Source organism: Bacteroides celer (assembly GCF_002632415.2).
In the GTDB taxonomy this organism is placed as follows: Bacteria; Bacteroidota; Bacteroidia; order Bacteroidales; family Bacteroidaceae; genus Bacteroides.
This window is the reverse complement of the sequence record NZ_CP178209.1, coordinates 173,015-230,685: the sequence shown is the minus strand read 5'-3', so window position 1 is coordinate 230,685 and position 57,671 is coordinate 173,015. Positions and strand designations below refer to the sequence as shown.

Annotated in this window: 34 protein-coding genes (2 of these 34 running past the window's edge); 19 read left to right on the top strand and 15 right to left on the bottom strand. The window is 42.3% G+C overall.

The genetic code is table 11. The features are described 5' to 3' along the window. Together CJF29_RS00700 and CJF29_RS00695 are read left to right on the top strand one after the other, a co-directional pair. A protein-coding gene (locus tag CJF29_RS00700; RefSeq protein WP_099147573.1) for a glycoside hydrolase family 2 protein crosses the window boundary here: on the top strand, positions 1 to 1,636 show its 3' portion. It extends 419 nt beyond the left edge of the window; the window shows 1,636 of its 2,055 coding nt (coding positions 420–2,055); its start codon lies beyond the left edge, outside the window; the stop codon is at positions 1,634 to 1,636. A gap of 41 nt (positions 1,637 to 1,677) precedes the next feature. Further along, the gene (locus tag CJF29_RS00695) at positions 1,678 to 3,228 is read left to right on the top strand and encodes a glycoside hydrolase family 28 protein (RefSeq protein ID WP_099147572.1); all 1,551 of its coding nucleotides are present in this window, start codon (positions 1,678 to 1,680) and stop codon (positions 3,226 to 3,228) included. On the opposite strand, the gene CJF29_RS00690 is transcribed toward CJF29_RS00695, so the two are convergent. From CJF29_RS00690 to CJF29_RS00675, 4 genes are all read right to left on the bottom strand, one after another. Continuing rightward, the gene (locus CJF29_RS00690) at positions 3,211 to 4,287 is read right to left on the bottom strand and encodes a transposase (protein ID WP_002558306.1); all 1,077 of its coding nucleotides are present in this window, start codon (positions 4,285 to 4,287) and stop codon (positions 3,211 to 3,213) included. The two genes, CJF29_RS00695 and CJF29_RS00690, sit on opposite strands and share 18 nt — an antisense overlap. Beyond that, entirely contained in the window at positions 4,229 to 4,639 is a 411-nt protein-coding gene (locus CJF29_RS00685; protein ID WP_002558307.1) for a hypothetical protein, read from the bottom strand. The genes CJF29_RS00690 and CJF29_RS00685 overlap by 59 nt, the downstream gene beginning before the upstream one ends. Positions 4,640 to 4,958: 319 nt before the next feature. Next, positions 4,959 to 7,934 carry a glycoside hydrolase family 2 protein gene (locus CJF29_RS00680; RefSeq protein WP_004302680.1) on the bottom strand — a complete coding sequence of 992 codons (2,976 nt, stop codon included), beginning with the start codon at positions 7,932 to 7,934 and terminating at the stop codon, positions 4,959 to 4,961. 35 nt (positions 7,935 to 7,969) lie between these two features. Continuing rightward, on the bottom strand, positions 7,970 to 9,091 hold the full coding sequence (locus tag CJF29_RS00675) for a glycoside hydrolase family 88 protein (protein WP_099146348.1): 1,122 nt from the start codon (positions 9,089 to 9,091) through the stop codon (positions 7,970 to 7,972). A 230-nt stretch (positions 9,092 to 9,321) separates the two neighbouring features. On the opposite strand from CJF29_RS00675, the gene CJF29_RS00670 reads away from it, so the two are divergent. After that, on the top strand, positions 9,322 to 11,238 hold the full coding sequence (locus tag CJF29_RS00670; RefSeq protein ID WP_099146349.1) for a rhamnogalacturonan lyase: 1,917 nt from the start codon (positions 9,322 to 9,324) through the stop codon (positions 11,236 to 11,238). Between the two features lie 501 nt (positions 11,239 to 11,739). Here CJF29_RS00670 and dprA read toward each other — a convergent pair. From dprA to CJF29_RS00655, 3 genes are read right to left on the bottom strand one after another with little or no spacing between them, the layout of a single operon-like run. Further along, positions 11,740 to 12,864, bottom strand: coding sequence for a DNA-processing protein DprA (dprA, locus tag CJF29_RS00665; protein WP_176553118.1), 1,125 nt, complete (start codon positions 12,862 to 12,864; stop codon positions 11,740 to 11,742). Then, complete coding sequence (locus tag CJF29_RS00660) at positions 12,861 to 13,262, bottom strand: acyl-CoA thioesterase (protein WP_007757582.1); 402 nt, start codon at positions 13,260 to 13,262, stop codon at positions 12,861 to 12,863. The genes dprA and CJF29_RS00660 overlap by 4 nt, the downstream gene beginning before the upstream one ends. A 33-nt stretch (positions 13,263 to 13,295) precedes the next feature. Then, on the bottom strand, positions 13,296 to 14,585 hold the full coding sequence (locus CJF29_RS00655) for a peptidase U32 family protein (RefSeq protein WP_074556574.1): 1,290 nt from the start codon (positions 14,583 to 14,585) through the stop codon (positions 13,296 to 13,298). 124 nt (positions 14,586 to 14,709) lie between these two features. Between CJF29_RS00655 and dusB the strand changes: the two genes are divergently transcribed. Next, entirely contained in the window at positions 14,710 to 15,705 is a 996-nt protein-coding gene (gene dusB, locus CJF29_RS00650; protein ID WP_074635761.1) for a tRNA dihydrouridine synthase DusB, read from the top strand. A gap of 88 nt (positions 15,706 to 15,793) precedes the next feature. Here the strand turns inward: dusB and CJF29_RS00645 are convergent, their stop codons facing one another. Together CJF29_RS00645 and CJF29_RS00640 are read right to left on the bottom strand one after the other, a co-directional pair. Beyond that, a complete protein-coding gene (locus CJF29_RS00645; RefSeq protein WP_004298541.1) occupies positions 15,794 to 16,759 on the bottom strand; it encodes a phosphatase PAP2 family protein in 966 nt (321 codons plus the stop codon). Continuing rightward, on the bottom strand, positions 16,750 to 17,757 hold the full coding sequence (locus CJF29_RS00640; RefSeq protein ID WP_074556576.1) for an NAD-dependent epimerase/dehydratase family protein: 1,008 nt from the start codon (positions 17,755 to 17,757) through the stop codon (positions 16,750 to 16,752). The genes CJF29_RS00645 and CJF29_RS00640 overlap by 10 nt, the downstream gene beginning before the upstream one ends. 44 nt (positions 17,758 to 17,801) lie before the next feature. On the opposite strand from CJF29_RS00640, the gene CJF29_RS00635 reads away from it, so the two are divergent. The 10 genes from CJF29_RS00635 to CJF29_RS00590 all read left to right on the top strand — a co-directional run bounded on the left by CJF29_RS00635 (position 17,802) and on the right by CJF29_RS00590 (position 33,024). Then, positions 17,802 to 18,404 carry a sigma-70 family RNA polymerase sigma factor gene (locus CJF29_RS00635; protein ID WP_081352643.1) on the top strand — a complete coding sequence of 201 codons (603 nt, stop codon included), beginning with the start codon at positions 17,802 to 17,804 and terminating at the stop codon, positions 18,402 to 18,404. Positions 18,405 to 18,468: 64 nt separating this feature from the next. Beyond that, a complete protein-coding gene (locus tag CJF29_RS00630) occupies positions 18,469 to 19,632 on the top strand; it encodes a FecR family protein (protein WP_074556577.1) in 1,164 nt (387 codons plus the stop codon). A gap of 152 nt (positions 19,633 to 19,784) precedes the next feature. After that, positions 19,785 to 23,375: a SusC/RagA family TonB-linked outer membrane protein gene (locus CJF29_RS00625; RefSeq protein WP_099146350.1), complete on the top strand. Its 3,591-nt coding sequence runs from the start codon at positions 19,785 to 19,787 to the stop codon at positions 23,373 to 23,375. Between the two features lie 28 nt (positions 23,376 to 23,403). Further along, positions 23,404 to 24,957: a RagB/SusD family nutrient uptake outer membrane protein gene (locus tag CJF29_RS00620; protein WP_074556579.1), complete on the top strand. Its 1,554-nt coding sequence runs from the start codon at positions 23,404 to 23,406 to the stop codon at positions 24,955 to 24,957. A gap of 16 nt (positions 24,958 to 24,973) precedes the next feature. Continuing rightward, the gene (locus tag CJF29_RS00615; protein WP_074556647.1) at positions 24,974 to 25,873 is read left to right on the top strand and encodes a putative zinc-binding metallopeptidase; all 900 of its coding nucleotides are present in this window, start codon (positions 24,974 to 24,976) and stop codon (positions 25,871 to 25,873) included. A 12-nt stretch (positions 25,874 to 25,885) separates the two neighbouring features. Further along, positions 25,886 to 27,247 carry a DUF4302 domain-containing protein gene (locus CJF29_RS00610; RefSeq protein WP_074556648.1) on the top strand — a complete coding sequence of 454 codons (1,362 nt, stop codon included), beginning with the start codon at positions 25,886 to 25,888 and terminating at the stop codon, positions 27,245 to 27,247. A gap of 32 nt (positions 27,248 to 27,279) precedes the next feature. Further along, positions 27,280 to 28,329: a BACON domain-containing protein gene (locus CJF29_RS00605; protein WP_074556580.1), complete on the top strand. Its 1,050-nt coding sequence runs from the start codon at positions 27,280 to 27,282 to the stop codon at positions 28,327 to 28,329. 59 nt (positions 28,330 to 28,388) lie between these two features. Then, positions 28,389 to 29,984, top strand: a complete 1,596-nt coding sequence (locus CJF29_RS00600) for an FISUMP domain-containing protein (protein WP_074556581.1) — start codon at positions 28,389 to 28,391, stop codon at positions 29,982 to 29,984. 213 nt (positions 29,985 to 30,197) lie between these two features. Then, positions 30,198 to 32,354: a ribonuclease R gene (gene rnr, locus CJF29_RS00595; protein WP_074635764.1), complete on the top strand. Its 2,157-nt coding sequence runs from the start codon at positions 30,198 to 30,200 to the stop codon at positions 32,352 to 32,354. 190 nt (positions 32,355 to 32,544) lie between these two features. After that, entirely contained in the window at positions 32,545 to 33,024 is a 480-nt protein-coding gene (locus CJF29_RS00590; protein WP_004317010.1) for a pyridoxamine 5'-phosphate oxidase family protein, read from the top strand. A gap of 120 nt (positions 33,025 to 33,144) precedes the next feature. Here CJF29_RS00590 and CJF29_RS00585 read toward each other — a convergent pair whose 3' ends face one another. Further along, positions 33,145 to 33,267, bottom strand: coding sequence for a hypothetical protein (locus CJF29_RS00585; protein ID WP_255299338.1), 123 nt, complete (start codon positions 33,265 to 33,267; stop codon positions 33,145 to 33,147). Between the two features lie 416 nt (positions 33,268 to 33,683). Here CJF29_RS00585 and CJF29_RS00580 point away from each other — a divergent pair, with 416 nt between their 5' ends. Continuing rightward, complete coding sequence (locus CJF29_RS00580) at positions 33,684 to 36,086, top strand: glycoside hydrolase family 3 N-terminal domain-containing protein (RefSeq protein WP_074635766.1); 2,403 nt, start codon at positions 33,684 to 33,686, stop codon at positions 36,084 to 36,086. 227 nt (positions 36,087 to 36,313) lie between these two features. On the opposite strand, the gene bglX is transcribed toward CJF29_RS00580, so the two are convergent. The 5 genes from bglX to CJF29_RS00555 form a co-directional block, all read right to left on the bottom strand. Continuing rightward, positions 36,314 to 38,542, bottom strand: a complete 2,229-nt coding sequence (gene bglX, locus CJF29_RS00575) for a beta-glucosidase BglX (protein ID WP_413544549.1) — start codon at positions 38,540 to 38,542, stop codon at positions 36,314 to 36,316. A gap of 95 nt (positions 38,543 to 38,637) precedes the next feature. Next, positions 38,638 to 40,002: a glucoamylase family protein gene (locus tag CJF29_RS00570; protein ID WP_099146351.1), complete on the bottom strand. Its 1,365-nt coding sequence runs from the start codon at positions 40,000 to 40,002 to the stop codon at positions 38,638 to 38,640. Positions 40,003 to 40,030: 28 nt separating this feature from the next. Continuing rightward, entirely contained in the window at positions 40,031 to 42,139 is a 2,109-nt protein-coding gene (locus CJF29_RS00565) for a family 43 glycosylhydrolase (RefSeq protein ID WP_099146352.1), read from the bottom strand. A 23-nt stretch (positions 42,140 to 42,162) separates the two neighbouring features. Beyond that, positions 42,163 to 43,629 carry a RagB/SusD family nutrient uptake outer membrane protein gene (locus CJF29_RS00560; RefSeq protein WP_074635774.1) on the bottom strand — a complete coding sequence of 489 codons (1,467 nt, stop codon included), beginning with the start codon at positions 43,627 to 43,629 and terminating at the stop codon, positions 42,163 to 42,165. Between the two features lie 45 nt (positions 43,630 to 43,674). Then, positions 43,675 to 46,704: a SusC/RagA family TonB-linked outer membrane protein gene (locus CJF29_RS00555; protein WP_032845579.1), complete on the bottom strand. Its 3,030-nt coding sequence runs from the start codon at positions 46,702 to 46,704 to the stop codon at positions 43,675 to 43,677. 248 nt (positions 46,705 to 46,952) lie between these two features. Between CJF29_RS00555 and CJF29_RS00550 the strand changes: the two genes are divergently transcribed. The 4 genes from CJF29_RS00550 to CJF29_RS00535 all read left to right on the top strand — a co-directional run. After that, positions 46,953 to 49,808 (top strand): hypothetical protein, encoded by a 2,856-nt coding sequence (locus CJF29_RS00550; protein WP_074635775.1) that lies wholly within the window; start codon positions 46,953 to 46,955, stop codon positions 49,806 to 49,808. A gap of 96 nt (positions 49,809 to 49,904) precedes the next feature. Beyond that, positions 49,905 to 53,876, top strand: coding sequence for a hybrid sensor histidine kinase/response regulator transcription factor (locus CJF29_RS00545; protein ID WP_099146353.1), 3,972 nt, complete (start codon positions 49,905 to 49,907; stop codon positions 53,874 to 53,876). Positions 53,877 to 54,297: 421 nt separating this feature from the next. After that, entirely contained in the window at positions 54,298 to 55,113 is an 816-nt protein-coding gene (locus tag CJF29_RS00540; RefSeq protein ID WP_099146354.1) for a family 16 glycosylhydrolase, read from the top strand. 20 nt (positions 55,114 to 55,133) lie between these two features. Then, positions 55,134 to 57,671, top strand: partial view of a SusC/RagA family TonB-linked outer membrane protein gene (locus tag CJF29_RS00535; protein WP_099146355.1) — the 5' portion only. 651 nt of this gene lie beyond the right edge of the window; 2,538 of the gene's 3,189 nt are visible here — the first part of the coding sequence; the start codon lies at positions 55,134 to 55,136; its stop codon lies beyond the right edge, outside the window.

The following is a 57,671-nucleotide window of genomic DNA, read 5'->3' as shown; positions in this document are numbered from 1 at the left end:
GTGGGTAAGCAATGCATATCGTACAGACATCCTGCCAATTAGCGGAGACTTTAATATCTACGGTGGAATCCACCGTCCTTGTCATCTGATTATAACAGAAAAGAATTGCATCTCTCCTGTATTCTATGCCTCGCCAGGAGTGTTTATCCATCAGAATAGAATTACCAAGCAACAAGCCGAAATCTGTGTAGAGAGTATTCTTTCTTTAAAAGAAGTAAAATCCGGTCTGAAACTGAAAACAACCATCACAGATACTAATGGAAAAGAAGTGACCAGCAATATAACAGCAGTCAGTGAGGAGACCGTTAAACAGCCACTTACAATCACTAATCCTATTCTTTGGAATGGAAAAGAGAATCCTTATTTATACAACGTATCAGTAGAACTATATGATGGCGACAAAGTAATTGATAAAGTAACTCAAAAAACGGGATTCCGCTACTTTCATGCTGACCCGGAAAAAGGTTTCTTCCTAAACGGAAAATACCTGAACCTCTATGGTTTCTGCCGTCATGAGGATGTAAAAGGTAAAGGAAGTGCTTTACAGCAAGAAGATTATGATAAAGACATAAGCCTGATAAAAGAAGTAGGTGCGACCGCTATGCGTTTGGCACATTATCCACACGCAGAACCCATGTACGACTTATGCGATCAAAACGGAATTATATTATGGACAGAAATCCCGATGTGCGGTCCCGGCGGATATGCATATACCGGCTATTTACACAATAAAGGATTCGAGGATAACGCCAGGCAATCCCTGAAAGAACTGGTATATCAAAAATTCAATCACCCTTCTATTTGTTTTTGGGGAATATTCAATGAGCTATTGATTACCGACAATAAGAAATTTCAAGAATATGATAATCCGGTTCCTTTTGTTAGAGAAATTAATGAATTGTATAAAAAACTGGATCCGTCCCGTCTGACTGCTTTTGCAACTTGTGTAGACCAAACTAATTATCTGGGTTGTTCCGATCTTATTGCTTGGAATAAATATTTCGGTTGGAAAACCTCTCAACAATCTGCCGAAAAGTTTTTTGATGATGTAAAAAAGAACTCTAATAACCAGCCAGTGGGAGTATCGGAATATGGAGCCGGCGCCAGTATCCATCAACACGCATGTCCCCTCGACCATAATACCCAACGTCCTAAAAGAGAACATCCTGAAGAATATCAGGCAATCTGTCACGAAGGTTATTGGACAGCATTTACCGAACGCCCCTATTTATGGGCTAAGTTTATCTGGCAATTCGCAGATGCACAATCCTCTATCCGACAGGAAGGAGATACAGATGGTATTAACGACAAAGGTACTATTACCTATGATCGCAAAGTAAAAAAAGATGTCTTCTACTTTTATAAAGCGAACTGGAATTCGAAACCGATGCTCTACATTTGTAGCCGTAGATTCACCGAACGTACTAATCCAAACACGTTAGTCAAAGTATATAGCAACCTAAATGAGGCAACTCTGTATCTTAATGACAAAAAAATCGGTAAACAGAAAAAAGATAAGGTTAACCGGATCATATGGGATAATATAACCCTTTCTCCCGGAGAAAATGTCATTCGTGTAGAAGGGAAGTCCGGAAAAGAAATATTGAATGATACTTGTATATGGACACTTAAATAAACTTCTTGATAGTTATGAGAATTTATAAACCGTATTTATTAATGGCTTTGACACTTCCCTTTTTGTCAGTCTCTTGTCAGCCTCAAGTCGAATCTGCAAAGATTGTAACTATAGATAAGGTAGGCGCCATTGCCATGCCGGAAGAAATTGCCCCTATTGGCAAAATACCGTTTCAGATGCCTGATCTTAAAAGGCCTGTCTTTCCTGAATTGACAGTCAACATATCAGATAAGGGAGCCAAAGCAGATGAACCTATCACTCTTATTGTCAATCAAACGATCATGGACGTTCACAATCGAGGGGGGGGGACTGTCGTCATCCCCAAAGGGAAATGGAAATCAGGGCGTATTGTGCTAAAAAGCAATGTGAACCTCCACTTAGAAGACGAAGCCGAAATAGAATTTCCCGGAACCGTAGAAAGTTATTTACCTGCAGTGTTCACTCGCCACGAAGGAATTGAAATTATGGGAGCCGGGGCATTCATCTATGCAAATGGAGAAAATAATATAGCTGTGACCGGCAAGGGCATTATTTATGGTCCAGCTATGAATGCGGAGATCAGACAACTACCTAATGGAAATACTGTAGTTGAAAATGACATATCGTCAACCACTCCGGTAGCGCAACGAATATTTGACGGTATGAACGGAAGGGGATTCTATCGCCCAAAAACAATCTCGCCCATTAACTGTACTAATGTATTGGTTGAAGGTATTACTATGGAACGCAGCGCATTCTGGAACATCTGTCCGATTTACTGTGAAAATGTAATAATCCGTGGTATTACTGTAAATTCGATTGGAGTTCCCAGTGGCGATGGTATCGACATTGAATCCTGTAAGAATGTACTGATAGAATACTCCACACTCAATTGTGGAGATGATTGCTTCACTTTAAAAGCCGGACGCGCTGAGGATGGACTACGTGTAGGTAAGGCTACCGAGAATGTCGTAATCCGCTATTCATTGGCCAAAGACGGACATGGTGGCATTACTTGTGGAAGTGAAACTGCAGGTGGAATAGAGAATATTTACCTACATGACTGTGTGTTCGATGGAACACAAGTAGGAATACGGTTTAAAACCCGCCGCAATCGAGCCGGAGGAGTATCTGATATTCTATATGAAAATATACGCATGACGAATGTAGGAGAAGCTTTTAAGTGGGATTTGCTTGGCAGCAAACGATATATGGGAGAATTGGCCAGTCGCATTCCACCAAGAGCTGTGAACAGACTGACTCCTGTCATAAAAGATATAAAGATAAGGAACTTTATTGTAGAATCAGCCCATAAAGTATTAAGCATCAATGGCATTCCGGAAGTACCCTGTAGCAATATTCTTATTGAGAACGGCAAAATCAACAGTCAAGAACTCATTACTGCAATGAATGATGTTAACGGATTTATCTTACGTAATCTGGAAATCAACTCACAAGATAATAAAATTAGTATTTTGGACGGACAAAATATCCTATTCGACAATGTACTTTTTACAGTTCCAGCGGGAGAATTATATACCAACATTAGAGGTGAAAAATCTAGAAATATTGGGGGCACTTGCAAAAACCTGTGTTTAGCCAAATATCTTTGAGAGTCTGAATAAGAAGAACTTTACATCTATAACCCCATGTAGTTGTGCTCGAAACTGCTTGATCTTTGAATTAAGAGATTCAGCAGACGCATTGGTAGACCGATTGATGAAGTAGTTGAGAATCTCTCCCTGCCGTTCATAGATGGTTGCTGCAACAGTGTTGAAGTTTTCGTCTCCGAACTCTCCGACTTTTGCATACCATTGGGCGAGGCTTTTCTTCCCGCTTTCCCTTGTGGCGTTTTTGTTATTGAAAATCATGCGCAAAGAGTGCGAGATTGAATATGCGGTCTTCATATCAGGATAGAGTTCAAACAGCAGTCTTGCACGGATTTTCTGAGTCGCTGTCCATTTATCTGCCGATGTCATCAGCAAATAGCGTGAGCGCGTCAGGAGTTCACAGACGGTATCTCCGTTTGACAGCCTCACAGGCTCGTACTTCTCATTCTTGCGGTTAGGCTTCCGTCCTTGTTTTCCTTTCCGTTTGCCTCCATTCTTCTCAAGACGTCTCTTTCGTGCCTCGGCATTCTTCTTGTTACGGAGCTTGTGCTGCTCGCGCGCTTCCACTTCGGTACGTTGGGCCTCGCGCCTGTGCCTGATACGCACTTGCTGCATGGCATCGTAGCAGTCCTTCTGGACATGGAAGCGGTCGATGGTTATCGTGGCATACGGGAAGCACTGCTTTACTATGGAATGCATGCTCTCGGAGAAGTCCATCGTTACCTCCAGCACCTTAGCCCTCTCGTACCAAAGGATGCGCATCAACGCCTTTACGACATCCTCGACCTTTGTCCCCTTGATAATGGCCACGATAGCTCCCTTGCCGCCATGGGCAGCCTTGTTGGAGATTATTGTATAAAGTTCACCGTCAGAGAGCGCTGTCTCGTCAATGCTCAGTTGTGGCCCTATGTTCTTATAGAAGACAAGCCAGTCCTCCGCATGTGACAATTCTTTCCAGGTGCGGTAACCGCTGAGGAAATCCTTGTAGGCACGTTCGAACTCGTCAGCCTTGATGTGATACGGTTTCTGGAGTGATCTGGCTGTAATCGGGGATGTATCCAAGGAATTCTTTTAAAAAAGCGGCAAACTCCTTAGTGTGCCGTGTTCCTTTTGCTGTCAACTCCCAATCTCTGCTATACGTCCTGCCCAAACCGTCCTTCCAACGGCGACGGCATACGTGCAGAACGGTACGGTGCTCGTTGAGAGGAAAGTGGTTGATGCATGATTCCGGGTAGAAACCGTTGGGAGACAGCTCTGTGTGACCATCCGGCTGAAGGTTCTTCTCGTGAAGATACAGATGGAGAATCTTCTCCACGCCACGTTCTTCTTCCTTAACATCGGTAAGGTCAAAATATTCGTTGAACTCCGAAGGGAGTATGTAGCTTAATAGCTTTACTAATGGATTCTCTGACATTGCTATATGATTGCAAAACAAAGGTACTACAAAGATTTTTTATAGCAAAAAATAACAAACGAAAACACAGGTTTTTACACGTGCCCCAAATATTGTTTATCAAGACGAGAAATCAAAAATAATATGTACACATGAAAAAACAATAAAGGTAAAACAACTTACTCATTAATTAAGATATTCCCCTCTCTTATCAGTTTTCAATAGGTAAGGGCTTCTCAAACAAAATGAGGAGCCCTTTTTATTAGTCTTCAAAGAATAAACCCCAACCAATTCAAATTAAAGAACTAGCCGGGGCAACCTTAAACAAACACAATCCTATTTATTTCTTTAGTGTTTCCAAAAATTCAACTTCCACTATTCTCAATTCATTATTTGTTTTTTCACCGCCTTTTACCCTAAGAAGGTCAAGATCACCAGCATTAGGCTCAACAACTTCCACTATTTGTCCGAAAGCATCCGATTCTTTTGCCTCTCCCTTCAACTTGATAGTTATTTTATCCGTTCGTACAGGCTTGACAGATAGATGAATATACCCCAAACTCTTTTCCGTATTTCCACTCCAAACAAGTTTATCATCTGCAAAAATCTCCAAAGGATAAGAACGTTTCCGCCAACCAGTCAATTTAATGCAAATATCATCTATTTCTGCTTTTCTCTCCAAATGATAAGTAATCCATGCCGTACTCAATTTTCCATCATTTTTCCATTCACTTAATTCGTTACTATCATAACTATAAATAGCCTGTTCACTATTTATTCCGGCAATAGCGGATTTTATTCCTACGTCTACTTTTGAGTCCTGATAAGAAGGAGTCAACGGGGTTTCACCACGGTCAAACCGACTAATCAACTTTTCACTTGGAAAAAACGTGCTAAGTCCGTCCTTTACTTCAACAGGATTAGAGGTTAATGATAGCTCTGCTGAAGGTAAACCAGCTGTCGTAGCCCTTACCATGATATTACCCGCCTGTTCAGTCGAACGAATCAAAGTTCTTGTTATACCACACTCGACAGGAAGCTCTTTAGCCAATACATAATTGTCTGTAGCTTGCGCAATGCCTCCACGCCATTCGGCAGGTCCTTGCAAATCAAATTTAATCATATTATCAGCAAGCGGACATCTATCACCATTCGCATCTACAACCTCAACCTGCAGTATAGCCAAGTCAGCCCCATCTGCAAAAAGTCCCTTTGGTCCATGCATAAATGTGAGTTTCAGATGATGAGGTTCTCCTATCGTTTTTATAGAATAACGGCTCAATTCTTTGTTATTCTCGCCATAGCTCACTGCTTCAATTATTCCTTTCTCCCACTGGACAGAATCAAACGTAAATAAAAAACGATAATCCTGTTTGCCGAAGCCCTTTGATTTACCATTTACAAATAATTCTACTTTATCACCTGAAGAAACCACATACACAGGTTTAATCACTTTAGATGTATAATTCCAGTGACCAATGATATATGTATGTTCCTTTTCCGTATCAACCCAACCGTCCCACATGGCTTTATGAGCAAAAAATCCATCTTTAGGTATTCTCAACGGATCCACGACTCCACTCCGGCGATAATTTTCTTCACCACGACTATGCGTCTGTGTGTCCGAGAAAATAATTTTAGCACCACCGGAGCTAACTCTCCTTCCGGTACCCGGCCGTTCACGCCAATAATCATACCAACGCCGAATCAATTCTACAGCAAACATATCTTGATTATGATTATAGGCACTTGCATCCTGCCCTCTATACAAAGGTCCTGCTCCTTCCTTATGAAAAGGATAGCTATATTCATCCCAATACTTACGCAGACCTTCATCACGACAATATTCGGTGGCAAACATCGGATGATGCTCACTCTTATTTATATAAAGCATTTCACCGCCCCATTCAGCTTCACGGATATCCAGCATCTCACGAGAACCTATTGCTCTTCCCCCATAAGGATCGTACATATCACGAATAGCTATCATTTCAAGCATATGTTCACGACTTATAGACTCATTACCTGATTCGTAAAACAATATACTCGGATTATTCTTAAAGTAGATGATAGCATCACGCATTAGCTCCAAACGCTGTCCCCACCAACGGCCAACGGCATCTTTTTCTGCATCTCCGGCAGGCATTACCTGTATCACTCCTACTCTGTCACATGATTCAACATCTTGCTTCCAAGGTGTAACATGCATCCATCTAAAGAAATTCGCATTATGCTCAATCAACAAGCCATTAGAATAGTCACTCATCCAAGGTGGTACCGATATGCCTACTCCCGGCCATTCATTACTTGTACGCTGGGCGTATCCTTTCATTTGCAAAACCCGGTCATTCAGCCATATCTTTCCGCCACTAAAACGAGTCTTTCTGAAACCTGTTTTAGTTACTACTTCGTCAACAATCCTGTTATCCACTATCAACCTTGTCTTTACATCATAAAGATAACCATATCCCCAACTCCAGAAATGCAGATTTTCCAATTCTTTGGCAGCTTTTAGCTTTACTGTCTCTTTAGATTTTACTATCACCGGAGCACTTTTAAAAGTACTTACCCAATTGCCGTCGTAATCATATACACATACTTCATAGCTTACATTGCACGATTTATCATATTCGTTACGTACTTCAGATTCTGCATTAACAAATGCTTTACGGCTCTTAGTACATATATCTGTCGCATAGATATACACTCCTGTCGTTCGTAAGTTACTATACAAAGGTAATGTTTGGTATAACTTATCCGTGATATGCAGCCATACGTTTTTAGGAATACCTCCGTAATTAACATTAAAGTTATTGTCGTTCCATTGATATCGACTGCCGGTAGCCCGCTCCTTATACTTCCAATCATTATCAGTACGTACAGCTATTACATTCTCCCCAGTAAAATTTAAATACGGTGTCAGATCAAAGCCTACAGCCATTACTCCATTTTCATGTAGCCCAATATGTTTACCATTCAAATAAAAATCGGCTCCCTGACGTACTCCTTCAAACTCTATAAATACTTTTTTCCCCTTGGCTGTTTTCGGTAGCTTAAAATGTTTACGATACCAGGAAACGGTATCTGTCATTTCTTTAATAGCAACTTTAAAAGCCTCATCTTCATTAAAAGCGCGAGGCAGAGTTATTTTCTTCCAATCCTTATCAGTAAAAAATAACTTTTCTCCTCCCTGAACATCACCAATATGCAATAACCATTGAGAATTAAAATTGTATTTCTCTCTATTATTAGCCCCCAGTAGCATAGGTATCAGCAGTAAGAGAAATAATAACTTCAAAACTTTAAATCTTCCCATACTTCAAAATATCAATGTTTTATCAAGTTTTATCATCAATCTATTTTATACACCTCCGTACCAGCCAGCAGGAAGCATCCTACTCCGTAATCTTCAAAATCAGGAACGCTCTTGTAAGTTACCGGCTGGCTGTCTTTAGGCTCTTTGCCACTACCCTGCACGAATCCCAAGAAACCATTCGGATGTACAGCCTCTTTCACAATAGCATTCCATGCTTTTACAATGACAGGCATATATTCTTTTTTATCCAATAATCCATTGCGCACTCCCCATGCCATGCCATAAACAAATAAGGAGGTTCCTGATGTCTCCTTCCCCCCATAATTGGATTCATCATGCAAACTTACATTCCAGAAGCCGTCTGCGCGCTGACAAGCCTTCAACACTTTACTCATTGACAGGAAATCTTTTATATAATCCATACGATGTGTATCATTCTCCGGAACCTCATTCAGGACTCTCACCAATGCGGCATATACCCATCCGTTTCCCCGGCTCCAAAAGCAATTCTTTCCGTTAGGTTCTTTATAAGGAGGAACGAAATTAGCGTCTCTCCACCACAGTCCCTCTTTTTGATTAAACAGTCCATTGCCTATCTCATTACGGGAGCAAGAATACATCTGCCACATTTTATCATAGTATTTCTGTTCGCCTGTCAGCCTGCCTAACTGGGCAAGAACAGGCATCCCCATCTGTATCGCGTCAATCCAAGTCCAGTCGTCCACTTGAGGAGTATTTACCAGCATATCTATTGAAACTTTGATATTTTTTATTTTCGCCGGATCAGGGGAAATCTTATAAAGTTCAATATATGCCTGTCCGCAACAGTGGTCATCTGCATTACGTGTGATATTGCCACCACGCAATCCCCACTTATGAAAATCCGCCCAGTCATATGCATAATCATAATAATCCGAACGGGGATAGACAGTATGCAAAGCCATCAACCCTTCATAATATACCCCGCGAGTCCAGATATTACTGGGTCTGAATTTCCCCACATAACTTGGTCGGGTAAAATCAGCGTACTTTTTCATAAAATAATCGTTGACTTTCACCAATGTTTTTAATGTCTCTTTCCGGTCGGGAAGAGACTGCGCCGACAGGAGATTCCATCCGGCAAGCAATGTCACAACGAGAAGTAGTCGTCTTTTCATGATATAATTTTAATAATACATTAATTAGTTTTCAGCAAATGTAAGGCGAAAACTTCTATACCGGATGTATCATAATACTATTCCATTAACTACAATTCAAACCTGCAAAATGTGAAGAAACATAAGAAGCTTACTTCCATTTTTCCATGTTTTTGTATCTTTGTACATCAATTACAGGTAGAATATGCCTTCCTTTGCCTATCAATTACAAATAATTAATTAACTGCAAAATGAAAAACATAGTACTTTTTTCAGTTTTGATTTTCTGCCTTCTCATAGAAGGAGCAACAACTCCGACCTATGGAATGAAAAGACAAATGGAAGCTTTAGATAGAGGATTAGTAGCCGTGAAAACAGAGAATGGGGTTTTCATCAGTTGGCGCGTATTGGGTAACGAAAAAGAGACAGCCTTTAATGTGTATAAAAATGGCAAATTATTTAAATCAGTTTCTTCAAAACAAGCTACCAACCTGACCGACAAATCCGGTAATCTAGAAGATAAATATGTAGTGAAAGCTGTTGTAAAAGGGAAAGAAACAGACAGTTCCAAAGAAGTGAAAGCCTGGGAACAAGACTTTCTGACTATACAACTAAACCGTCCAGAAAAAGGAATTACTCCACCGTGCATCGCCTTGAATCGTTCGAACGGAATTGCCGAAGAGTATCCGGAGGGACAGGAATATACCTACGTTCCAGGAGATTGCAGCGTAGGAGACTTGGACGGAGACGGCGAATATGAGATTATAGTTAAATGGAATCCTTCTAATCAGACTGATAATTCTTATTCCGGAATCACAGGTCCCGTCTATCTGGATGCCTATAAATTAAGCGGTAAACATTTGTGGAGAATTAATTTGGGAAAAAACATCCGTGCGGGCTCACACTACACACAATTTATGGTATATGACTTCAATGGCGATGGCAAAGCCGAACTAGTCTGCAAGACAGCACCCGGAACGGTAGACGGAAAGGGGAAAAAGATATTCCTTGGTACAGATGACCCGGACAAAGACTGGAGAAACCTGGAAATGAATAAAAAAACGTGTGGCTATGTATTACAGGGTCCGGAGTATCTCACCATTTTCAGTGGGAAAACCGGAGAGGAACTACATACCGTTCCTTATGAAGCAGAACGTGGAGAAGTCAGTTCTTGGGGAGATAGCTATGGCAATCGCGTAGACCGCTTCTTGGCTTGTGTCGCTTATTTGGACGGAATACGTCCAAGCGTCGTCATGTGTCGTGGTTATTACGCCAAAACAACTTTAACAGCTTATGACTTTATCAAAGGGAAGCTGGTAAAACGGTGGGAACATATTTCTGATATAAAAGGGGAAGGAGCTTATGGACAAGGTAATCATAATCTGTCAGTGGCCGACGTTGACGGAGACGGTTGTGATGAAATTGTCTACGGCTCTTGCGTGATTAATAATGACGGAACTGTACTTTACAGTACGGGACTGGGACATGGAGACGCCATGCATATAGCTAATCTGGATCCTGACCGTCCGGGATATCAGGTATGGGAAGTACACGAAGAAAAAGAGGCTTGGCAAACATACGGTTATGAAATGCATGACGCACGAACCGGAGAGATTCTTTGGGGAGGTCCTACAAAAGGAGACAACGGACGTGGACTAGCAGCAGATATCGACCCTAATCACCGCGGATTCGAAATGTGGAGCTCAGGAGCACCGGGAGTTTATAACTGCAAAGGGGAAAAAATTGCAGACAGAAAACCATCTATCAGCTTCCGCATCTATTGGGATGGTGACTTGCAAGACGAAATTCTGAATAAAAATGTCATAACTAAATGGAATGGTTGGAAACCCGTAACACTACGCACTTTTTCCGAAGCCCGACATACCAGTGGAAGTAAGGCGGTTCCTAACCTAAGCGCGGATATTCTGGGTGACTGGAGAGAAGAGATCGTTCTCTGTGATGCTGAAGACCCAAGTAAGCTACATATCTATACTACTACTATCCCTACCGAACATCGTTTATATACATTAATGCACGACCCTATGTATCGTTTGGGAATTGCTTGGCAAAATGTAGGTTATAATCAGCCACCGCATTTGGGCTTCTATATCGGAGACGGCTTAAAGAATATTCCTTGGCCGGAGATGTACACACCGAAGTCCGACTAGTTTGGCAGATAAACTGCATTAGCAAAATAAAGATATAAACCACAAATATTCAGCATAATACAGTAACCTGTTTTTCCTTTTAAAGGAACACCTCATTGGTTTTAAAGGAAGGCTTCCTTGGTTTTAAACCAACAGGGTATTCCTTTAAAACCAACGAGATGATGATTTCCAGTCTGTTTTCAGGCATATTTTCTATGTTTTATTAATTCATAATAAAGTGTTATCCGAAGCCGACTATAAGATATATGCCTATTTCCCCTTAATCTATGTAAATAGGAACAATCATAAGTGCCACAGAAGTACGTCGTGTCCGATAACAGTGAAAATCAGTGAAAGAATTTAAAAGAGAAACAAATACAACAGAATTATTTGGAAAGAATCAGTTGAACGCTTACATTTGTCATGTGATTTTTTTCATAGTATTAGATTTAAGGTTAACAAAGGTTGGAGCAAGGCGTTGCTCCTTTTTTTATGTCTATATGTGAGATTAGTTCATGTGAGTTAATTCAATAACTGATACATTCCTCCTGCCAATACACGAATCACCCCTTTCATTTCCAGTTCGAACAGTAAAGCAGTCATCTTATTTACGGGAATATCTGCTTCTACCACAAGAGAATTGATTTGCAGATTTCCCAGTTTCTCCAAAATAGCAACTATCTTCTGCTCTTCTTCAGACAATTCGATAAAAAGACTACGTTGCACACTTACCTTTTCCGAAAGAGTCATCGGTATATTCCAGCCCATAGCCTGCACAAAATCTTCGGCAGATAATAGCAGGGATGCTTTATTATCCCTAATCAACCGATTGCATCCTTTTGAATATTCATCACTCATGCGACCGGGGAAAGCGAAACAATCGCGATGATAACCTTCAGCAAGTTCGGCCGTAATCAATGAACCTCCCTTTTCTGCGGACTCAATGACGATGGTAGCATCACACATACCGGCAACAATACGGTTTCGACTGATAAAATTATGGCGATCGGGATTCGTTCCGGACAGAAATTCGGTCAGCAATCCTCCTTTTTCAAGCATGTCAACAGCTGTTTTCCGATGGACATGAGGATAAATACGATCCAGCCCATGAGCTAAAACACCTACTGTAGGTAATTCATTGGCCAAAGCTTCACGATGCGCATGAATATCGATTCCATAAGCAAGGCCGCTAACTACAAGCACATCAGGACAAAGTGCCTTCAGATCCCGCAGAAAAGAGGCGCAGATTTGTGTCCCATAATCAGTAGCATTACGGGTTCCTACCATATTCAGGATATGAAGAGAATTTAGATCGGCATTTCCTTTAAAGAAAAGAACGACAGGAGCATCTTCACATTCCCGCAAACGGGAAGGATAAGCCTCATCATGAAAGGACAGACAAGAGATCCGGTTCTTCCGGATAAATTCATATTCTTGTTCGGCGCGGAGCACAGCTTGCGGACAGTCCAATGCCTCTACCACCCGTTGACTTACTTCAGGAATACGTTCCGGTATTTCTTTGCGCAGACGGAAGACATCAACGGCATTGCCCATTCCATCTATCAAATGTTTTGCTCCTATGTGCCCGATACCGGGCACCATTGTCAGAGCAATACTATAAATTTGTTCTTCTTCGGAGCTGTTCATTTCAGGTAGGGCGCAAAGACATTATCGAACAATTCGCTGTCACTTAAACGTCCGTTTACCACACATACCGTCTCAACAGTGGATTTCACTACTACTTTATTATCATTCTTACGGAAGATATCCTGATAAAACACATATTTGATACCTTCCTTTTTCATATATAGTTTCGAGACAAACTCATCTCCGCTTTTCAATGGAGTCTTGAATGCCATACTAATGCGTGCCACTACCGGATCGACTCCCTGCTCATGAAGTGCAGCAAAACTGACACCCACCGAAGTCAGAAACTCGTGACGGGTATGTTCCAGATAGTGCTGATAATTGGCATTATTGACAATACCTTGAAGGTCACATTCGTAATCACGCACCTTCATTTCCAATTCATAGATATAGTTCATTTAAATTGAGAATTAAAAGTTGAGAAATAACAGTTAGCCTCTTTTTTGCTCAATATCGAGTCCTTTGAACTTCTTCAATTCTTCGGTCGATACCAGTTTATACAGCTTGTCACTGGGACGTATCTTATCCGATTTCATGGAGAAATGCTGTCCTTTCTTCACTGTTTGCACAGATTCCAAGTCAACACGGGCTTCTTCCAAAGTCATAAATAGGGCACCGGTAGTCGGCCCTGTAATGAGAAGCTTATCGCCTACACTTACTTCAGCTGCTTCTACCAGGAATTCGGAAACTCCGATATTAGAGAAGTATTTGATACCTTTACCTACATAAATCTTACGTTCCGTAGCTGCCGAACCATAATTCCTGGTCCATTCGCCCAAACGCTGTCCCAAGTAATATCCATCCCAGAAGCCACGGTTGAATACGGTTTTCAGGCGTTCATCCCAAGCCGCAATCTTTTCATCGGTGAATGTTCCATCCAAATAAGCCTTGATAGCTTCTTTGTAACATTCAACCACCGTACGTACATATTCAGGTCCACGGGCACGGCCTTCAATCTTGAATACACGTACACCGGCATCCAACATTTTATTCATAAAATGGATGGTCTTCAAGTCTTTGGGAGACATGATATATTCGTTATCAATATCCAGTTCCACATCCGTTTCCTTATCACGAACCGTATAAGAACGACGACATACCTGCATACAAGCACCGCGATTGGCTGAATGATTCATTTCATGTAAAGAGAGATAACATTTGCCCGATACAGCCATACAAAGCGCGCCGTGGCAGAACATTTCGATACGAAGTTGTTCGCCGCTCGGACCACAGATATGTTCTTCCTGTATCTGACGATAAATCTCGGCCACCTGTTCCAGATTCAACTCACGGGCCAATACTACCACATCTGCAAATTGTGCATAGAATTTCAATGCCTCTACATTGGAGATATTCAACTGAGTGGAAAGATGCACCTCCTGCCCTATCTGACGGGCATAATTCATCACTGCCACATCAGCTGCAATCACCGCAGAAATTCCCGCTTCCTTGGCTGCGTCGACAATGGTATGCATCAAAGGAATATCTTTATCATAGATAATCGTGTTGACCGTCAGGTAACTCTTCATCCCGTGTTCATCACACGTACGGGCTATTTCCCGCAAATCATCAATCGTGAATGTATTAGCCGAACGGGCACGCATATTTAGGTTTTCTATACCGAAATAGATAGAATCGGCACCTGCCTGGATGGCCGCAGCAAGAGATTCGCGCGAACCCACAGGAGCCATTATTTCAAAATCTTTCAAACTAAGACTCATAGAATATATACTTATTTGTATCAGTTAAGCAAATGAATGCGTACAAAGGTAGGCTTTTTTCCGTATTTTTGCAGCGAAAACAAGAAGTTACTTCAATCATAAACAGTAAATAGCAGATTCATATATGAAGATAGGCCAAATAGATCTGGGTAAATATCCCATCTTACTTGCTCCGATGGAAGACGTAACCGATCCGGCTTTCCGCCTGATGTGCAAGAAGTTCGGAGCAGATATGGTATACACCGAGTTTGTGTCGAGTGACGCACTGATACGTGCTGTCAGCAAGACTTCACAGAAACTAAGTATCAGTGACGCCGAACGTCCTGTCGCCATCCAGATATACGGAAAAGATACGGAAACAATGGTGGAAGCTGCCAAGATTGTAGAGCAGGCACAACCTGATATTCTGGATATTAACTTCGGATGTCCGGTGAAAAGAGTAGCCGGAAAAGGTGCAGGAGCAGGGATGCTACAAAATATCCCCAAGATGCTGGAGATTACCCGTGCCGTAGTAGATGCAGTGAAAATACCTGTAACAGTGAAGACTCGTTTGGGATGGGATGCAAACAATAAAGTGATTGTAGAATTAGCGGAACAGTTGCAAGATTGCGGCATCGCCGCATTGACTATACATGGCCGTACCCGCGCACAAATGTATACCGGAGAGGCGGATTGGACACTGATAGGCGAAGTGAAGAATAATCCAAGAATGCATATTCCCATTATCGGCAATGGAGACGTGACCAGCCCTCAACGCTGTAAGGAGTGTTTTGACCGTTATGGAGTGGATGCTGTAATGATCGGTCGTGCCAGCTTCGGTCGTCCATGGATATTCAAGGAAGTAAAACACTATTTAGAGACAGGTGAAGAATTACCTCCACTTAGTTTTGAATGGTGTATGGAAGTACTTCGCCAGGAAGTGGTAGATAGCGTTAGCCTGCTCGATGAACGTAGAGGAATTTTGCACGTGCGCCGTCATCTGGCCGCAAGCCCTCTATTCAAGGGAATCCCTAACTTCCGCAACACACGTATTGCGATGTTACGGGCAGAAACAAAAGAAGAGCTTTTCCGGATATTTGATGAAATCACTTCCCAACGCAAAGAAAATCCGGAAATTTAAATCAACACCTATTATATCTATTCTTCAGGAGCTTGTACTTGTTCCTGAAGAATAACATGATCTAATTAAACGTCAAGGTCTTTGGTTTCTATTTAAACATCGGCTGCGCAAACCACTTTTTGAACATCCAAGTTACGACTACATACAATAGGAATGCAGAGAAGAAACCAACAATGGCATCAATCACATAATGCGCCTGAATATATACGGTAGCCCCACAGAGCAACATATAGAAAGGTATAAGACAGGCAAACAACTTCTTGCTGCCACGCCAAGCCATAATCATCAGAATAGTAGAAATGCCTACATGCGAACTGGGGAATGCCGCCGTAGGACGTTCACCCACTTGCTGCGAGCCTTCCACCAAACTATAAAAAAATCCGTGCTGATAGCCCGGTCCGGGAAGTAACTCCTGATTATGATTGAAATAATCGCCGATAGCAGGAAAAATACCTTTAGATACATTATCAATACCAATGGCAGGAAAATAGAATTGAGGGCCTGCAACAGGAACGAATATATAAATCAGATAGTAAATAAAGAAAGAAGTGACAAGCACAAAAGACATCTTTTCGAACCACTCAAATTTATAAATGAAATAGAATAGAGCCACAATCAGCATCATCGGATAATAAAAGAAATATCCCATATTGAATGCCTCGCTGACTATAAGATGCGGAAACGTATGACAGAACCAAATAGCAGGCTGACCATTGAAAATAAACTGTTCGGCAGTTGCAAATACATGATCTAAATTCGGAAAGAAACGATTGAACTCGAAAGTATCCGGATACCAGTAAGACAGCAGACTCATCTGAATAACAATACGCACAAACGCCGAAAATTTACAGGGAGCAAGACGATAAAGATACATCAATAAAAAAGTCATAGCCGCGATCATCGCCCTATCCAGCAACATGTGCCATGGATGATCCATCCGCTGAAACAGGAACAGAATCAATATGGAAGTCAACAGATTATAAATCAATGTAATCTTTTCCACAGCAAACAACCCTTTCCGGGTTTCTATGCGCTTAAATAAGTCTAAAGCCATCCTTCATTTTTATACCAGGCAATGGTTTCCCGAACTCCCTTTTCCAAATCATATTCGGGCACATACCCCAGTTCATCCATTACCGGGGTTATATCGCATTGCCAGTTGCGTTGTTTCATTATCTTATATTTATCCGAATTCAGGGTACTGCTCCTCCCGGAACGTGTAGCAACGAATTCAGCGAACAAAGATATAACTTTTAGCACAATTAATGGACATTTCAAGTGAAGAACAAACGGATTACCCAATTCTTTTTGTATCAAATCCGAAAAGGCACGGCTTTTATAAACTTTCCCGTCTGTCAAGAAATACGCCTTACGAACTACTTTTTTCTCTATTCCCAGGAAAATAGCCTGCACAATGTCTTTCACATACACAAAAGTCAAATCCTGACGACGGAAACCAACCGAGAAATCAACGTGTTTCCGGATAGACTTTGCCATCAGATAATAATCAGCTTCACGAGGTCCATAGACTCCTGTAGGACGATAAATGACATAAGGGAAACCAGGCATACTCTGAATATACAACTCCGCTTTCAGTTTGCTCAATCCATAAGCAGTATTGGGTACCGCAGGGTCGTCCGCTTTTATCGGAGTATAGTCCTTCTCACGTACAGGTCCGAACACACTCAATGTACTGATATAGATAAACTGTTTCGGAACCATATTCAGCTCCTTCAACGTATCGATAAAATATTTGGTCTGAAGATAATTCACATAGTCAAAAGAGTGCTTGTCGGGGCACTTTGTAACACCGGCGCAATGAATGATATAATCAAATTTGTTATAAGTGCCTTTATGCCCGGAGAGTTGGGCACGAAGTTCATTAGGGTGCGCAAAATCCAGTTCCAGAAAGTGGATTTTCCGGTTTTTCAAATACCGCTTGCTACTCGTAGAACGAATCCCGGCCCACACACCAAACTTTCGTTTCAACGCTTCCTCCACGATGAAACTGCCGATAAAACCACTCGCGCCTGTAATTAAAATACTCTCCATTATTACTTTTCAGGTCCTACATGAATATTAATTGAAAAAATATGATGCCACAAAGATACGATAAATATAAAATAAAAGCCATTTTGCTTTTCTCAATTATTATTTGTTTATTTGCAACGCGATTTATTTACTATTCAACACTTTTAAAGCACGTGGAAGATAAGGCCGATTTTGATTTTCTTTTTAAAGAGTACTATCCTCAACTTTATTATTATGCATTTCACCTGATTAATAATATGGAGGCTAGCAAGGATATCGTAAGCGATGCCTTCGAATTTATCTGGACCAATTACGCAAAAATTGATAAAGCTACAGCAAGATCTTATTTGTATATATATGTCCGTAATAAAAGCATTGATTTCCTACGCCATCAAAATACACACGAACAGTATGTACAAATCTACTCCGAACTGACTAAAAGTTATGTGGAAACGGAATATCAGGAACAGGATGAAAGAATGATACACATCAGTAAAGCTATGGAGAAACTTACTCCGCACACGAGACACATTTTAGAAGAATGTTATATCCAGCGTAAAAAGTATCAGGAAGTAGCAGACGAGTTGAACATCAGTGTCAGTGCGGTAAGAAAACACATTGTGAAAGCTCTGCAAGTAATACGTGAGGAATGTGCAAAAAAATCATAAAGCAGGTGTCTTTATTCAGGTGATTAAACGTAATATAATAAGATTGATATAGTATCCGAAAGTGATGAATGAACATACTGACAATATAAATAATACAGAAGAATCTGTAAAGAAGGCACTCGACATCATGGAGAGTCCGGCGGAAATAAGTGACAAGCAATTACAAGAATTGCTTGAAGATGAAGAATGTCTGCAAGCTTGCCGTGATATAATGGACAGTAGCCTTTTCTTGCAACAAAAAGGCGGAGCGGAACTGCCGGACATAGAAGCGGAATTAGAACGGTTCAAAAAGAGGAAAGCCGCGTCGCGCATGCGTTCTATCCTGTGGAAGACCGGAATCAGCATTGCCGCCATGGTTGCCATTCTCTTCGGAAGCTATTATTTCATAAACATCCTGACAACGCCTTCCGTCGAACCTATAACAGTATTCACCGCCGATACGGCTCCCCAGCACATCATTCTTCAAAAAGATAATGGAGAAAAAATCATGTTGGACGAACCGATAGCAAACAATCAGATTCCACATAGAGCGGCAACTGCAAAATCTGAAAAGAAAGAATTAGATTACAGGCAAGTCATCTCGAAAACAACGCAGACGCATGTGCTTACCGTCCCCCGAGGTGAAAGTTTCAAGGTCGTACTGTGTGACGGAACAGAAGTATGGCTCAATGCCAACAGCAACTTTGTCTATCCCACAGCCTTTGTAGGTAAAGAACGGGTTGTCACTTTAGAAGGAGAAGCTTACTTTAAAGTAACCAAAGATCCCAACCGCCCCTTTATTGTAAAAACCCAAACTGTGCAAACCAGGGTTCTTGGCACTGAGTTCAATATTCGCAGTTATTCTCCCGAAGATACCCACGTAGTACTTATCAATGGAAAAGTGGAAGTCAGCAATACTCGGGGAGGTTCTTATACCAGGCTTTATCCGGGAGAAGACGCCCACCTGCAATCTGACGGCAACTTTGTACTCACCGAAGTGGACCTAGACTCTTATGTCTATTGGAAAGACGGGTATTTCTACTTTGATGACATCACATTAAAAGACATTATGCAAAACCTGGGACGCTGGTATAATGTAAATATCGAATTCAGAAATAAAGAAGCAATGAGCTATAAGATGCATTTCGTTTCTGACCGTTCCAAAAACTTGGAACACACTATTTCATTACTTAACAGAATGAAAAAAGTAACGGTAACCTTGCAGGGCAACACGCTTACCATAGACTAATATATTCTTGCATAAGTATAACAAAATCATGCAAGAAACAACAAATTATCACTTTTATTAAAAAATAATTCGCAAAAAGGGTATCCATTTTTTCGGTTCATACGCACTAGTATTATAAACATATTCAAACTAGTGTTATTAAATTGAAACGTATGAGAAAAAATTGGAAGCTACTCATTGTGTGTTTTCTATGCGTATTATGCTTTTTACCTTATCAGGTAAATGCCCAAGCACAACCACAAAAGAAAATCACGATTGAATTTAGCAACAAACGATTACCGTCCGTACTAAAACGTTTGGAAAAGATCTCCGGATACAAAATCCTTTTTACGTACGATGATGTCAAAAAGTACACAGTCTCGGGCTCCGCGAAGGATAAAAGCATCGAGCAGGTTCTTGATATTATCTTAACCAGCAAACCGTTGGAATATCACATCGAGGACCAATTTGTCACCATCAGCCTCAAAGGGCCTTCCAAACAAGCAAAAGTATTCAATGTAAAAGGCGTAGTCATTTCTGGTGATGATAACCAACCGCTCATCGGTGCAACAGTTCTCATCAAAGGAAGCAAATCCGGCGTATTGACAGATATAGACGGAAAGTTTTCGATAGAGAATGTATCGAACAAATCTGTTTTGCAATTTTCCTATATAGGAATGAAAGCGCAAGACCTTACTCCTTCTCCTACGATGAGCGTTACATTGATGCCTGATGTACAAACACTATCGGAGGTCGTGGTGACAGGTATGCAAAAGATGGACAAGCGCCTGTTTACGGGAGCGACTAACCAATTAACAGCGGACAATGTAAAACTCGACGGTTTGCCCGACATCAGCCGCGGCCTCGAAGGACGTGCGGCAGGCGTATCTGTACAGAATGTTTCAGGAACATTCGGTACGGCACCGAAGATTCGTGTACGTGGAGCCACTTCTATTTACGGAAGTTCAAAACCGCTATGGGTTGTCGACGGCGTTATTATGGAAGATGCTATTGACGTGGGACCGGACGACCTGTCTTCCGGTGATGCAGAAACATTAATCAGCTCTGCTATTGCCGGATTGAATTCTGATGATATCGAAAGCTTCCAAATCCTAAAAGACGGTTCGGCAACTTCCATTTACGGCGCACGCGCGATGGCAGGAGTTATTGTGGTTACTACCAAAAAAGGAAAGGCGGGAGTTAGTAAGATTAGTTATACAGGAGAGTTTACCACCCGTATGATTCCCAGCTACAATGAATTCAATATCATGAATTCACAAGAACAAATGGGTATCTATAAAGAGATGGAACAGAAAGGTTGGCTAAACAGCGGTGACCTCTTCCGTGCTAAAAATAGCGGTGTATATGGCCGTATGTATAAACTGATAGACGAATTCAATGAAAGTAGTGGACAGTTCGGACTGTCCAACACTCTTACGTCACGAAACTCCTACTTACGCGAAGCCGAGATGCGTAACACGAACTGGTTTGACGAACTATTTTCAAACAATATTTCACAAAATCATTCTGTCAGCATAACATCCGGTTCGGAGAAGTCTTCGTTCTATGCTTCATTGAGTGCCATGCTCGACCCGGGGTGGTATAAACAAAGCGAAATCAAACGCTATACTGCGAATATAAACACCAGTTATAACATATATAAGAATTTATCCATCAACCTGATTTCCAACGCTTCCTATCGAAAACAGCAGGCACCCGGAACGATGAATTCATCATTAGACGTTGCCTCAGGAGAAGTGACTCGTGACTTTGACATCAACCCGTATTCATACGCATTAAATACCTCACGCACGCTAGACCCTGCTGCTGATTATGTAGCTAACTATGCGCCGTTCAATATCCTGCGGGAATTAAACAATAACTATATCGAACTTAATGTAGTGGATGTAAAATTTCAAGGAGAGTTAAAATGGAAAGTTCTCCCCGAACTAGAAGTCAGCGCTTTGGGAGCCGTCCGCTACCAAACTTCTTCACAGGAACATAATATACTGGATGATTCCAATCAGGCCATAGCCTACCGTAGCGGACTGGATGATGCCACTATCCGTAAAGAAAATGACTGGCTCTACATAAATCCTGATAACCCCTATGCATTGCCAATCTCCGTACTTCCCGAAGGTGGTATCTACCAACGCCAAGACCGTAAAATGCTGGGGCTCGACTTCCGCTCCACTCTTTCGTGGAATCATTTGTTTGCGGACAAACATATTACCAATTTCTTTGCCGGAATGGAAATCAACGACCTGCAGAGAACCTACTCTTCTTTTCAGGGTTGGGGAATGCAATATTCTATGGGAGAAATTCCATCATATGTATATCAGTTCTTTAAGCAAGGAGTAGAAACCGGAAATAAGTACTACTCATTGAGCCATTCTCAAACCCGGAGTGTAGCAGGATTTGCGAATGCGACTTATTCATACGACGGACGTTATACCATCAACGGGACTTTCCGGTACGAAGGGACCAACCGTATGGGACGTAGCCGTTCTTCCCGCTGGTTGCCAACCTGGAATGTATCCGGTGCCTGGAATGTACACGAAGAAAAGTTCTTCAAATCTTTAGAGCCAACCATGTCCAACCTGACTCTGAAAGCATCATATTCGTTGACGGCAGACCGCGGACCGGCGGACGTCACCAATTCACAAGCTATTATCCGCAGCTATTCACCGTATCGTCCTTTTACCGACATTCAAGAAACAGGATTATATATTGAAGACGCTGAAAACAGCGAATTGACTTACGAAAAGAAACACGAACTAAACTTGGGGATTGACATTGGATTTATTAATAACCGGATCAATTTCTCTGCCGACTGGTACACTCGTAATAACTACGACCTGATTGGTCTTATTCCAACCCAGGGAGTAGGAGGAAACATCTATAAATTCGCCAATGTAGCCACCATGAAATCTTACGGAACAGAGTTTACCCTCTCAACCAAAAACATCAAGACAAAAGATTTCTCATGGAGTTCTGACTTCATTTTTGCACATGCAAAAAATGAAGTAACCGATTTAAAAGGACGTACACGCATGATGGAACTCGTTTCCGGAAGCGGATTTGCACGTGAGGGTTATCCTGTACGCGCACTCTTTTCTATCCCTTTCGCTGGATTGGATGAGAACGGAATACCACAATTTAACATCAACGGAACTGTAACCTCAACAGATATAAATTTTCAAGAGCGTGAAAAATTGGATTACCTAAAATATGAAGGTCCCACAGACCCGACTGTTACAGGTAGTTTTGGCAACATCTTTACATACAAAGGTTTTAAATTAAATATATTCATGACCTATTCATTTGGTAATGTAGTTCGTTTAAATCCTTATTTCAATTATAAGTACAGTGATTTAAGCGCCATGCCGCGTGAATTCAAAAATCGCTGGACACTTTCCGGAGATGAGGTCAAGACAAATGTTCCTGCTATACTAAGCAGCCCGCAATATGAAGCCAACCGAACCTTGTATCGAGCCTACAATGCATACAATTATTCTACAGAACGTATCGCAAAGGGAGACTTCATACGCATGAAAGAGATATCAGTAGCCTATGATTTCCCGCAAAAATGGATTGCTCCGGCTAAGATATCCAATTTATCCTTGAAGTTGCAAGCCACTAATCTATTCTTAATCTATGCTGACAAGAAATTAAATGGTCAAGACCCAGAATTCTTCAATACAGGTGGAGTAGCTTCACCCGTACCCCGTCAGTTTACATTAACACTAAGACTCGGTCTATAATTATTATATACAGATAAAAATGATCAATATGAAACATAAGAATATATTTTATACCTTGCTACTAATGACCGGAATAGCCATGAGTTCCTGCAACGACTTCCTCGACAAACTCCCGGATAACCGTACGGAACTGGATACGGAGCAGAAGATTGCAAAGTTACTTGTCTCGGCTTATCCCCAAGGAACAGCCAATGCCCTATTCGAACTTTATAGCGACAATACAGATGATAATGGAACCAGAGCCCCCTATTATAAAATTGCGGAAGAAGATTGTTATAACTGGAAAGATACCCAAGAAGAGTATCAGGATACCCCAAACTATTTGTGGGAAACATATTATGCAGCTATCGCCGCCTCCAATATGGTTTTAGATGCCATTCAACAACGGGGAAACCCGGCATCATTAGCCCCACAACAAGGAGAAGCATTAATATGCCGTGCTTACAGCCATTTTATGCTGGCCAATATTTTCTGCAACGCTTACAATTCCCATGCCGGTCAGGAACTGGGAATCCCTTATATGGAGGAGGTGGAAACAACCGTACTCCCGCAATACAAGCGCGGCACTTTAGAAGAAGTATATCAAAAGATAGAACGTGACCTGTTAGCCAGCTTGCCATTAATCTCTGACGACAGCTATTCTGTTCCCAAATATCACTTTACAAAAAAAGCCGCTTATGCTTTTGCTGCACGCTTTTATCTTTACTACATGCAGCCAGACTTCTCGAACTGTGACAAAGTAATAGACTATGCCACCCGTGTGTTGGGAAGCGACGCAAGTAACCAGTTAAGAGATTGGGAGTCATGGGGAAAACTGACAGCTAATGATAATGTACAACCTGATGCCTACATCGCATCAACCAATAAGGCGAACTTACTTATCAGTAGCACCGTATCTAATTGGGGAATCCTTATCAGCAACTACATGACCGGAAAACGTTATATGCACAACAAACTAATAGCCAGTAACGAAACCGCACAATCATCCGGGCTGTGGGGAAATGCCAATAACTTATATGTGAAACCATTCACCACCAGTGGATATGAATGTAGCTTCATACGTAAAAGTGGCATGTACGAGGGAAGTGACTATTACTACTATATGCCGATAATCTTCAGCACAGACGAGATATTGCTCTATCGCGCCGAAGCGTATGCTTTAAAGAAAAACTATACACAGGCAGCCTTCGACATCACAACCTGGCAAAAGGCATATACGAATAACAAAGCCACATTAACACCGGAAAAGATTAACGCATATTATGAAGAAATGCCGTATTACAACCCGCTAAAGTCACTGACACCCAAAAAGGAACTGCATCCGGACTTCACAATCGAAAAGGGCATGCAAGAAAATATAATTCAATGTATCCTTCATATACGCCGTATGGCTACTTTGCATGAGGGAATTCGCTGGCCCGACATCAAACGTTACGGCATCGTCATCTATCGCCGATTAGTCAGTGACGGTTATATGACAATAACAGACGAAATGCCTGCAAACGATCTGCGCCGCGCTATACAGATTCCTAGAAGCGTCATCCTGGCCGGTATGCAACCTAACCCAAGAAACAATGAATAAAGGAAAGGAGAAAGATATGAGAAAATATTATATATACGCATTGATAAGTATATCGACCTTCGGCATCGTAGCTTGCAACAACGATGATGAAATTGACCGTGACCATAGCATATTTACTACCGAACCGGTAGAATATAATAAATTCGATCAGTGGCTCCTTAAAAACTATACATATCCATATAATATCGACTTTAAGTATCGGATGCAAGATATTGAAAGCGATCAGAAGTATAAACTGGTTCCTGCTGATTATGATAAAGCGATTATGCTTTCCAAAATTATAAAACACGTGTGGATGGAAGCCTATACCGAACTCGCAGGTCCTAACTTCGTACGTTCATATGTACCTAAGACATTTCACCTGATAGGTTCGCCGGCTTATGACAGTAGCGGTACTATGGTACTCGGCACAGCCGAAGGAGGAAAGAAAATCACCCTCTACAATGTCAATGACCTTGATGTAAACGAGATTGACATTGAACTACTCAACAAATACTATTTCGAAACCATGCATCACGAGTTCGCACATATCCTGCATCAGAAACGAAACTATGACCCCTCATTTGAGAGAATCTGTGAGGGAAAATACATAGGGACAGACTGGTATCAAGAAGCAGACCGGGATGGTGGCAATACCAATGCATGGAAGCAAGGGTTTGTTACGGCCTACGCAATGAGTGAAGCCCGCGAAGATTTTGTTGAAAACATTGCCATGTACGTTACACACAATGAAACATACTGGAGTAACATGCTGGACAAAGCCGGAGAAACCGGCGCGAGCATCATCAATGAAAAGTTTGCTATCGTCTATAATTACATGTTTGAAACCTGGGGGATTGATCTTAACGACCTACGTGCCATTGTATTGCGCCGCCAACTAGAGATTCCCGAACTAGAATTAAACACTATTGAATAAATGTCTATGATTATGAAGAAAATATTATATTTCCTGTTAGCTTCCTTATGCATTAGCTTACAGTCATGTCTATATCAAGAAGACAGTTATTTTGATGATTCCTCTGCCAACCGGGCTACCGAAGATGTAGAACGTTGCAATGAATTATTAATGAACGCTCCCAACGGTTGGAAGTTGGAATACTATGCCGGAAAGAACTATTCAATGGGAGGAATTACATTACTTTGCCAATTTGACGGGAAGAATGTAAAAATCATGTCCGAAATAGGTTCTCTCAATGCCAAACCCGGAGCCGAAGCCACCTCACTTTACAAAGTGGTATCCGAGCAAAGCACCTTATTGACATTCGACACCTTCAATGAATTGATACACTGTTTCTCCGAACCTATTTTAAAACAGAACAGCAATTTCCAGGGTGATTATGAATTCGCAATAATGAGTGCTTCCGAAAATGAGATCATACTGCAAGGCAAGAAATATCAGAATAAAATGGTTATGACCCCAATGCCGGCAGACACCGATTGGAGCACATATATCAACGACCTCAACAAAATTGCCGATGAGGCTTTTCTAAATACTTATATATTAAAAGCGGGTGGAGAGAAGGTAGGAGAAATGGAACGCTACTCACGTGTTTTCGGCATTTCCACCCAAGCAGAGTATCAGGAAGCACCGTTTGTTTACACTCCGGAAGGGTTTCATTTCCGTCAACCGATAACGATCGGCGGAAAAGCATTACAGAATTTCAAATGGAATAAAACCAGAATGGCTTTTACCTGTACAGATGCAGGAGCCGAACATGTCAGTATCGAAGGAGTTTATCCCGAAGGGTACAAGAAATATGAAGATTATACCGGCTTTTACTACTTTTACTACAAAACACTGGAAATAGACGCTGCAGGTAATTTTAATTTTGTAGATGCCATGCCTTTCATAGTACAGCTAAAACAACTGGTAGATCAGAAAAGCTATATAATGATAGGTTCTGACTTAGAAGCAGACATCATAGTTACTTATGATAAAGCGATGGGCAAACTAACTCTCAAGCCTCAAAAAACAGGTGATATCACAGGAACCGGGCAATTCTACGGAACATATATCTTGGGAAACAACGAAGCTTATGCAATACCGGCGCATCTAGGAGCGGATTTCGGCTATATCGCATCTTATGCAGGTTATGACTATGGTTTAGTTTCAGAAACATCGGACGACGGCATCTTGTCTTTTGTCGAATATGGCACACTTTTCAGTTCATTAGTGGGAGAACCAGCCACTTCCTTTGTCCTGACAGCTTACAACTCTGACAAATACTCCAGTAGCACATATCTCGGATATTTAAGTTGGATGGATTCCATTAAACTAATGCCTTATTGAAATTAAGTTCAAGTAAACAGACAGATAATAATATGAAAAAAGTAATAAACATATTCCTATTCATCCTCTGCTTCACCGTTATCAGTTGCCATGACGATGATGCCGTCATTCCGGCATTGTCTATCATTAAGGCAGACACCAATCTAAAGGCAACAGGTGGAGAAGCAAGTGTACAAATACAAGCTATCGGGGAAGTCAAAGCTACGACAGACGTAGAATGGTGTAAAGTTACAGAAGTCACTACGGAAATCGTCAGACTTTCCGTTCTGGAAAATAAAGGTTATCCGGGTCGTTCGGCACAGATTATCATCACTAATGGCGAACATGCCAAGCAAGTTACTCTTATTCAGGAAGGCGCTATATTTATTTACGACAAATACGAACAAGTACAAAGTACGGATAATAAAGCGGCAGTCTTACCGATTAAACTATCCAGTTCATTTCCTATACAAGTGGTAATACCCGAAAAAAATAAGAATTGGCTGTCATTTACCCCTTCAGCAGACGGTGGCAACTTCATTGTCAGTGAAAATAACACAGGGAGAGCACGTGGCAGTGACGTGACAGTAACAGCAGGAGAGCGTACGTTAACCTATCAGATAATGCAATATGACGCCGAAAATTTTGTTGGCGATTGGAAAGGTGCATATGTAAATCAGGGAAAACAATACAGCTTACCCGAAGTTTCAATTTCAGTTCCGGACGAGAATGGTGTATATACTATTTCCGGTCTTTACAAGAATAGCACCTATGATTATAAGATACAAGCCACCTATCAAAATAATATGTTTTATGTAACAGCCGGACAATTTGTGGGCAGCAATGTTTCAACCGGTTTACCATTAAGCGTATATTTCTGTATTGTCGACGACATGGGACTTCCTCTATTTACTGCAGACAACAGCATAGGATTAATTCCGGTACTTTTATCCGACGGTTCCTTTGTACTCGCATTTGCAGATAATGGCGGCGTGCCGGGTGGAGTAGCAACCAAAATATCGTTTGCCGGTTTCCTCGGCGAACCTAGTCTCAATTCCTTCCAAGGTAATATAAGAATTTTAAGTAACTGTTTCTTTTTCTAATACCCCAAAAGAAACAATAGAAATAAACGACTAATATTAATCTTTTAATAATTTACATTATGACAAAGAAGTACACAAACTTTTTCCTTAGTGCTTTACTAGCGCTTTGCGTTATCACAGGTTGTGATGACAAAGATGATGATGCACCTGCAATAACAGTATCTTCCAATTCTGTTACGATTCTGGCTACCGGCGGAGAAGAGTCTATTGAAATCACCACCAACCAATCAGAATGGACTGCTACACGTCCTGAGTTGGATAGTTGGTGCACGCTAAAGACAAATGGCAATGCATTAAAGATCAGCGCATCTGCCAATGAAACAATAACCCCTCGTTCAACAATGATTACAGTTACTGCCGGAGTTGGTTCCAATGCAAAAACGCAAGAAATTACCGTGACACAAAAGGCGGCAGATCCTTCTTTGGAAATTACAGGAACACCTGTACATTTGGATGCAGCCGGAACTGCTATTGAATTGACAGTTACTACAAATACTGGTGTATGGAATGCCAGTCGTCCCGATGGCGATACTTGGTGTATCTTATCACAAGAGGGAGACAAACTAACTGTTTCAGCAGAAGCATATACAGTCAATGCAGAACGTAAAACAACTGTTACAGTAACTTATGGAGAAGATGCTTCTCTCACTCCAAAGACATTTGAAGTCACACAGCAAGGGGCAGCTCCGGTATATGCTATTGAAATACCTTCTGATTTCTCGACAGGTGATGTACAAAAAGTAATGTATCAGAATGTAAAAGTGGCAGAGGTTTGTCGGGAATATATCAGAATAGCGTCATCTTCTATTGACAAACAAATGATTGTAATTTATCCTGTAACAACAGAAGGCAAAACAGACTTAACCAAAGGTTTTACTATCCCCGATGGTGGTGCAATAGTTTGGGATATAGCAACCAACACATGTACTTATACCCCAGGTACAGAATCTGCTTTATCCAAAGTCTACCTGGCAGAAGGTGATTTTTCATCAACTACAACAGCGACCTCTCCTATTAATGCTATGGTAGAAGCCGAATTATTAACAGATACTCGCCCTAATGATACTAGATTTAATTATAAGATAGTAAAGATTGGTACACAGTATTGGATGGCTGAAAATTTGAAAGCACAGAACTATCTGAATGGAACCGAGATTCCACGTATCACAAATAGTACAGATTGGAATAGTAACACAACAGGAGCACATCGTCTCCCATTTGCTGATACACAGAGCTTTCTTACTTTCGGAGCTTTCTACAATGGATATGCTATGTATAATGAAGCTGGTCTCGCTCCTGAAGGATGGATTGTCCCATCAAACACAGAATGGGATAAACTTAAAAAATATATTGGAACCAATAGTGGGCAAAAAATGAAATCAAAATTAACCTCATATTGGGGAGGTACTACTGCCGGAGCAGGTACAAATATAACAGGATTCGATGCAATAGCAGCTGGTTTTTATTCTTCTGCAACTAGTGACGAAGAAAATGGCAAAAAAGCTACATTCTGGAGTACAACCAAAAGCCTCAACCTTATAGTAAAAAAACAAACCCCATGTTTTTATTATTTAGATTCTAGTAGTAAGATTTTTGTATATGGTAATGAACACGACTTCATTTTTGGTCATTCCATTCGTTGCGTCAGAAAATAACAAGTAATAAAAGCGAGCGAGCTAAGTTAAATTCTCTCTCTAACAAATAGAATTTAGCATTAATTGTTCATTAAAAGAGTTGTTTCCGCTGCGGAAGCAACTCTTTGCTTTCTTCCCCTATTCTCTTCCAAAGACAATTTTTCTTCCCCCAAAGTTTCCATAAGGAAAATAATCGTCTATCTTTGTAACTACATATTTTTAAAAGACTACATTATGGCGAAAAAGAAAGAAAAGAAAGAGAAAAAAGCCGGCAAGAGAATGAGTAAGAAAGAGCTGGCAGCGTTGTTAATAGACTTTTTCCATGCCAAACCCAATGAGACTCTAAGCATGAAATATATTTTCTCGGAATTGCGTCTCACCACCCATCCCCAGAAAATGCTATGCGTCGATATACTGCATGACCTTTTAGATGACGATTATATCAGTGAAATAGAAAAAGGAAAGTTCCGTCTCACCAATCATGGAACAGAGATGGTAGGCACTTTCCAACGGAAGAGCAACGGTAAGAACTCGTTTATTCCTGAAGAAGGGGGCGACCCGATATTCGTGGCCGAACGTAATTCCGCACATGCGATGAATAACGATAAGGTAAAGATAACTTTCTATGCCAAACGGAAAAACAGAGAAGCCGAAGGAGAAGTCATCGAAATACTGGAACGCGCCAACGATACATTCGTCGGCACACTGGAAGTAGCTAAGTCATACGCATTTCTGGTGACAGAGAACCGTACATTAGCCAATGATATTTTCATCCCGAAAGATAAGCTGAAAGGCGGAAAGACCGGAGATAAAGCCATTGTGAAAGTAACCGAATGGCCGGACAAGGCAAAGAATCCTATCGGACAAGTAATAGATATATTAGGTCAGGCTGGCGATAACACCACAGAGATGCACGCAATTCTTGCGGAATTCGGTCTGCCGTATGTATATCCAAAAGCAGTAGAGACAGCAGCAGATAAGATTCCTGCCGAGATTTCAGCAGAAGAGATTGCCAAACGCGAAGATTTCCGTAAGGTAACAACTTTCACCATCGACCCGAAAGATGCCAAAGACTTTGACGACGCACTTTCCATCCGTAAACTGAAAGACGGATTGTGGGAAGTAGGCGTACACATTGCCGACGTGACACATTACGTAAAAGAAGGCAGCATCATCGACAAGGAAGCAGAAAAGCGGGCAACTTCCGTTTATCTGGTAGACCGTACCATCCCGATGCTTCCCGAACGGTTGTGTAACTTCATTTGTTCACTCCGCCCGAACGAAGAAAAACTAGCTTTCTCCGTTATCTTCGATATTACGGAAAAAGGAGAAGTCAGAGACTCACGCATCGTACATACGGTTATCAACTCCGACCGTCGCTTCACCTACGAAGAGGCACAACAAATCATAGAAACAAAAGAAGGAGACTTCAAAGAAGAAGTACTCACATTAGATACGATTGCCAAAGCACTGCGCGAAAAACGCTTCTCTGCAGGAGCTATCAACTTCGACCGCTACGAAGTGAAGTTCGAAATTGACGAAAAAGGAAAACCAATCAGCGTTTACTTCAAGGAGTCAAAAGATGCCAATAAACTAGTGGAAGAATTCATGTTGCTCGCTAACAAGACCGTAGCAGAAAAGATAGGATGTGTGCCGAAGAACAAGAAAGCCAAAGTGCTTCCTTACCGTATCCACGACCTGCCCGATCCGGAGAAGTTGGAGAACTTGTCACAGTTCATCGCCCGCTTCGGCTACAAAGTGCGTACAAGCGGAACGAAGACTGATATTTCAAAATCCATCAATCATTTATTGGACGACATACACGGAAAGAAAGAAGAGAACCTGATAGAAACCGTATCCATCCGCGCCATGCAGAAAGCACGTTACTCAACCCATAACATCGGTCACTACGGACTAGCTTTCGAATATTACACTCACTTTACTTCTCCCATCCGCCGTTTCCCGGACATGATGGTACACCGTTTGGTGACGAAATATATGGACGGAGGACGCAGCGTATCCGAAGCCAAGTACGAAGACCTCTGCGACCACAGCTCGAACATGGAACAAATTGCAGCCAATGCCGAGCGTGCTTCCATCAAATATAAACAGGTGGAATTTATGAGCGAACGTCTGGGGCAGATTTACGACGGTGTAATCTCCGGCGTAACCGAGTGGGGACTTTATGTAGAACTGAACGAAAACAAATGTGAAGGTCTGGTCCCTGTTCGTGATCTGGATGATGACTACTACGAATTCGACGAGAAGAACTATTGTCTTCGCGGACGCCGCAAAAACAAAATATACAGTTTGGGAGACGCTATTACTGTTCGGGTAGCTCGTGCCAATCTGGAAAAGAAACAATTGGATTTTGAATTAATAGAAAAGTAAAAGTTTGAATATTCAAGCAAACTGAAAAGCTCATTCAACCCCTGATAACATTAGTACAGAAATACGATTGATTAGATAAATCTGTGAAAGTAACGAGAAAAAAGTTCGCATAGATTTGTGTAATCAGTCGTAAGTCTGTACTTTAGCGTATCATTTTGATTATTCTTACTATTATAACATTCATATATCCATGAAGACTGTCATTATCGAAGACAAACAACGAATCGAGTCCATTATCCTGCATTGCGATGCCTGTTTTGTGGGCATTACAGATTTAGAAGGTAATCCCTATGTAGTTCCCATGAACTTCGGTTATGAAAATGGTATCATATATCTGCATTCAGGTCCCGAAGGCAGCAAGTTAGAGATGTTGGAACATAATAATAATGTATGCATCACTTTCAGCCTTGGACATAAACTTGTCTACCAACACGAAAAGGTAGCCTGCAGTTACAGTATGCGTTCCGAAAGCGCGATGTGTCGGGGGCAAGTAGAATTCATCGAAGAGATAGACGATAAACGTCGTGCACTGGATATTATCATGCGTCATTATACAGACAACGCATTCAGCTATTCCGATCCTGCCGTACGTAACGTAAAAGTGTGGAAAGTAGCTGTCCGGCAGATGACAGGAAAAGTCTTCGGTCTGCGAGCCAACGAAAAGCCATAAAACAGTTTCCGGCTTTCGGCTAATGAATTTAACTTCATGTGCCACACCCGTTTAAGAAACGAATTCAGCATTCAAGAAGCATGACGGAGTATCTCCAAGCAAATTTCTCTAAACAAAAGTTTAGAACACTTTTACCCTCACACCCTCATCCTCTGCTTGTATCTCTTTATCCATCGGCATTACAGGTGTGAGGGTAAAGGTGATAGTAAGTGAGGGTAGGCAATTACCCTCACCCTGTTTCATTCTAAATGTTGTCCTACTTCCTTGTATTACATAGGAAGTGCAACCGGTATATATCTATTATCCCTTCATTATCCATCCGTTAAACCACCGATATAGTTAATTCACCACAGCCGTGGTGAGATCCTCCCACAGCCGTGGTAACTTCTCTTCATGGCCGTGAAGAGAAGTCGTCACGGCCGTGGGAAGCTAACTATATCGGTAGTCTGATGCAAGAAGAGCGGTAACTTAATACAAACATAAAGGGGAGATAAGGTATTCTTCCCTGCTTCATAATATCCATTCTCCCTATACACCAGTACCAAGACAGCCGTTTATAACATGATTATAAAGACTATTCTATCCTCTCATATCAAATTCTTTTTGTATACTTGCAACATAAATAAAATAGATAAGTACTCTTGCAAAAAAAATAGATTATGAAGAAACTACTATGTCTCGCCTTGTTAGTATCCGCCGGAAGTATCTACTCCGGCAGTATCTCGGCAAACAACAAACCTACTGATAACAAATCCGGCAACAACTCAAAGGACATATACAAAAAGACCTGGATCGACTTCAACAAAAACGGTATAAAGGATGTATACGAAGATACCTCCGCTCCTATCGAAGCCCGCATCGCGGATTTGCTTTCGCAAATGACGCTGGAAGAGAAAACCTGTCAGATGGCTACTCTCTACGGTTCGGGACGGGTATTGAAAGATGCATGGCCTACTGCCGGATGGTCAGCAGAAATCTGGAAGGACGGTATAGGAAATATTGATGAGCAGGCGAACGGACTGGGTAAATTCGGTTCTGAAATCTCCTATCCGTATGCCAACAGTGTAAAGAACCGACACACCATTCAACGCTGGTTTGTAGAACAGACACGACTGGGTATTCCGGTGGACTTCACCAATGAAGGAATACGCGGATTATGTCACGACCGGGCTACCATGTTTCCCGCTCAATGCGGGCAAGGTGCCACGTGGAACAAGAAACTGATCCGGGAAATTGCGAAAGTCACTGCAAATGAGGCAAAAGCATTGGGATATACCAATATTTATTCTCCTATTCTGGATATTGCACAAGATCCTCGCTGGGGACGTGTGGTAGAAAGTTACGGAGAAGATCCGTATCTGGCGGGCGAATTGGGAAAACAGATGATCCTCGGTCTGCAAAGCGAAGGTATTGTTGCTACTCCCAAGCATTTCGCCGTGTATAGCATCCCGGTCGGTGGACGCGACGGAGGTACGCGTACGGATCCGCACGTGGCCCCGCGTGAGATGAAGACTCTTTATCTGGAACCTTTCCGCAAAGGTATTCAGGAAGCGGGTGCTCTAGGAGTGATGAGTTCGTATAATGATTATGACGGGGAGCCAGTTTCCGGAAGTTATCATTTCCTCACGGAAATTCTGCGTCAGCAATGGGGATTCAAAGGATATGTAGTATCGGATAGTGAGGCGGTAGAGTTTCTGCACACCAAACATCGTATCACCCCGACTGAAGAAAAGATGGCGGCACAAGTGATCAATGCAGGATTGAATATCCGTACCAACTTTACTCCCCCGCAAGATTTCATTCTCCCGTTGCGTCGTGCTATCGACGAAGGTAAAGTCTCTTTGCATACGCTCGATCAACGCGTCAGTGAGATTCTGCGTGTCAAGTTTATGATGGGGCTTTTTGATAATCCGTATCCCGGTGATGACCGTCGTCCGGAGACAGTCTTACACAATGACGCTCATAAAGCAGTATCTATGAAAGCCGCTTTGGAGTCTGTCGTTCTTTTGAAGAATAAGAATCAGATGCTTCCGTTATCCAAGAACTTCAAAAAAATAGCTGTGATTGGTCCGAATGCGGAAGAAGTGAAGGAGCTGACTTGCAGATATGGTCCTGCCAATGCGTCTATTAAGACTGTATATCAGGGAATCAAAAAATATCTGCCTAACTCGGAAGTTCGCTATGCAAAAGGCTGTGACATTATTGATAAATATTTCCCGGAGAGCGAACTATACAATGTTCCATTAGATACACAAGAGCAGGCGATGATTCAGGAAGCGGTAGAATTAGCAAAAGCTTCGGATATCGCTATTCTTGTACTGGGTGGAAATGAGAAAACGGTTCGGGAAGAGTTTTCACGTACCAATCTTGACCTCTGCGGGCGGCAGCAACAATTATTGGAAGCGGTTTATGCAACAGGCAAACCTGTCGTTCTAGTGATGGTGGACGGAAGGGCAGCAACCATCAACTGGGCAAACAAATACATTCCTGCCATTATCCATGCCTGGTTCCCCGGAGAATTTATGGGAGATGCCATCGCTAAAGTTCTTTTCGGAGACTATAATCCGGGAGGACGTCTGGCTGTCACTTTCCCGAAATCTGTGGGACAGATTCCTTTTGCATTCCCATTCAAGCCGGGTTCTGACTCTAAAGGGAAAGTCCGTGTAGACGGTGTACTTTATCCTTTCGGATATGGTTTAAGCTATACGACCTTCGGATATTCAGACTTGAAAATATCTAAACCGGTGATCGGTCCGCAGGAGAATATCACTCTTTCATGTACTGTGAAGAATACAGGAAAGAAAGCAGGGGATGAAGTAGTCCAGCTTTATATCCGTGATGATTTCAGCAGCGTTACCACCTACGATAAAGTTTTGCGGGGTTTTGAACGTATTCACTTGCAACCAGGAGAAGAACAAACTATCAACTTTACCCTTACGCCTCAAGACTTGGGATTATGGGACAAGAATAATCAGTTTACGGTAGAGCCGGGAAGTTTCTCGGTTATGGTGGGAGCTTCTTCACAGGATATACGGTTGAAGGAGAGTTTTGAGGTGCAATAAACTTGAAAAGACTAAAAAGTAACCACTAATAATTTTGTACCGGATGACTTAAAAAGAAAAGAGTATTTGAAAAGCCTTGAATTTATAAAGCAACTTCTGATTTAAAATACTTATAAAAATATGGTCAAACAATAAATTGAGACTTCATTCTCTTTCTATCGTTTGACCATATTTGATGAATATACCTAGACTAACCTTAGTGAAAACGTCATTTTAGCATATATGTATTATTGCAAACTGAATTTCTTTGTTTGTACATCGCGGCTATTTCCACCAACCATCACTTCAAATTCTCCCGGTTCACATACCCAATTCAGCGCACTGTTATAGAATTTCAGTTGTTCTGCTGTGATATCAAAAGAGACAGTGCGGCTTTCCCCTTTCTTCAAATGGATACGTTCGAAGCCTTTCAATTCTTTCACCGGACGTGCTACACTCCCTACCATATCACGAATATACATTTGTACGATTTCGTCAGCATCATAGTTGCCCGTATTGGTGACAGTGACAGAGGCGGTTATCTTCCCCTTTTCATTCATTGAGTTATTGCTAAGTTGCAAATCACCGTAACGGAATGTGGTGTATGACAATCCATATCCAAATGGATAAAGAGGATCATTGTCTATATCAAGATAGTTGCTACGGAATTTACTGAACCACTTTCCTGCCTCTAAAGGACGACCTGTATTCAAATGGTTGTAATACAAAGGAATTTGTCCTACGTTCTTCGGGAAGGTCGTAGTCAGTTTTCCACTCGGAGAAACATCTCCGAATACTACATCACAAATCGCGTCGGCTGCTTCACTGCCTCCGAACCATACATTCAGTATAGCCGGGAAATTTTCCTGTTCCCAAGTCATCACAGTGCTGCGACCTGCAAAATAGACCAGTACAATCGGTTTGCCTGTCTTTTTCAATGCTGTCAGAAGATCACGCTGCGCATCCGGCATTTCAAGATTAGTACGGCTGCTGGATTCACCACTCATTTCAGACGATTCACCAACTGCCGCCACAATCACATCTGCTTGGGAAGCGACATTCAAAGCCTCATCAAGCAACTCCTGCGCACTACGCGAATCACGCATTTCACGACCGAACATGGTAGCTTCCGCCTCTCTTTGAGCATCATACATCAGATTTGAACCTTTGGCATAAAGCACTTCCGCTTTACCTGCCAATGATTGCTTCATGCTTTCATACAGGGAATTGTATTTGTCAGAAGCAGCTGCCACACTCCATGTACCCGGCATATTGGCCTTTGTATTGGCAAGCGGGCCGACAAGAGCTATTTTGCCTTTACGCTGTAATGGAAGCAGGTTATTTTCATTCTTCAAAAGCACAAATGTTTCAGTAGCTATTTTACGGGCTACGGCACGGTTTTCTGCCGTAAAGATATCTTTCTTTACACGGCTTGCATCACAATATTTATAAGGATCATCAAATAATCCGAGCTTGTATTTTGCTTCGAGAATACGACGGCAGGCTTTGTCTATTTCAGCCATTGTCACTTTTCCTTCTTTTAGAGATTTCTCCAAAGTAGTGAGGAACCCGTCTGCAACCATATCCATATCAGTTCCGGCACTAAGTGACATGGCAGATACCTGTTGAAGATCTCCCATTCCGTGAGCAATCATCTCGGAAATAGCTGTGTAGTCTGTCACAACAAAACCATCAAATCCCCAACGGTCACGCAAGACATCGGTCATCAGCCACTTGTTGCCGGTAGCAGGAATACCGTCAACCACATTGAAAGAAGTCATCACACTACCCACACCAGCGTCAATAGCTGCTTTATAAGGAGGAAAATAATTATTGAACATACTTAGATGACTCATGTCTACTGTGTTATAGTCACGACCAGCTTCGGGTGCGCCATACAGGGCAAAGTGTTTCACACAAGCCATAATAGTGTTCTTATCTGTCAGATCATCACCTTGATAACCTTTTACCATGGCTGCCGAAATCTCCGAACCTAAATAAGGATCTTCGCCTCCACCTTCAGCCATACGTCCCCAGCGGGGATCACGACAGATATCAACCATAGGACTGAAAGTCCAGCAAATACCATCGGCACTGGATTCTTTTGCGGCTATACGGGCAGATTCTTTGATAGCCTCCATATCCCAGCTACAAGACAGTGCCAAAGGAATAGGAAAAACAGTCTCATATCCGTGGATGACATCCATACCAAACAACAAAGGAATTTTCAAACGGCTCTGCTCTACGGCAATCTTTTGGACTTCCCGAATATTCTCCACTCCTTTTACATTGAAAAGACCACCGACCTGACCTTTCCTTATCTTACCGGCCACATCACTGCTTTTAGCTTGTCCGGTAACAATCTCACCCGACACAGGAAGGTTGAGTTGACCGATCTTCTCCTGCAGAGTCATCCTCCCCATCAGGTTGTCAATAAACTGATCCATTTTACCCTTATCGGCTTGCGGGGCAGCCATAGCAGTGACAGCAGACGCCGTAATCACTGCAGTTAGCAAAAATCTACCTATTCTCATATTCTGTTTTTATATTTATATTATTCTTTCTTCTGTTTTTATTCGGCTGTTGTAGAAGTGAAGCCTAGCTTTTTCAGTCCGTCCTGAATTTCCGGACAACTCATGAATAACCGCCAAAGTAGTCCTGTACGGTAGTTCTCTATCATTGGCGCAATCGTACACTGGTCGATGGCAAGATAATGCGGAACAGTCCACTTCTCGTTCAGTGAGAACGCATCGTGAAATCCATATTTCCCCCAAATCCATGCTCCTTGTTTATAGAAACCTTTCAAGGCGGCCATCGACTCTTCCGGTGTATAAGGAAAAGAGGATAAAGCGGCAGTAGGAGTAATCACACCGAGATCATTGTCGGGCATGTGGGCTGAATAGCCATTTATGGAGTAACTTGCTGTAAGTCCCCAGCAATCAGATCCATATCCTTTGTAACCTTTCGGATTAGTGACACAATATTGATAATCACTCATCGCATGATTGCGTACCACATTCCAGTAGTTGGCATATTGATCGGTCAAGTTACGCGGATCAAGGCCGATGTAAGAGTAGTGTGCCCAGAATAAGGGACCGCCTTTCTCTTCTGCGCCATTATGCTTCAGTTCGAGCGGGTAACCGTAAGGTTTGGAAGCGCTTTTGATGCCACCGCTACGCGCCCACCCTTCATGGTAACAGGCTACCGGAACGGAATGTGTAGGGGATGAAGCTGCAAGGATATAGGTAATCAGACATTCATTATAGCCCTCGAGCGGGAAGTTCATTTCCCAGCCATAGTTAGGAGACCAATGCCAGTATAATACATTCTGATCGCCGTTGCGATACCAGTCGAATTCCATCCCGTGCCACAGTTCGTCTATTTTAGCGGCCAGTGCTTTTTCTTTCTCGTTGCCATCCTTTACGTATTGCCGTACACACAACAGGCTTTGCATAAGGAAGCTACTTTCTACCAGGTCGCCACCGTCATCTTTTGTTCCGAACGGTTTCACTTTGCCCGTAGGACCATGGAGCCAATGCGGCCATACTCCATGAAAACGATCGGCTTTTGCCAGATAGTCTACAATCTTTGTCAACCGGGCTACACCTTCTTCCCGGTTGATAAAGTTTCGTTCGATAGCCACCAACAAGCCGGCAATTCCAAATCCGCTACCTCCAATCGTAATTACATCCTGGTCCTGTTGTGGGTAAACATTATCAAGATGTATACGTTCGCAGGCCAGTCCGGAAGTCTTTTCCGCACCTTCCCACATATAGTTGAAATGCGTCTTTTGAATATAGTCGAGTAGTTCATCGTCGTTCGCAAATGCCTCGGGGCGATCAGGCTCCGCATCGGTCACAGTCTTGTTCTTTTGTGTACATGCGCATACCACTACGAGTAGAGTAATAAATATGCCGGTTCTTGTCCATTCCATCATCTTATAAAGTATTTCTTCTGATTAATAATTATTGTTTCACGACTTTCGACAACGCCGACCGTCCCGATTCATTCAAAGCTTCAATGGCAAAGTAGTAAGTCGTACCAAGGTCGAGTCCCCGGAAGTCATAATGATCCGCACCGTTCACGGTGATGCAGTTATATAACTTTTCGGGAGCAATGCCATAATAAATATTATAGCCGTAGGCATCGGATGAGGGATTCCACGAAATCATTGCATTGCGCTTATCCTGTTTGTCACGCACTATCTTGAAATTTCGTACGGGCAGAGGTTTCTCTCCATCAGCAAAACCAAACACCCGGAACTCCGAAAGACAAAAATTGCCGGATGGAACATGAATGTTTTCCAGTTTCAGATAGCGGGCATCCAGCGTCTCACCCAATTCGATGTAGTCATGAGGCACATCTTTATCGTTATCACTTTTATCTACCGCCAGTGTCCAGTCTGTCCCGCTATCACTGGAGTAGATATGATATTGATAGTATAAATCGTTTGCACGATTATGCTGCACACTTTTATGGTCATAGTAGTTGAGTTGGATCGCCTTTATGTGTTTCATGGCGCCAAGGTCAATTTCTATCCACTCACCCGGTTCCCCGGTTTTAGCAGCCCAATACGTACGCATATTTTCATCGGTAAGATTGGAAGCGGAATAGATGCTGTCGGTGCTGGATACTTTTACCGGTTTCTCATAAGAAAGAAGCATCCATCCGGTAAACCGGTCAGCCGGATTTTTAATATCGTAGTCGGCATTCCAGCAAGGATAATCGCCGAATGCTGTGGTAGAGTACATCACCCCATCCGGATCGAATGTTGTAGGATATAATCCGATACGTCTTTCAAACTTATATTTGAGGGATAACATACAAGTACCCACATGCCAGTAGTTTCCTTTCAAATCTTGAAAAGTACCACTGTGTCCTACTCCCTGTACAAATCCACCGGGCTTATAGCTCATTGGATTATGCTGCTGGTAAGTGAACGGTCCTAATGGCGAATCACTGACATATACTCCGTCGGCATATACCTTAAACTCCGTTCCCGGAGCACCGTACTGAAAATAATATTTTCCATTATGCTTCGTCATATAAGCCCCTTCGGTAAACGGACGCAACGTCACTTCATCATCATTGTTCATGCCAAACCGTTCCCAGCCATGTTCTTCCGGACGAAGCATCATGATATCATAGATCTTACTGACCGGACGAAAATCATCACGACTCACTTGTACGCCTTTAAGAGGATACTCATTGCTCGAACCGTAATAAAGATAGAGCTTACCGTCATCATCCAAAAACAAGCAAGGATCCCATGAAGGTAACGTATTACGTTCGACAGCACGCTTAAAACGCCCGGATTTGGGAGACGTGCTATACCATACGGGCAATCCTTCATAAGTAGAACCGGTATAGAACAGCGTATCTCCGCTTACAAATGCTGCCGGAGCACACATATCGTCGTCCGTAGGACGACGCTGGAAAGAGGCCGGAGCAAATTCCCAGTCACTTAGATTCTTTGAATAATGGAAGCCTCCCTGGTTCGTGGAAAACAGGAAATACTCATCTTTATAAGTTAATCCCATCGGATCGGCAGAAGATCTGAACGATCCGTTAGACTGAACATTGTTGTTATAAGGTTCATAGTTATAACTAATATTCATAGGATTACAATAGGTACGAGTGACAGGATGCGCAGGGTCATACCACCTTGTAGCTTGAGCAGGCTGACGCTGCACAGACTTATGCTTTCCTGATTGCATAACGATTTTCACTTGCCGGTCGTCAACAGCACGTTTTACATTGGCAAAAGATTTTCCCGGATAATAGGCATAAAGATGCACATCGTTATCAGTAGCCTTCAACGTATAACGGCCTTCTATGTTCGTGTTACAATGAACCGGACTTGAGAAAAACATAACGGTAGCCCCTTCAAGCGGATTACCCTGTTCATCTACAACCGTTCCGGTTATTTCGTATTGATTTACTACCGGGATATAGTAGTCGCTTACCTGTCCTTTTACTACTTTTATAGAATCTTCCGGTGGTAGTGCGTTCCCTGCCAAGGCAGAGAACGCTATCCCAGAACTTAGTAATATCTTTTTTACTATTCCTGTCATTTCCTAATTTTATTTAGACATAATTACTCGTCAATCGGTTCGTTCGTCAGACTTGGGATATTAGATACCTGATCGAAAGGAAGCGGATAATAGGTTTTATCTTCAGTCCATCCTTTGGAACCAAGCACAGAAGCAGCCTTACCGGTACGAATCAAGTCATTGTAACGTTCTCCCCACTCACAAACAAGTTCCATACGGCGTTCATCAAGGATTTGGTCTACAGTCGCACCATCAATCTCGGACATTCCCGCACGATCACGTACAAGTTTCAATGACGCATCACCATCCTTACCCAAACGTACCTTAGCTTCTGCATTCATCAATAATACATCAGCGTAACGGAATATACGTACATTGTTATTTGCACCATATTTGGTACGGCCCGGTGTCAACTGATCTGTCGGAGTATAGGCTTTTCCATTCCAGCAATCTGTTTGAGTAGAGTTCTGCAATTCACGAATCACATCACCGCTTGGAGTAGTTGTACCAGCCAACAGGAACGAAGTCGTAGCACGGATAGTCTCACCACGAGCCGCTGCCCAATCACGGAAATCTTTATATATACCGATAAATCCCCAGCCTGAAATATTTCCGTCGTTCGCCGGTCCTTGGAATACAAACCAGTTATCAGCATCTACCATATCACCTGACCCAAGACCAAAGTCAGTACACTGACATTCGAATAACGATTCATCACAAACCTTACCCGGAATCTTGAATAAATTATAGTAATCATCATAAAGCTTAAATTTCTTGCTACCGATAATATCATCTGTCAATGTTTCAACTTCTCCATAATTACCCTGATTCAGATGTATCTTTGCTGCAAGCATCTCTGCCGAGAAAGCAGTGACAGCACCATAATGAGCCATTTCATTCGGACGTAATCTCGGAGTATGGTCCATCGTATACTGTAGATCTTCAAGAACATATTTATATACAGCATTGATCGTTGAACGGGTCATGTCGGTTTGAGTATTACTACGCAAAATAGTTACCGGACCAAAAGCCTGTACAAGTCGGTAATAGGCATAAGCACGAAGGAACCTCACTTCACCACAGTAAGAGCGGTAATTAGTCATATCATCGTCCGACGTGATATTTTCTGCGTAGGAATCCAGCGATTCAAGAGCAGCATTGGCCACTTTTATGATACCATAATACTGATTCCACATCTCGTTGAGTCCCCAGAAAGAACTGTCGTAGTTGTAGTTACCCATATCAATAAGGGTTGCCTGGTCATCTATACGTCCGGACCAAACATCATCATCACGCACGACAGACAATGGCCATATCACCCAGTGCATACCGCCTGTTCTAACTTTAGCATATACTCCAGAAACCGCTTGATACATATTCTCAATTTGAGTAAAGTCTACATTCTCTTCCGGAACCTTATTTTCGGGCTCTTTATCAAGATAATCACATGATGTATTGCATAACATTAATGCTGGCAACGCATATATTAAGATATTCTTTAGTATTCTCATTTTCTTGTTCTTTTGTTAGATTAAAATTAATTTTTCCATTCCGGCTTAGAAATCAATCTGGATTCCAAAGCTATAAGTAGATGTCAAAGGATAAACTTCTGTATCCCATCCTTCAGCATCGCTCAACTCCGGAGTGAATGAATTCGCCTTAAATGTTGTGAACGGACGGTCTGCCGTCAGTGAGAAACGGATACCCGGCAATGTGTAATTTCCCATCTTGATATTACGCAAACTATAACCGAGAGTTATGTTCTGAATACGGAAGAAATCGGCACTTTCTACAAAATAAGAGTTCACTCTTTGGTCAGATACATTCCACCCCTTTACCAATGCTGCTGCAGACGGATGCGAGTTAGTAGAACCCGGTCCGGTCCAACGATTCTCATACTGTGCTTTATCAAAGTTATAATTAGACTGTGCATAACGCAAAGCACGTTTACGGTTGTATATCTGTCCGCCTGTTTGACCATACGTAGTCAATTCAAAATCCAGATTCTTCCAGTTCAAACCAAGATTAATGCCGTATGTAAAATTAGGTATGTAAGAGCCAAGTACTTGGCGGTCATCACCATCAATCACGTTATCACCGTTTACATCTTCATACTTGAAGTCACCCGGTACAAGATTGTTGGCCACGGCAATCGGATCTTCCGCACATTCTTCCAAAGTCTGATAAACTCCTACAACCTTATATCCATAGTATGAATTCATTTCTTTGCCTACCATATTAATGGTCTTTCCTCCCTTGATAGAGCTCAATCCTCCAAGGTCTTTTACCTTATTCTTCAAATATGAAAGGTTCACTCCCAAATTATATTTGAAGTCTCTTCCGATATTATCATTCCAGTTAAGTGATAAATCAAAACCCGAATTCAGAATCTTACCATAGTTTCCGGCAAGTACGTCATTGCTGAACGGTAAACGCGGAGATATAACAGCTCTTTTTGTCAGGCGATAGAAATAGTCCAAATCTACATTCAAACGATTCTTAAAAGTAGAGAAGTTCAAACCGACGTTTGTTTCATCTACCAGCTCCCACTTCAAATAACTGAAATAAGTTGTATTTTGATAGCCTGGGAAAGTAGAGTTTCCAAATACACCGGATGCAGAATTACCTGTGGTAATTGAAGCAAAACCGTCACTTGCAGCTACGTGGTCATTACCCAAACGTCCCCAGCTGGCACGCAGTTTCAGGTAATCGAAGAACTTTTGATCTTTCATAAAATCTTCTTCACTGATAACCCATGCAGCACCAACAGATGGGAAATATCCCCAATGTTCCTGATATTTGGAAGAACCGTCCGCACGCATAGTGAATGTCAACAGGTATTTCCCTGCATAGTCATAACTTAAACGGGTGAAATAAGACTGACCGCGATAGCAGTAACCATCGTCTCCAAGAGTTACACCTTCAGCATTTCCCTGACTCAAATAAAGCCATTCGTCCTTTCCTTCCGGTACATTATTAGCTTTTCCCCACATATATCTGTACTGTTGTTGCCGCATAGAGTAACCTAACATGGCTCCAAAGTTATGTTTTCCCCACTGATTATTATAGGTCAATATATTATCCCAAATGTAATTGTAATAGTTCGTATCTTTCTTTGTCAATTCTGAAACGGCCTGTTGTTGCCAGCTACTTACATAGTAGGGAGCTATATATTCACGACCACGAATGGCTGAATAATCATAACTATAACTCGTTCTGAAATTTAACTTCTCCGGCAAGAGTTGGAACTGTGCATAGAAGTTAGTCAATACCTGATAGTTCTCATTTTGTGAATCATAATAGTTGGCTGTTGCCACAGGATTGTAGAAGTTAGCAGTGAAACCAACTGCATCAGGTGATGCATACTTGTCGGGGAAAGTATTGTCATTTGCCGGATCATAAACCGGATAAATGCCCGGAGCATTAAATGCCTGCTGCCAAGCTTTATTTTGTGGCAACACTTGGGTAGAGTTACTAAATACACCATTGAAACCGACCTTCAGCCAGTTGGTTGCTTCATAATCGAGTGCTGCACGGAAATTGAGACGTTTATAGTTATTCTCTACATCCATTACACCATCCTGATACAAATAACTCATACCTACGGAATAAGTGCTTTTCTCTGTTCCACCACTAATTCCCAAACTGTGGTTAGTGATAAGCGCACTCCGCAGTAACTCCTTATACCAGTCTGTGTCTGAATCGAATTTCCAGTTATGAAAATCCGGATCGGAATAGTCACCGCCGAATTTATCAATAGAGGCCTTCATGGTAGATACATATGCATCATAATTAGCTTCGAGAAGCATAGTAGAATACTCTTGAGAGTTAGCCATTTCTAAAACGTTTGTAGCTTTCTGTACACCTATATATCCGTTATAGGTAATTTTAGCTTTCTGATTACGTTGGCCTTTTTTGGTAGTGATAATAACAACACCATTAGCGGCACGCACACCATAAATGGCAGCAGCCGAAGCATCCTTCAACACGGACATATCCTGAATGTCATTACTATTGAGGAAATTGATATCATCATAGAACATACCGTCTACTACATAAAGAGGCGAGCTGTTGGAAAATGACCCTTTACCACGAATGGCTACCTTCGGCCCTTCTCCCGGAGTACCGCTATTGGTAACGTTTACTCCGGCCACTTTCCCTTGCATAGCAGCCATAGGTGAAGAGGCGGGAGTAGAAAGTAACGCTTCTCCCTTGACTACCGTAATGGGAGAAGTCAAGTCCTTGGCTTTGGCTGAACCGTAACCGATCACAACCACTTCTTCCAGCTTCTGAACATCATCTTTTAATTGAACATTGATTACATTCTTCCCTTTTACAGCAATTTCTTGAGGTATCATTCCTATATAAGAGAAGGTAATAATAGCATCTTCGGGAACGTTTTCCAAAGTATAGTTACCATTAAGGTCCGAGATAGTACCAGTGTAGGTACCTTTTACATGAGCAGACGCACCAATGATCGGTTCACTAAAGGAATCAACAATAGTACCTCTGATTGTTTTGTTTTGAGCAAGCAGTGTTTGTAAACACAACACTGCAACTACAAGAAAAGTAATCTTTCTCTTCATTTTTTTACGTATTAGTTGATAATAAGGTTGCTAAAAAATCGATGCAACAAAGGAATGGAGTTTTTAAAATTCTTGCAAAATAACGCATACTACGCTACTACTTTTATGCTGTACAACACTACGTTTTTAGTACGTTTATCGCTTGTAGACACTTATTTTGGCATGTTTTTTCGCTGATTTGGGATTTTTTAATTATTTGGTATTATATTTGAAATTATTTTTCATCACCATAATAGAGAGAGTATTCTATGAGACGCACTGATTTTATCTATTTATTATTTATTTTCATAGGAGGATGTTTATCCCCGGTAATAAGTCATGCATCTACATTTATGCCCATTGTGACCAACTATACAGCCAAAGACTACCAAGCGGGATTACAAAACTGGGCTTTAGCTCAAGGAAAGAACGGAGAGATGTACATTGGAAATAATACAGGACTATTATGTTTCGATGGCTATACGTGGAGTAAATATCAAATGCCCGGTAATCAGCTTGTGCGATCCATACTCATTGATGGTGACCGTATTTATGTGGGAACATACGAGGATTTCGGCTATTTCAGCCGCAACTCTCTTGGTATACTTGAATACACTTCCTTATGGAGCCAACTCAAGAATATCGAAACACACAATGATGAAATATGGAATATACTCAAAATAGGTGAATGTATTTATTTCCAATCATTCAGTTCTTGGTTTAAATATGACGGAAAGAAAGTAACCGCACACTATAACTCTCAACATTTGCCATTGTATTTTCATAAAGCGCATGGACAAATCTATGTACAGATGGTCAACGGTGATTTTTATCTTCTGGAAAATGATGAATATAAACTATTGATTAAACGTAAAGCATTAAAAGATGACTCTGTGGTTGCAGTCATTCCCACAGCAGGAGGAAAAATGATTCTATGTACCGAGTGGAACGGACTGTTTGACTATGACGGAAAGACACTTTCTCCCCACCCTACCGCTATCGATCAGGAATTAAAAAGTCAGCAGATGAATCGTGCCGTAATGATTCCATCAGATTCGACAATCGTACTCGGAACGATCCGCAATGGTATTTATGCCGTTGACAAAGAAGGAAAAGAGAAGTGGCATTATGATATGGAAAATCGTTTATATAACAATTCTGTATTACGGCTTTTCTGTGATCGGGATAATAATGTATGGGCGGCACTTGATATCGGCATTGCATTAATCCATACCGGTTCTCCCTATTCCATTCTGATACCTGACCGCAATTCACAGTCATTCGGAATGGTATATGGGGTCAATGCATTTAATAATAGTCTATATATTGCTACTAACCAGTCTGCCTGGTTGTACTCTTTTGCCGACCAAACAATTGTTCCTATCCAGGGTACCGAAGGACAGAACTGGCATATCAGTACATTTGATTCACAAATTCTGCTGGGAAACAATTTCGGAACTAAAATTATAACGGGAACTGTAGCCAGTAACATCCCTGAAACAGAAACCAGTAGCACGTGTCTGCGCAAATGTATAATTAATGGGCAGGAAGTTCTCATTGAGTCGTCTTATTATAACCTCCGAGTCTATCGTAAATATAATGGTAAATGGAGTTTTTCTCATTCCATTGATGGCTTCTGGAATCCGGTACGCCAGTTCGAGGTCGATCATAGTGGAAATATATGGGCTGCACATATGAGTCTCGGTATCTACAGGATAGAGCTTTCAAGGGATTTAAAAAAGGTGGAAAAGTGCACGTATATCAAATCATTGTCAGACGAAGAGAATAATGCAAGCCTGATGCATGTTATGAAGATACGTGGAAGAGTGGTATTGTCGGACAGCAAAAGAACGTATACTTATGATGATATTAACCAGCGTATCATACCTTTCGTACAACTTAACTCCATTCTCAAAAATGGGATTAATATGGCTATACCGGTAGATGATAACCTCTATTGGCTTACCGACTATCGTGGATACACCCTGATAAGATATGATAATGACAATTTCAGGATGGAACGCTTCATCCCTTCCTCTTTTTTCGGACTTGAATGCAATGAAAACAATAATAATGTATATGTAAACAATAACACCACTTATTTCTGTCTCAACAATGGTATAGGGCGTTTGGATATGAATCTGAAAAAAGACACTTTGCTGCAAAGGAATTCTTTACTCATTAGAAAAGCTACTTCTTTGTCGCAGGATTATCAATTGCATCTAATGCCTGTATCTGCCGAAAAGAAAGACAACAAGAAAATATGGGGGGATATAACTTTCCATTTGTCTTATCCTAATTTTAACTGCGAACCTCTCCGTTTTTGTTATCACCTCACGGGAAGTAGCTTGGATCTGATGTCAGAATCAGCCGATCCGGTGGTCACATTTGGTAGCTTAGGGTATGGAGATTATCATTTTACGGCTTCAGTGAAAAATGTCGATGGTCAGGTACTTAGTTCCGTAGAATATTATTTCAATAAACCATGCCCATTTTATCTGTCCATATATGCTTGGATAATATATGTGCTTCTTGCGAGTGTAATAGTATACTTCTACTCTCGTTGGCATGCTGCCAAAATGCTAAGAAAACGTAATAGGGAGTTTGAAAAAGAGAAAATGAAACAGGACTTCAAGATGTTGGAGCAGGAACATATCATTGCGCAACAACGCGAGCAATTACTTGAAGCAGAATTACAGGTCAAAAGTAAGGAATTAGCCAGCCTGGCTCTCGATGCCGTAGTCCAACGTAAAGCGGTTGAAAGCTTGAAAGAAGTTATGTCTGAACAAGAACATAAGGGAATTATCAATCAACATGATATAGACACCATACTAAAACAGATTAACGGAAACCTGAATGAGGAGGAATTCTGGGATATTTACCACAAGAATTTTGATATGATCCATAAGAATTTCTTCCGTAACCTGCGTAAACAATATCCCAGTCTCACAGCCAGTGACTTGAGATTTTGTGCACTGTTACGGCTAAATCTATCGACCAAAGATATTGCGCAGTTCACCAATCTTACTATTCGTGGGGTAGAAACAGCCCGCTATCGAATAAGAAAGAAACTTGCCATTCCCGGAAATATTAATCTTGTTGATTTTCTAATTGACTTTACATAGGAAGATTTACCGAATATTCCTTCTAATTTCACACCCCTATTCTGTTGGGATTTTCTAAAGAAACTTTATCTTTGTAATGTCAACAATTAAAAGAATATGGTTCGTTTTAATCTTGTTATCACCTTACTACTAATGATAAGCATAGCTGTCAAAGCCGAACTGACCAACCGGATGTTCGATGTCAGGCATGTAGGCTATGCAGAAGGCCTTAGTAGCCAACGCGTTTTTTCGATTGTCGAGGATGGAGACGGTGCTATGTGGATTGCTACAAAAACCGGAATAGACAGATACAACGGTCATACGGTAAAGAACTATGATTTGCCGGGCAGTTTCTATTATGGTGATCTTGCCGGACGCAGGCTTTACTTATTGTACGACGCACAACAAGGACTGTTCGCCTACGACCACACCGGACGAATCTACCGATATTCCACCATCCTGGATCATTTTGAACAAGTCCTCCACCTGGGACAATTGATTCAGGAAGAAGTCATCTTGAACAAACTCTGTTTGGATAGTGACGGAACCTGGTGGATGGGGGCGGATAAAGGACTATACAAGCAAGAAGCGGACCATCGTATAGTTGCCGTGTTGAAAGGACAATATGTCAACGACATCGCATTTGCCGGCGAGTCGCTTTTTGTGGGTACTTCTAACGGAGTCTGGCAACTGTCACACGCCCTGCCGGATAAGAAACGCCAGCTGCTGGAAGGGTGGAATGTACAAACATTGTTCTGCGACAAACCGAAAAAAGAACTCTGGATAGGCACATTTGGCAGCGGTTTGTCTGTGATGAACCTCTACACTTCCAAAGTGCTTGCGCTGGAGGGACAAGGGAGCACGTTCCTTCATCCGATACGGGCAATTACAGACTATGATGTACATACCATACTCATAGGCGTGGACGGTGGCGGTGTGTATGCGATAGACAAGGACACCAAGAAAGCCCGTTTACTGATGAATACCAGAGATGACACAGATACTTATCTGCGCGGAAACGGCGTATATGCCGTAACCAGAGACGACCAAGGCAACATCTGGATAGGTAGTTATACGGGAGGCGTATCCGTGGCTATCCTGCTGAAACATCCCATTTCGATATTAGCACACGAAAAGGGAAATACCCATTCTCTCATCAGCAACAACGTAAATGATATCGAAGAAAACCCGGATGGCAACCAATGGTTCGCTACCGATGATGGAATCAGCATCCGAAACACCCTGTCAGGCACTTGGAAACACGTGCTGAAAGAAATCGTAACCATTTCTCTTTGCACATCCGGAAATGGGAACGTATGGGTAGGAACATACGGAGACGGAGTGTATCTACTGGATAACAACGGACGCGTGTTACGCCATCTCACCAAGCAACAAGGGCAATTGACCACCAATTATATTTTCTCCGTCAGACAAGACATGGAGGGAGACTTATGGATAGGAGGTCTGGACGGATGCCTGATCATGTTTGAAAAAGAAAAAGGCAGCAAACGGTCTTTCGACGTGAATTGGGTACAGTCCATTGAACCTATCGACCGAAACCGGGTAGCGGTGGCTACCGTCAACGGTTTCTTCCTGGTGGACAAACATACAGGGAATATACAGCACTATGCCAATTCCCAGGAATTTCACAATCAGAATGTCAGTGCTTATATCATCTCTATGCTATTCAATGACGACGAAACCGTGTGGCTGGGAACCGAAGGGGGAGGATTGAATCTATATGACATGAAAAACCGGACGGTAAAGACTTTCACTGTTCAAGAGGGATTGCCGTCCAATGATATATATAGTTTGCAGCAAGACGACAAGAAACGCTTGTGGGTCAGCACCGGAAAAGGAATTGCCTTGATAGACAGCCTGCGCGTGTCAAACCTCAACTATGCAGGCAATATAGACAAGGAATATAACAAATCCTCATTTGCCCGGTTGATGAACGGCGAGTTTGTGTATGGCAGCACGGATGGCGCTGTCTTTATCATGCCACTCGACATCTCAACCGTAGACTACTGGACGCTCCTGCGTTTCACGGGGCTGACGGTTGATTATCAAAACGTCCAGGAAGAAGAATCGTTGAAACCTGCCATCCATGATATGCTTGCCGACCGTGCGGTACGGCTCGGCTATAAATACAACTCGTTTACCGTTTCTTTTGAATCTATCAACTATCGTTTCCAGCGCGATATTGTCTATCAGCATATTTTAGAGGGGTATGACAATGACTGGAGCAAACCGTCTGCCGAGGGCAAGGCATCCTACACCAAAGTATCGCCGGGCACTTATCTTTTTAAGGTGCGCAGCCTGCGGCGCAGCGACGGAAAGACTATCTCCGAAAGCACCTTAGAAGTGAAAGTGAGCCAGCCATGGTGGAACTCGTGGTGGGCTTGGACTATTTACCTATTTATAATAGGCTTCGTTTTCTATTTCATCCTGCGCTATAAGAGCAACCAGCTCCAAAAGAAATACGACGAAGACAAAATACGTTTCTTCATCGACACGGCACACGACATTCGCACGCCGGTGACGCTTATCATGGCACCTCTGGAGGATTTGAACCGGGAACAAGATCTCTCGGACAAAGCCCGTTATTACCTGAATCTGGCCCATGAAAGTACCCGGAAACTCCATTCGCTCATCACACAGTTGCTCGAATTTGAAAAGGTAGACGCCCACAAGCCATCCTCTTCATCGGTTCCGCTTTGTCTGAATGAAGTTTTGCTGAAAGAAGTCTCCGTCTTCCGGTCTTTTTGCGAGAAGAAGCAGTTGACACTGAATCTGACCCAACCCGACGAATCCGTTTTCGTTTCGGCAGACAAACACCTGATAGAGATGTTACTCGACAATCTTCTTTCCAATGCCTGCAAATACACCATGCCCCAGGGAGAAATCAGCCTGGATTTGAAAGCTACGAAACGCAAAGCCATCCTTTCGTTGAAAGATAACGGAATAGGCATACCGAAGAAAGCGAAAAAGCATATCTTCTCCGATATTTACAGAGCCGAGAATGCCCGGCAGTCACAGGAAGAAGGAACCGGATTCGGACTGTTGCAGGTGCAACGCATTGTAAAGATGCTGCATGGAAAAATCACTTTCTGTTCCGAGGAGGGCAAGGGAACTACTTTCATCGTAACATTGCCGCGAACCACCACCGTAGCCGAACCCGTGTCGCACGAATCATCCCTCGAACACCTTGCCGGCACATCGGATAATAACAGCCCCGAAACGGATAAAATGAAAGATCCGGACGACCGGAATACATTGCTCATTGTAGAAGACCACGAAACTCTCCGTCACTACCTCCGCCAGACCTTTGAACACCTCTATCGGGTGATTGATGTTGCCGACGGACACGAAGCTATCGCCTGTCTCGCCAATGAATATCCGGACATCATCCTCTCCGACGTCATGATGCCCGGCATACGGGGTGACGAGCTTTGCAGAATGGTCAAGGAAAATCCTGACACATCAGGTATTCCCGTCGTTCTGCTGACGGCAAAGGCTAACCACGAAGCAATAGTGGAAGGATTGAAGAAAGGCGCGGATGATTATATCCCCAAACCATTTAGTACAGAGATACTGAAATTGAAAGTACAAGGATTGATTGACAATCGAAACAGGCAACGGCAGTTTTTCATGCGGCAAGCCATCGCTCAAGTAGAGGCGGGCGACAAACGTGACGACAATGAAAGCAATGAAAACAATGAAAGTATCGACAACAAAAACGTAACGACAGCAAGCGAAACAATGGCCGAGGGCGACCGACGGTTTATCATGCAAGCTACCCGGTTTGTTCTTGAACATTTGGATGAACCCGATTTCAACATCAATCTCTTGTGCCATGAAATGGCAATGAGCCGGACACTATTCTACAGTCGCCTTAAATCACTGACGGGAAAAGGGCCGCAAGAGTTTATTCGTATCATCCGGCTACAAAAAGCTGCCGAACTGCTGAAAGAAGGTAAAAGCGTAACCGATGTCGCCGCCGAAACCGGATTTGTCAACACGAAGTATTTCAGTTCATTGTTCAAGAAACAATTCGGGATGCAGCCGAGTAAATATAGTGGGAAGTAGACAACCATTCATGTTCGGTTTTGAATTAAAATTAACTCGTTTCCGGTACAGTAATGCACTGTTTCAGCCTATTCTAACAAGGGTATATTCTCACTGTAATGAGAAAAAGTTCTCATTGTAATGAGTATTTTTTCTCATACCTATGAGTATTTTTTCTCATAGGGATAAGTATACTTGAGAATGTGTACGGAAGTTTTTTTGAATTATAATTGTATGAGTTTACCTCATTCTTGTATAGCAACAATCTTCGAAAAAGAATGGGTAAGATAACGTCAGTTCGATAAAAATCAGCAGATTTGTCAGCAATCAAACCTAATATGTCAGCAATCTGACCATCGTTTCAGCCTGATATTAGCATCTTTGCACCAAGCTTTACAAGCATAAAGCACATATTATGTTTAACCTTTAAAATGCTAAAACGATGAAAAAAGTAGCACTATTCCTATTTTTATCCGTCTGCTTCGCGCAACAGTCCTGCTCGTCGGATGCTGTTGAAACGGAACCGGAGGAAAATCCACAAGACATTCTTTTTAAAGACGATTTCAACTTTTTCGACGAAAAAGTATGGACGAAAGAAAGTCATGAACCCGGCTGGACCAACCAAGAGCTACAGGCATACGATGCCGCCCATGTATCGATAGGAAAGGACGGGGATAAATCGGTTCTGATTCTTACCGCCGAACGCAAAGGGAATAAAATCTATTCAGGCAGGATCAATTCAAAAGGGAAAAAGAGTTTCAAGTATCGCAAGATAGAAGCAAGTATCAAGCTTCCCAAGACTAACGGCGGACTATGGCCTGCGTTCTGGATGATGGGAGATAACGACAAAGAATGGCCGGCATGCGGGGAGATCGACATTATGGAAATGGGAGAACAGAGCGGAATGGCTGCGGGCGATTCGGAAAAACAAGTGAACACCGCCATTCACTATGGCCCCAGCGCAGCGGCTCACGAACAGCAATACTACAAAGCCAATGTGGCCAACAGCCTGCAAGACGGCAATTATCACACCTACTCTCTGGATTGGGATGAAAACAACCTGACAATATCCATCGACAACGTCAAGTTTCATACGTTCGACATTAGCTCGAACACATACTTTCATGACAACTTCTACATCCTGTTCAACCTCGCCGTGGGAGGTGCGTTTACAGGGATTACCGACATTAATAAACTGACGGGCCTGAAAGACGGTCAGAAAGTGAAGATGTACATCGACTGGGTGAAAATATTATAGGAATCTTAAATATACATGCTATGAATATGGAAAAATGTAAGTATCTACTGTTTTGCGGAACACTCGCCCTTTGGATGGCAGGAGGTTTCCAGCAAGTGTATGCAGCAACGGAACCAAGTTCCCAGGCTATTCAACAACAAAGTAACAAGGTAACCGGAAAAGTGAGCGATGCCACAGGTCCCATCATTGGGGCTTCCGTAGTGGAGAAAGGAACTGCCAACGGAACGATTACCGATCTGGATGGAAATTTCAGTTTGAATGTAAAAGCGGGAGCTACGCTCGTTGTCAGCTACGTGGGTTATAAATCCGAAGAAGTAAAAGCGGGCAGAGGTCCCTTGAGCATCACCTTGAAAGAGGATGCTAAAGCATTGGATGAGGTGGTAGTTACCGCCCTTGGCATCAAGAGAGAGCGCAAAGCGTTGGGCTACGGCATTGATGAAGTGAAAGGCGAAGCCTTGACCAAAGCGAAAGAAACGAATCTCATCAACTCCATGGCAGGACGTGTGCCGGGCTTGGTAGTCAGCCAGACCGCCGGTGGTCCTTCCGGTTCTACGCGCGTTATTCTGCGAGGCAGTACCGAAATGACCGGCAATAACCAACCTCTTTATGTAGTGGACGGTGTACCTTTGGACAACACTAATTTCGGCAGTGCCGGCACAAACGGAGGCTTCGACTTGGGCGACGGTATTTCGAGCATCAATGCCGATGACGTAGAAAATATGTCGGTATTGAAAGGCCCTGCGGCGTCCGCACTTTATGGTAGCCGTGCCAGCCACGGTGTTATCTTGATTACAACCAAGCGAGCCAACAAGGATAAAATCAGCGTGGAATATAACGGAACACTGACTTTCGATACCCAACTTGCCAAATGGGACGAAGTGCAACAGATATACGGTATGGGAAGCAACGGTACTTATAGCTATGATGCCATATCCAACACAAACAAAAGTTGGGGCCCCAAAGCGGACGGTTCAAACATGCTGAAGTATTTTGACGGCGTAGAACGCCCTTTCCTCATTGTCCCCGACAATACGTCCAACTTCTTCCGCACGGGTATCACCGCCACCAACTCCGCCATCATAGGTGTGAACAGCGGAAAAACCGGAATTCGCTTTACCTATACGGATATGCGCAATAAAGACATTGTTCCCCAAACGCACATGAGCCGTGACATTTTCAACCTGCGCGCCAATACGTCTACAGGAAAGGTAGACTTGGATTTCAGCGTCAACTATACACGGGAAGACGTGAAGAACCGTCCGGCTCTGGGCGACAGCAAGTCCAATATCGGTAAAAACCTGATGACCCTTGCCACCACCTACGACCAGGAATGGTTGCAAACCTATCAAACTGCCGACGGCGAATATTCCAACTGGAACGGCATGGATCCCTACAACGTAAATCCATACTGGGATATCTATAAGAACTTCAATAAATCCAAGAAAGACTTGTTCCGCATGAACGGCAAGGCTGTATGGAACATCGACCCACATCTGAAACTTCAAGCAACATTGGGCGCCGAACTCAACTGGTTCACGTTCGATGATTACAAAGCACCTACCACTCCCGGATTCGAAGCCGGAAGACTTCAAAACAGTGCTTTCCGCAACCGCATGTACAACTTTGAAGTGTTAGCTCTCTACAACAACCATTGGGGTGATTTCGATTTCAACGCTACGTTAGGCGGTAATGTATATAAAGTGAACAACCAGACTACCGTTACCACCGCTCAAGACATGAAGATACGCGATGTCCCTTCATTGACGAGTTTCAACGAGATCAGTGTAGTGCCCGGCAGTTACCGCAAGCAGATTAATTCGGTTTACGGAGCAGTGAACGTGGGATGGAAACACATGCTTTACCTCGATGCTACGTTGCGTGGCGACCAATCGTCCACCCTTCCCACTGGCAACAATATGTATATGTATCCTTCTTTCTCCGGCAGCTTTGTATTCTCCGAGCTGACAAAACTGGGCGATCTCCTGCCTTACGGAAAGTTACGTATGTCATGGGCGCAAGTGGGTAGCGATACCGATCCTTATCAATTGGGACTCGTCTATACGAAATCCAAATATGCTTATCCCGGATATACCGTCGGATATATCGATAACGGAACCATCCCCAACAAAGACTTGAAACCAACCAAAACAAACTCCGTGGAAATGGGATTGGAATTGAAATTCCTGAAGAACCGTATCGGACTGGATTTCACCTACTATTCTCAAATCAGTAAAAACCAGATTATGGGAATGGCAAGTTCCTGGACAACCGGTTATAACTATCGCTTGATTAATGCCGGCAAGATAGAAAACAAAGGTATTGAGATTGCCCTTAGCACACGACCGATTCAAACACGCGATTTTTCCTGGGACATTAATCTGAACTTCTCCAAGAACAGCAACAAGGTAAAAGAACTGGATGGCGAATCGGATATGTTTGAACTGGAAAAGGCGTCTTGGCTCGACGTTCAGGTGGCCGCTAAGGTAGGCGAGAACTTTGGTTCTATTGTAGGCCCGGACTTCCAACGAAACGAAAAGGGAGATATTCTGATTGACCCG

Excerpts from the sequence above, each read along its gene's own strand:
- CJF29_RS00560 (WP_074635774.1), bottom strand. The coding sequence starts at position 43,629 with ATGAGAATACTAAAGAATATCTTAATATATGCGTTGCCAGCATTAATG.
- dprA (WP_176553118.1), bottom strand. The coding sequence starts at position 12,864 with ATGAACAGCTCCGAAGAAGAACAAATTTATAGTATTGCTCTGACAATG.
- CJF29_RS00550 (WP_074635775.1), top strand. The coding sequence starts at position 46,953 with ATGAGACGCACTGATTTTATCTATTTATTATTTATTTTCATAGGAGGA.
- CJF29_RS00645 (WP_004298541.1), bottom strand. The coding sequence starts at position 16,759 with ATGGCTTTAGACTTATTTAAGCGCATAGAAACCCGGAAAGGGTTGTTT.
- CJF29_RS00635 (WP_081352643.1), top strand. The coding sequence starts at position 17,802 with ATGCCACAAAGATACGATAAATATAAAATAAAAGCCATTTTGCTTTTC.
- CJF29_RS00615 (WP_074556647.1), top strand. The coding sequence starts at position 24,974 with ATGAGAAAATATTATATATACGCATTGATAAGTATATCGACCTTCGGC.
- CJF29_RS00600 (WP_074556581.1), top strand. The coding sequence starts at position 28,389 with ATGACAAAGAAGTACACAAACTTTTTCCTTAGTGCTTTACTAGCGCTT.
- CJF29_RS00570 (WP_099146351.1), bottom strand. The coding sequence starts at position 40,002 with ATGATGGAATGGACAAGAACCGGCATATTTATTACTCTACTCGTAGTG.
- CJF29_RS00540 (WP_099146354.1), top strand. The coding sequence starts at position 54,298 with ATGAAAAAAGTAGCACTATTCCTATTTTTATCCGTCTGCTTCGCGCAA.
- CJF29_RS00685 (WP_002558307.1), bottom strand. The coding sequence starts at position 4,639 with ATGTCAGAGAATCCATTAGTAAAGCTATTAAGCTACATACTCCCTTCG.
- CJF29_RS00625 (WP_099146350.1), top strand. The coding sequence starts at position 19,785 with ATGAGAAAAAATTGGAAGCTACTCATTGTGTGTTTTCTATGCGTATTA.
- CJF29_RS00545 (WP_099146353.1), top strand. The coding sequence starts at position 49,905 with ATGGTTCGTTTTAATCTTGTTATCACCTTACTACTAATGATAAGCATA.
- CJF29_RS00695 (WP_099147572.1), top strand. The coding sequence starts at position 1,678 with ATGGCTTTGACACTTCCCTTTTTGTCAGTCTCTTGTCAGCCTCAAGTC.
- CJF29_RS00655 (WP_074556574.1), bottom strand. The coding sequence starts at position 14,585 with ATGAGTCTTAGTTTGAAAGATTTTGAAATAATGGCTCCTGTGGGTTCG.
- CJF29_RS00580 (WP_074635766.1), top strand. The coding sequence starts at position 33,684 with ATGAAGAAACTACTATGTCTCGCCTTGTTAGTATCCGCCGGAAGTATC.
- CJF29_RS00605 (WP_074556580.1), top strand. The coding sequence starts at position 27,280 with ATGAAAAAAGTAATAAACATATTCCTATTCATCCTCTGCTTCACCGTT.
- CJF29_RS00555 (WP_032845579.1), bottom strand. The coding sequence starts at position 46,704 with ATGAAGAGAAAGATTACTTTTCTTGTAGTTGCAGTGTTGTGTTTACAA.
- bglX (WP_413544549.1), bottom strand. The coding sequence starts at position 38,542 with ATGGCTGCCCCGCAAGCCGATAAGGGTAAAATGGATCAGTTTATTGAC.
- dusB (WP_074635761.1), top strand. The coding sequence starts at position 14,710 with ATGAAGATAGGCCAAATAGATCTGGGTAAATATCCCATCTTACTTGCT.
- CJF29_RS00590 (WP_004317010.1), top strand. The coding sequence starts at position 32,545 with ATGAAGACTGTCATTATCGAAGACAAACAACGAATCGAGTCCATTATC.
- CJF29_RS00640 (WP_074556576.1), bottom strand. The coding sequence starts at position 17,757 with ATGGAGAGTATTTTAATTACAGGCGCGAGTGGTTTTATCGGCAGTTTC.
- CJF29_RS00680 (WP_004302680.1), bottom strand. The coding sequence starts at position 7,934 with ATGGGAAGATTTAAAGTTTTGAAGTTATTATTTCTCTTACTGCTGATA.
- rnr (WP_074635764.1), top strand. The coding sequence starts at position 30,198 with ATGGCGAAAAAGAAAGAAAAGAAAGAGAAAAAAGCCGGCAAGAGAATG.
- CJF29_RS00565 (WP_099146352.1), bottom strand. The coding sequence starts at position 42,139 with ATGACAGGAATAGTAAAAAAGATATTACTAAGTTCTGGGATAGCGTTC.
- CJF29_RS00610 (WP_074556648.1), top strand. The coding sequence starts at position 25,886 with ATGAAGAAAATATTATATTTCCTGTTAGCTTCCTTATGCATTAGCTTA.
- CJF29_RS00675 (WP_099146348.1), bottom strand. The coding sequence starts at position 9,091 with ATGAAAAGACGACTACTTCTCGTTGTGACATTGCTTGCCGGATGGAAT.
- CJF29_RS00585 (WP_255299338.1), bottom strand. The coding sequence starts at position 33,267 with ATGAAACAGGGTGAGGGTAATTGCCTACCCTCACTTACTATCACCTTT.
- CJF29_RS00620 (WP_074556579.1), top strand. The coding sequence starts at position 23,404 with ATGAAACATAAGAATATATTTTATACCTTGCTACTAATGACCGGAATA.
- CJF29_RS00670 (WP_099146349.1), top strand. The coding sequence starts at position 9,322 with ATGAAAAACATAGTACTTTTTTCAGTTTTGATTTTCTGCCTTCTCATA.
- CJF29_RS00630 (WP_074556577.1), top strand. The coding sequence starts at position 18,469 with ATGAATGAACATACTGACAATATAAATAATACAGAAGAATCTGTAAAG.
- CJF29_RS00660 (WP_007757582.1), bottom strand. The coding sequence starts at position 13,262 with ATGAACTATATCTATGAATTGGAAATGAAGGTGCGTGATTACGAATGT.